This is a genomic window from Pseudomonas corni, assembly GCF_057128765.1.
Genome location: NZ_JBSKHW010000024.1, coordinates 1 through 53,717 on the forward strand (window position 1 = coordinate 1; position 53,717 = coordinate 53,717).

56 protein-coding genes and 2 tRNA genes are annotated in these 53,717 nt (G+C 58.3%); 32 read left to right on the plus strand and 26 right to left on the minus strand.

All coding sequences use genetic code 11. The features are described from left to right. The 4 genes from vgrG to ACWKV9_RS26705 form a co-directional block, all read right to left on the minus strand. The coding region (gene vgrG, locus ACWKV9_RS26690; protein WP_483839107.1) for a type VI secretion system tip protein VgrG at positions 1-636 on the minus strand (636 nt) is incomplete at its 3' end. Between the two features lie 452 nt (positions 637-1,088). Next, complete coding sequence (gene cobF, locus ACWKV9_RS26695; protein WP_483839108.1) at positions 1,089-1,853, minus strand: precorrin-6A synthase (deacetylating); 765 nt, start codon at positions 1,851-1,853, stop codon at positions 1,089-1,091. After that, positions 1,846-2,247, minus strand: a complete 402-nt coding sequence (locus tag ACWKV9_RS26700; RefSeq protein WP_483839109.1) for a type II toxin-antitoxin system HicB family antitoxin — start codon at positions 2,245-2,247, stop codon at positions 1,846-1,848. Before ACWKV9_RS26700 ends, cobF begins: the two co-directional genes overlap by 8 nt. A 35-nt stretch (positions 2,248-2,282) precedes the next feature. Then, entirely contained in the window at positions 2,283-2,465 is a 183-nt protein-coding gene (locus ACWKV9_RS26705; RefSeq protein ID WP_483839110.1) for a type II toxin-antitoxin system HicA family toxin, read from the minus strand. A gap of 150 nt (positions 2,466-2,615) precedes the next feature. Between ACWKV9_RS26705 and ACWKV9_RS26710 the strand changes: the two genes are divergently transcribed. The 8 genes from ACWKV9_RS26710 to ACWKV9_RS26745 all read left to right on the plus strand — a co-directional run bounded on the left by ACWKV9_RS26710 (position 2,616) and on the right by ACWKV9_RS26745 (position 12,314). Then, on the plus strand, positions 2,616-3,521 hold the full coding sequence (locus ACWKV9_RS26710) for an AraC family transcriptional regulator (RefSeq protein ID WP_483839111.1): 906 nt from the start codon (positions 2,616-2,618) through the stop codon (positions 3,519-3,521). 243 nt (positions 3,522-3,764) lie between these two features. Beyond that, positions 3,765-5,090, plus strand: coding sequence for an ABC transporter substrate-binding protein (locus ACWKV9_RS26715; protein ID WP_483839112.1), 1,326 nt, complete (start codon positions 3,765-3,767; stop codon positions 5,088-5,090). Between the two features lie 86 nt (positions 5,091-5,176). Further along, positions 5,177-6,109 (plus strand): carbohydrate ABC transporter permease, encoded by a 933-nt coding sequence (locus ACWKV9_RS26720; RefSeq protein WP_483839113.1) that lies wholly within the window; start codon positions 5,177-5,179, stop codon positions 6,107-6,109. Positions 6,110-6,119: 10 nt separating this feature from the next. Beyond that, complete coding sequence (locus tag ACWKV9_RS26725; RefSeq protein ID WP_483839114.1) at positions 6,120-6,953, plus strand: carbohydrate ABC transporter permease; 834 nt, start codon at positions 6,120-6,122, stop codon at positions 6,951-6,953. A 258-nt stretch (positions 6,954-7,211) separates the two neighbouring features. After that, positions 7,212-8,315, plus strand: coding sequence for an ABC transporter ATP-binding protein (locus ACWKV9_RS26730; protein ID WP_483839115.1), 1,104 nt, complete (start codon positions 7,212-7,214; stop codon positions 8,313-8,315). 48 nt (positions 8,316-8,363) lie between these two features. Then, a complete protein-coding gene (locus ACWKV9_RS26735; RefSeq protein ID WP_483839116.1) occupies positions 8,364-9,866 on the plus strand; it encodes a mannitol dehydrogenase family protein in 1,503 nt (500 codons plus the stop codon). Between the two features lie 7 nt (positions 9,867-9,873). Then, positions 9,874-11,355, plus strand: coding sequence for a xylulokinase (gene xylB / locus ACWKV9_RS26740; RefSeq protein WP_483839117.1), 1,482 nt, complete (start codon positions 9,874-9,876; stop codon positions 11,353-11,355). Positions 11,356-11,375: 20 nt separating this feature from the next. Further along, positions 11,376-12,314, plus strand: coding sequence for a carbohydrate kinase family protein (locus tag ACWKV9_RS26745; protein WP_483839118.1), 939 nt, complete (start codon positions 11,376-11,378; stop codon positions 12,312-12,314). Positions 12,315-12,470: 156 nt separating this feature from the next. Here the strand turns inward: ACWKV9_RS26745 and ACWKV9_RS26750 are convergent, their stop codons facing one another. After that, on the minus strand, positions 12,471-13,082 hold the full coding sequence (locus ACWKV9_RS26750) for a hypothetical protein (protein ID WP_483839119.1): 612 nt from the start codon (positions 13,080-13,082) through the stop codon (positions 12,471-12,473). A 288-nt stretch (positions 13,083-13,370) separates the two neighbouring features. Here ACWKV9_RS26750 and ACWKV9_RS26755 point away from each other — a divergent pair, with 288 nt between their 5' ends. After that, a complete protein-coding gene (locus tag ACWKV9_RS26755) occupies positions 13,371-13,640 on the plus strand; it encodes a DUF3253 domain-containing protein (RefSeq protein ID WP_483839120.1) in 270 nt (89 codons plus the stop codon). 73 nt (positions 13,641-13,713) lie between these two features. On the opposite strand, the gene ACWKV9_RS26760 is transcribed toward ACWKV9_RS26755, so the two are convergent. Beyond that, on the minus strand, positions 13,714-16,602 hold the full coding sequence (locus tag ACWKV9_RS26760) for a sensor domain-containing phosphodiesterase (protein ID WP_483839121.1): 2,889 nt from the start codon (positions 16,600-16,602) through the stop codon (positions 13,714-13,716). A gap of 313 nt (positions 16,603-16,915) precedes the next feature. On the opposite strand from ACWKV9_RS26760, the gene ACWKV9_RS26765 reads away from it, so the two are divergent. The 4 genes from ACWKV9_RS26765 to ACWKV9_RS26780 all read left to right on the plus strand — a co-directional run bounded on the left by ACWKV9_RS26765 (position 16,916) and on the right by ACWKV9_RS26780 (position 22,129). Then, the gene (locus ACWKV9_RS26765; protein WP_483839122.1) at positions 16,916-17,986 is read left to right on the plus strand and encodes an NAD(P)-dependent alcohol dehydrogenase; all 1,071 of its coding nucleotides are present in this window, start codon (positions 16,916-16,918) and stop codon (positions 17,984-17,986) included. A gap of 246 nt (positions 17,987-18,232) precedes the next feature. Then, on the plus strand, positions 18,233-18,901 hold the full coding sequence (locus tag ACWKV9_RS26770; protein WP_483839123.1) for a (2Fe-2S)-binding protein: 669 nt from the start codon (positions 18,233-18,235) through the stop codon (positions 18,899-18,901). Next, entirely contained in the window at positions 18,901-19,884 is a 984-nt protein-coding gene (locus ACWKV9_RS26775) for an FAD binding domain-containing protein (RefSeq protein ID WP_483839124.1), read from the plus strand. The genes ACWKV9_RS26770 and ACWKV9_RS26775 overlap by 1 nt, the downstream gene beginning before the upstream one ends. Before the next feature lie 13 nt (positions 19,885-19,897). Further along, positions 19,898-22,129, plus strand: coding sequence for a xanthine dehydrogenase family protein molybdopterin-binding subunit (locus tag ACWKV9_RS26780; RefSeq protein WP_483839125.1), 2,232 nt, complete (start codon positions 19,898-19,900; stop codon positions 22,127-22,129). 104 nt (positions 22,130-22,233) lie between these two features. Here ACWKV9_RS26780 and ACWKV9_RS26785 read toward each other — a convergent pair whose 3' ends face one another. Continuing rightward, on the minus strand, positions 22,234-23,574 hold the full coding sequence (locus ACWKV9_RS26785; RefSeq protein ID WP_483839126.1) for an MFS transporter: 1,341 nt from the start codon (positions 23,572-23,574) through the stop codon (positions 22,234-22,236). Here ACWKV9_RS26785 and ACWKV9_RS26790 point away from each other — a divergent pair. Then, complete coding sequence (locus ACWKV9_RS26790) at positions 23,573-23,728, plus strand: hypothetical protein (RefSeq protein ID WP_483839127.1); 156 nt, start codon at positions 23,573-23,575, stop codon at positions 23,726-23,728. The two genes, ACWKV9_RS26785 and ACWKV9_RS26790, sit on opposite strands and share 2 nt — an antisense overlap. Positions 23,729-23,841: 113 nt before the next feature. Then, positions 23,842-24,474: a hypothetical protein gene (locus tag ACWKV9_RS26795; protein WP_483839128.1), complete on the plus strand. Its 633-nt coding sequence runs from the start codon at positions 23,842-23,844 to the stop codon at positions 24,472-24,474. Positions 24,475-24,541: 67 nt separating this feature from the next. Here the strand turns inward: ACWKV9_RS26795 and ACWKV9_RS26800 are convergent, their stop codons facing one another. Together ACWKV9_RS26800 and ACWKV9_RS26805 are read right to left on the minus strand one after the other, a co-directional pair. Next, complete coding sequence (locus ACWKV9_RS26800; protein WP_483839129.1) at positions 24,542-24,886, minus strand: 2-oxoacid ferredoxin oxidoreductase; 345 nt, start codon at positions 24,884-24,886, stop codon at positions 24,542-24,544. Positions 24,887-24,977: 91 nt separating this feature from the next. Next, the gene (locus tag ACWKV9_RS26805; protein WP_483839130.1) at positions 24,978-25,541 is read right to left on the minus strand and encodes a DUF4174 domain-containing protein; all 564 of its coding nucleotides are present in this window, start codon (positions 25,539-25,541) and stop codon (positions 24,978-24,980) included. A 218-nt stretch (positions 25,542-25,759) separates the two neighbouring features. Between ACWKV9_RS26805 and ACWKV9_RS26810 the strand changes: the two genes are divergently transcribed. Then, entirely contained in the window at positions 25,760-25,987 is a 228-nt protein-coding gene (locus ACWKV9_RS26810; RefSeq protein WP_483839131.1) for a hypothetical protein, read from the plus strand. A 119-nt stretch (positions 25,988-26,106) separates the two neighbouring features. On the opposite strand, the gene ACWKV9_RS26815 is transcribed toward ACWKV9_RS26810, so the two are convergent. Further along, positions 26,107-26,183, minus strand: a tRNA-Val gene (locus ACWKV9_RS26815). 287 nt (positions 26,184-26,470) lie between these two features. On the opposite strand from ACWKV9_RS26815, the gene ACWKV9_RS26820 reads away from it, so the two are divergent. Beyond that, positions 26,471-27,508, plus strand: a complete 1,038-nt coding sequence (locus ACWKV9_RS26820) for a hypothetical protein (RefSeq protein WP_483839132.1) — start codon at positions 26,471-26,473, stop codon at positions 27,506-27,508. A 116-nt stretch (positions 27,509-27,624) separates the two neighbouring features. Next, positions 27,625-27,957 carry a hypothetical protein gene (locus ACWKV9_RS26825; RefSeq protein WP_483839133.1) on the plus strand — a complete coding sequence of 111 codons (333 nt, stop codon included), beginning with the start codon at positions 27,625-27,627 and terminating at the stop codon, positions 27,955-27,957. 164 nt (positions 27,958-28,121) lie between these two features. Here ACWKV9_RS26825 and ACWKV9_RS26830 read toward each other — a convergent pair whose 3' ends face one another. The 3 genes from ACWKV9_RS26830 to ACWKV9_RS26840 all read right to left on the minus strand — a co-directional run bounded on the left by ACWKV9_RS26830 (position 28,122) and on the right by ACWKV9_RS26840 (position 29,095). Beyond that, the gene (locus ACWKV9_RS26830) at positions 28,122-28,481 is read right to left on the minus strand and encodes a helix-turn-helix domain-containing protein (protein WP_483839134.1); all 360 of its coding nucleotides are present in this window, start codon (positions 28,479-28,481) and stop codon (positions 28,122-28,124) included. Then, positions 28,471-28,779, minus strand: coding sequence for a type II toxin-antitoxin system HigB family toxin (locus tag ACWKV9_RS26835; RefSeq protein ID WP_483839135.1), 309 nt, complete (start codon positions 28,777-28,779; stop codon positions 28,471-28,473). Before ACWKV9_RS26835 ends, ACWKV9_RS26830 begins: the two co-directional genes overlap by 11 nt. 239 nt (positions 28,780-29,018) lie before the next feature. Then, positions 29,019-29,095: transfer RNA gene (locus tag ACWKV9_RS26840), tRNA-Val, on the minus strand. 184 nt (positions 29,096-29,279) lie between these two features. Between ACWKV9_RS26840 and ACWKV9_RS26845 the strand changes: the two genes are divergently transcribed. Next, positions 29,280-30,563, plus strand: coding sequence for an NAD(P)/FAD-dependent oxidoreductase (locus ACWKV9_RS26845; protein WP_483839136.1), 1,284 nt, complete (start codon positions 29,280-29,282; stop codon positions 30,561-30,563). A 61-nt stretch (positions 30,564-30,624) separates the two neighbouring features. Here ACWKV9_RS26845 and ACWKV9_RS26850 read toward each other — a convergent pair whose 3' ends face one another. Both ACWKV9_RS26850 and ACWKV9_RS26855 read right to left on the minus strand, forming a co-directional pair. After that, entirely contained in the window at positions 30,625-31,254 is a 630-nt protein-coding gene (locus tag ACWKV9_RS26850; RefSeq protein ID WP_483839169.1) for a peptidase C39 family protein, read from the minus strand. 559 nt (positions 31,255-31,813) lie between these two features. Beyond that, positions 31,814-32,578, minus strand: coding sequence for a TerC family protein (locus tag ACWKV9_RS26855; protein ID WP_483839137.1), 765 nt, complete (start codon positions 32,576-32,578; stop codon positions 31,814-31,816). A gap of 116 nt (positions 32,579-32,694) precedes the next feature. Here ACWKV9_RS26855 and nhaR point away from each other — a divergent pair, with 116 nt between their 5' ends. Next, positions 32,695-33,591: a transcriptional activator NhaR gene (gene nhaR, locus ACWKV9_RS26860; RefSeq protein WP_483839138.1), complete on the plus strand. Its 897-nt coding sequence runs from the start codon at positions 32,695-32,697 to the stop codon at positions 33,589-33,591. Positions 33,592-33,713: 122 nt separating this feature from the next. Here the strand turns inward: nhaR and ACWKV9_RS26865 are convergent, their stop codons facing one another. Beyond that, the gene (locus tag ACWKV9_RS26865) at positions 33,714-34,223 is read right to left on the minus strand and encodes a DUF1993 domain-containing protein (protein WP_483839139.1); all 510 of its coding nucleotides are present in this window, start codon (positions 34,221-34,223) and stop codon (positions 33,714-33,716) included. A gap of 118 nt (positions 34,224-34,341) precedes the next feature. Here ACWKV9_RS26865 and ACWKV9_RS26870 point away from each other — a divergent pair, with 118 nt between their 5' ends. Then, positions 34,342-35,010, plus strand: coding sequence for a YceH family protein (locus ACWKV9_RS26870; RefSeq protein ID WP_483839140.1), 669 nt, complete (start codon positions 34,342-34,344; stop codon positions 35,008-35,010). A 231-nt stretch (positions 35,011-35,241) separates the two neighbouring features. On the opposite strand, the gene ACWKV9_RS26875 is transcribed toward ACWKV9_RS26870, so the two are convergent. Next, positions 35,242-36,057, minus strand: a complete 816-nt coding sequence (locus ACWKV9_RS26875) for a shikimate 5-dehydrogenase (RefSeq protein ID WP_483839141.1) — start codon at positions 36,055-36,057, stop codon at positions 35,242-35,244. 227 nt (positions 36,058-36,284) lie between these two features. Here ACWKV9_RS26875 and ACWKV9_RS26880 point away from each other — a divergent pair, with 227 nt between their 5' ends. From ACWKV9_RS26880 to ACWKV9_RS26890, 3 genes are all read left to right on the plus strand, one after another. Continuing rightward, the gene (locus ACWKV9_RS26880) at positions 36,285-36,656 is read left to right on the plus strand and encodes a hypothetical protein (RefSeq protein ID WP_483839142.1); all 372 of its coding nucleotides are present in this window, start codon (positions 36,285-36,287) and stop codon (positions 36,654-36,656) included. Positions 36,657-36,901: 245 nt separating this feature from the next. Then, positions 36,902-37,096, plus strand: coding sequence for a hypothetical protein (locus tag ACWKV9_RS26885; RefSeq protein WP_483839143.1), 195 nt, complete (start codon positions 36,902-36,904; stop codon positions 37,094-37,096). A gap of 127 nt (positions 37,097-37,223) precedes the next feature. Further along, positions 37,224-37,406 carry a hypothetical protein gene (locus ACWKV9_RS26890; protein ID WP_483839144.1) on the plus strand — a complete coding sequence of 61 codons (183 nt, stop codon included), beginning with the start codon at positions 37,224-37,226 and terminating at the stop codon, positions 37,404-37,406. Between the two features lie 102 nt (positions 37,407-37,508). Here the strand turns inward: ACWKV9_RS26890 and ACWKV9_RS26895 are convergent, their stop codons facing one another. Further along, positions 37,509-38,069: a hypothetical protein gene (locus ACWKV9_RS26895; protein WP_483839145.1), complete on the minus strand. Its 561-nt coding sequence runs from the start codon at positions 38,067-38,069 to the stop codon at positions 37,509-37,511. Positions 38,070-38,336: 267 nt separating this feature from the next. On the opposite strand from ACWKV9_RS26895, the gene pbpG reads away from it, so the two are divergent. Then, on the plus strand, positions 38,337-39,278 hold the full coding sequence (pbpG, locus tag ACWKV9_RS26900) for a D-alanyl-D-alanine endopeptidase (RefSeq protein WP_483839146.1): 942 nt from the start codon (positions 38,337-38,339) through the stop codon (positions 39,276-39,278). A gap of 158 nt (positions 39,279-39,436) precedes the next feature. Here the strand turns inward: pbpG and ACWKV9_RS26905 are convergent, their stop codons facing one another. Beyond that, positions 39,437-40,369, minus strand: coding sequence for a magnesium transporter CorA family protein (locus ACWKV9_RS26905; RefSeq protein ID WP_483839147.1), 933 nt, complete (start codon positions 40,367-40,369; stop codon positions 39,437-39,439). 4 nt (positions 40,370-40,373) lie between these two features. Further along, positions 40,374-41,972 carry a RimK family protein gene (locus ACWKV9_RS26910; protein ID WP_483839148.1) on the minus strand — a complete coding sequence of 533 codons (1,599 nt, stop codon included), beginning with the start codon at positions 41,970-41,972 and terminating at the stop codon, positions 40,374-40,376. 92 nt (positions 41,973-42,064) lie between these two features. Here ACWKV9_RS26910 and ACWKV9_RS26915 point away from each other — a divergent pair, with 92 nt between their 5' ends. Further along, positions 42,065-43,177 (plus strand): peptidase C39 family protein, encoded by a 1,113-nt coding sequence (locus ACWKV9_RS26915; protein ID WP_483839149.1) that lies wholly within the window; start codon positions 42,065-42,067, stop codon positions 43,175-43,177. Positions 43,178-43,516: 339 nt separating this feature from the next. Further along, entirely contained in the window at positions 43,517-43,975 is a 459-nt protein-coding gene (locus ACWKV9_RS26920) for a DUF2214 family protein (protein WP_483839150.1), read from the plus strand. A gap of 257 nt (positions 43,976-44,232) precedes the next feature. On the opposite strand, the gene ACWKV9_RS26925 is transcribed toward ACWKV9_RS26920, so the two are convergent. Both ACWKV9_RS26925 and ACWKV9_RS26930 read right to left on the minus strand, forming a co-directional pair. Then, positions 44,233-45,666 (minus strand): NAD-dependent succinate-semialdehyde dehydrogenase, encoded by a 1,434-nt coding sequence (locus tag ACWKV9_RS26925; protein ID WP_483839151.1) that lies wholly within the window; start codon positions 45,664-45,666, stop codon positions 44,233-44,235. A 130-nt stretch (positions 45,667-45,796) separates the two neighbouring features. After that, entirely contained in the window at positions 45,797-46,090 is a 294-nt protein-coding gene (locus tag ACWKV9_RS26930) for an ArsR/SmtB family transcription factor (protein WP_483839152.1), read from the minus strand. 357 nt (positions 46,091-46,447) lie between these two features. Between ACWKV9_RS26930 and ACWKV9_RS26935 the strand changes: the two genes are divergently transcribed. Beyond that, positions 46,448-46,927: an LEA/WHy family protein gene (locus tag ACWKV9_RS26935; protein WP_483839153.1), complete on the plus strand. Its 480-nt coding sequence runs from the start codon at positions 46,448-46,450 to the stop codon at positions 46,925-46,927. Positions 46,928-46,963: 36 nt separating this feature from the next. Here ACWKV9_RS26935 and ACWKV9_RS26940 read toward each other — a convergent pair whose 3' ends face one another. Further along, the gene (locus tag ACWKV9_RS26940; protein ID WP_483839154.1) at positions 46,964-47,218 is read right to left on the minus strand and encodes a hypothetical protein; all 255 of its coding nucleotides are present in this window, start codon (positions 47,216-47,218) and stop codon (positions 46,964-46,966) included. A 226-nt stretch (positions 47,219-47,444) separates the two neighbouring features. Here ACWKV9_RS26940 and ACWKV9_RS26945 point away from each other — a divergent pair, with 226 nt between their 5' ends. After that, positions 47,445-47,762 (plus strand): ElaB/YgaM/YqjD family protein, encoded by a 318-nt coding sequence (locus ACWKV9_RS26945; protein ID WP_483839155.1) that lies wholly within the window; start codon positions 47,445-47,447, stop codon positions 47,760-47,762. A 109-nt stretch (positions 47,763-47,871) separates the two neighbouring features. Here ACWKV9_RS26945 and ACWKV9_RS26950 read toward each other — a convergent pair whose 3' ends face one another. Beyond that, positions 47,872-48,360 carry a hypothetical protein gene (locus ACWKV9_RS26950; RefSeq protein WP_483839156.1) on the minus strand — a complete coding sequence of 163 codons (489 nt, stop codon included), beginning with the start codon at positions 48,358-48,360 and terminating at the stop codon, positions 47,872-47,874. A gap of 108 nt (positions 48,361-48,468) precedes the next feature. Next, the gene (locus tag ACWKV9_RS26955; protein ID WP_483839157.1) at positions 48,469-48,822 is read right to left on the minus strand and encodes an SPOR domain-containing protein; all 354 of its coding nucleotides are present in this window, start codon (positions 48,820-48,822) and stop codon (positions 48,469-48,471) included. Positions 48,823-48,937: 115 nt separating this feature from the next. Here ACWKV9_RS26955 and ACWKV9_RS26960 point away from each other — a divergent pair, with 115 nt between their 5' ends. Next, entirely contained in the window at positions 48,938-50,011 is a 1,074-nt protein-coding gene (locus ACWKV9_RS26960) for a M4 family metallopeptidase (protein ID WP_483839158.1), read from the plus strand. A 34-nt stretch (positions 50,012-50,045) separates the two neighbouring features. Beyond that, complete coding sequence (locus ACWKV9_RS26965; RefSeq protein ID WP_483839159.1) at positions 50,046-50,345, plus strand: protealysin inhibitor emfourin; 300 nt, start codon at positions 50,046-50,048, stop codon at positions 50,343-50,345. A gap of 936 nt (positions 50,346-51,281) precedes the next feature. Here ACWKV9_RS26965 and ACWKV9_RS26970 read toward each other — a convergent pair. Continuing rightward, a complete protein-coding gene (locus ACWKV9_RS26970) occupies positions 51,282-52,454 on the minus strand; it encodes a mandelate racemase/muconate lactonizing enzyme family protein (RefSeq protein ID WP_483839160.1) in 1,173 nt (390 codons plus the stop codon). 140 nt (positions 52,455-52,594) lie between these two features. On the opposite strand from ACWKV9_RS26970, the gene ACWKV9_RS26975 reads away from it, so the two are divergent. Then, positions 52,595-53,464, plus strand: coding sequence for a LysR family transcriptional regulator (locus ACWKV9_RS26975; protein ID WP_483839161.1), 870 nt, complete (start codon positions 52,595-52,597; stop codon positions 53,462-53,464). The last annotated feature ends 253 nt before the right edge of the window (positions 53,465-53,717 follow it).

Below are 53,717 nucleotides of genomic sequence, written 5' to 3' on the forward strand. Positions count from 1 at the left end.
GTGGCGCTGATCGTCGTGAAATTCCACCACCTCAATACGCAAACGCTCGTCAACCGTGAAGCGAAACCAGATCCCGATTTCGGCCAGCAAGCGGCGGATAAAGATCAGATCGTCCTCGCCGTACTGCATAACCTGTTCGCGACAGGGATACTCGCGCACGAGGTTAAAAACAAAGTCCTGCCCTTCGAACTGATGACGGCTGCGCAGAATGCTTTCGACGATCTCCGGCACTGACTGATGCTGGTAAATGCGGAACTGCCGGCCGCGTTCGAGCAAGGCCAGACGCGGCTGCAACGTAATTTCGTAGCGCGCTTCGTCGTTTGACCCGGACAGGCGTTTGAAGCCAGTGATCACCCCATGCAACGTGCGCAATGGCGGAACGACTTTGCCGATATCCCACGGCATCACCGGCGGCAAATCATGGGGCGCAGCATGGAGGCTGAAATCGGCCTGGTGCCTGAGCATGTCCGAGGCAGCAATGTCGTGGTCGCTGGAAGTGAATTCGATGCGGTATTTGAACGGCTGGCTCAGTTGTTCTTCGCCATCGAAGGCCAGCACGTCGAGCGTCGCTTCGATGCCGCGAACAACGAGGGTGTGGCGGCTGTGGTCGAAGAACGTGCGCGGTGGATTGAGCATTTCAGGCCTCCTTGGCTGCAGGCATAAACAGGCTGACGTTTAAATGAATAAACATTTAAACATTCAAACATATATTGAAATCAATACGAAACGTGGGATTGAGCAGCTCCAAATAAAAGAGCTAAGCCCATTAAACAGAGTGTTTAATTAATGCCTTACCGATTCGAATCGATAGTTCCGACTTACTGACTGACTGATAGTCTGCACCCTAGGCCAGTACAAGCCGTAATTCCAGCCCGAAACCATTATCAGGAAAGTTCTGCATAACTTACCGGATAACTCCTACAAAGCGCTCTAAACAGGGCACGCTCAATGGCAACTTAGTCCGAATGATGAAAGATAGTAGAGCTGAGATTGCCAAATTTATTAGCGAGTTGGCATGTCAGTAATAGCGGGCGTCGGCAGCAAATTTGAAAAAAGTCCAAAATGTCGCTGCCACGAACTTTGAAACCTCAGTTCAACACCCGCCGCAACAAATACGTATCCATAATCCACCCCTTACGCGTCCGTGCCTCGTTGCGGGCCTGCTTGATCTGTTCGCTGACTTCGCTCAGCTTCCCGCTGATCAGGATTTCGTCCGGCGTGCCGAGATAAGCTCCCCAGTAAATATGTAAATCCTCACCGACAAACCGCTCGAAGGTGCAATGGGCGTCCAGCATCACTACCACATTGTCGATGTCCGCGCCCTGCCCTTGCGCCAGTTGCCGGCCAGTAGTGATGTGGATCGGCTCGCCGATGCGGTTGAGCGGGATGCGGTGCTGAGCCACCAGCGCCTGAACGCTAGTAATGCCGGGGATGACTTCGTAGTCGAAGACCTGCCTGCCACGCTCCAGCACCCGGTCGAGAATCCGTAGCGTGCTGTCGTACAGCGCCGGGTCGCCCCACACCAGGAACGCTCCGGTCTCGCCCTCGCCGATTTGGTCGGCAATCAGTCGTTCGAACAACACCGCCCGTTGTTCGTGCCAGCTTTCTATGCCAGCGCGGTAAGAGTCTGGATCGTCCTCGCGTCGAGGGTCCTGCACCTGAACCAGGCGGTAGTCACTGCTCTCGATGTAGCGCTCGCAGATGTCTTTTCTCAGGCGCAGCAGTTCATCGTCGGCATAACCCTTGTCGAGGATGAAGAACACCTGCGTGCGGTTCAGCGCCCTAATTGCCTGCACCGTGATGTGCTCGGGATTGCCGGCACCGATTCCGATGAGGAGGATCGTTTTACTCATGCAGTTCTCTGAGCGCAGCCGTTGCCAGAAAGCCTGATCGCGAGCTGTAGCGCTGATCGATTTTGACCTTTGCATCGATACGTTCGAGCAGATGCTCTGGCAGCGTCGCATTGAACCGGACCGCCTTGCCGAAGTAAGGGGTTACGTCGAACTCGACAACCGCCCAGACGCCGCCCTCGAAATCAGGATTGTGGATATGCACGTCGATTTCCTTCGCTTCAGGAATCGGGTCGCCGTCGGCTACCAATCCTTCAAAATGCAACGCCAGTGCCTGCCTGACGTTATCGAGCGCCTGCGCGACGGTGGCACCGGCCGAAAAACAACCGGGTATGTCCGGAACGGTAACGCCGTATACCGAGTCGGGGTCCTTGTGCAGAACGACAGGTAATTTCATGTGTGTAGTTGCCTCGTCGTATGACGGTGCGGCCCTCATTTCAGGCCAGCCTGTTTCAGAATATTGTGAATAGTGCCTCGGGGCAGATCGTCTTTGGGATGTGGCACTGTAACTCGACCCTGTTTGACCGGATGTTTGTACTGGCAGTGACTGCCTCGGACTTCCACCAGAAACCACCCATCCGCTTCAATTTTTTTGATCATCTCCCTGCTTCGCATCAGCCTATTCCCTTATTGACTGATGTGTACAGTACACACTGAGGAACCAGTCTGCGCCTGAAGGAGTGCTGGATTAATCAAACCAGATGTAACCACCCCCAAAAATAGTGCACATTACCCCCAACGCCACCCCATCTTCCCGGCACCCGCATGTCCAAAACAACAAGAGTCACCGATCCCTCCTACGAGCTGATGGACGACCACAATGGCCTGTCGATCATCTATCGCGAGCATGGGTTTCCCTGTCCGCTGGTGCGCTGGCATTTCCACAAGGAATACGAGCTGCACCTCATCACTGCCAGTTCCGGCAAGGTGTTCGTCGGCGACTATATTGGCAACTTTTACCCCGACTCGTTGTTTCTCACCGGCCCGAATCTGCCGCATAACTGGATCAGCCAGATCGAGGAAGACGAAGTCGTGCCCAAGCGCGACATGCTGGTGAACTTCACCGATGATCTGCTCGAAAGCGGCAATCAGGTGTTCGCCGAATTGCGCACCCTGACACCGCTGCTGGAGCGTGCGCAGTACGGCATCGAATTTCGTTGCAAGCGCACTATTCGACAAGCCAGCCGGCTGATGCAAAAGATCGCCGAGTCCAGTGGAATGACCCGCTTGGGACACTTTTTCATTCTTCTGGAGTTACTGGCGGCGAGCGATGATTTCCAGTTGCTGTCCGGCACCACCGCGCCGCAGATGGCTGACGAGCACAGTGTCGATCGCACTAACAAGGCCGTGGACTACATTTTTGCCCACTACGCTCGCGAGTTGCCGTTGGAAGAGGTGGCGGAATACTTGGGCATGAAGCCGACCTATTTCTCCCGCGTGTTCAAGCAAGCCACCGGTCGCTGCTTCGTCGAGTTCGTCAACCGGCTTCGCATCAGCAAGTCCTGCGAACTGCTGGCCGACGGCGACAAACCGGTCACGGATGTGTGTTTCGAGTCCGGTTTCAATAATATTTCCAACTTCAACCGCCGCTTCCAAAAGCTCAAGGGCATGACGCCTTCGCACTACCGGCGCCTTGCCGTTCAGCGAATGACTGAGCAAAACCTGTACTGATCCACCCCGTTTCCCGCTCCTTCTACTACGCTGGAACTGCGCCGCGCCATGCCGGGGTGTGGTTTTGGCGCGCTGGAGCATGAACTACCAGTGCAAAATAGTATCAGTTCAAGTGCGTCGCAGGATTTGTCATCGTCCGTGCAGACCGTTGTAATCAGCTGACATTCTTTCGGGCATCACGGAAGAACAAAAAAACAATAACCGAGCTTCTGCCGTTCAACGGACGCAGAAGAGGAGTGACAAATGAAGACCTCTGCAAAAGTGTTGCTTGCTGGTACCTGTCTGACTCTCTCCCTGACTCTCCCCAACGCCGCTAACGCTGGCGACGTCACCATCGCCACCGTCAACAACAGCGACATGATCCGCATGCAGCGGCTGTCGAAAACCTTCGAAGAACAGCATCCCGATATCAAGCTCAAGTGGGTCGTCCTGGAAGAGAACGTCCTGCGTCAACGCCTGACCACCGACATCGCCACCAAGGGCGGGCAATTCGATGTGCTGACCATCGGCATGTACGAAGCGTCACTTTGGGGTGCCAAAGGCTGGCTGCAAGAGCAGAAAGATCTGCCAGCGTCCTACGCGCTGGATGACGTTTTCCCTTCAGTGCGTGACGGCCTGTCCGTCGATGGCAAGCTGTTCGCCCTGCCGTTCTACGCCGAAAGCTCGATCACCTACTACCGCACCGACCTGTTCAAAGCCGCTGGCCTGACCATGCCGGAGCGTCCAACCTGGACGCAAATCTCCGAATTCGCTGACAAGCTCACCGACAAAACCAAAGAGCAATACGGTATCTGCCTGCGCGGTAAAGCCGGTTGGGGCGAGAACATGGCACTGATCAGCACCGTCGCCAACTCCTTTGGCGCGCGCTGGTTCGACGAGCAGTGGAAGCCGCAGTTCGACCAGCCTGAATGGAAGAACGCGCTGAACTACTACGTCAACGTGATGAAGAAGAATGGCCCGCCCGGCGCCTCCAGCAACGGCTTCAACGAAAACCTGGCGCTGTTCAATAGCGGCAAATGCGCGATCTGGGTCGATGCCAGCGTCGCCGGTTCGTTCGTGACCGACAAAACCCAGAGCAAAGTGGCAGACAACGTCGGCTTCACCTATGCCCCGCACGAAGTCACCGACAAAGGCTCCGCCTGGTTGTATTCGTGGGCTCTGGCGATCCCGACCAGCGCGAAAAACCAGAAGGACGCTCAGGCGTTCACCCAGTGGGCGACTTCTAAAGAGTACGCCGCACTTGTGGCTGAGAAAGACGGCGTGTCCAACGTGCCGCCTGGCACTCGCGCATCGACCTACACCGACGAGTACAAAAAGGCCGCGCCGTTCGCCAACATCACTCTGGAATCGCTCAAAGCTGTGACGCCCAAAGCACCGACGCTCAAGCCTGTGCCGTATGTGGGCATCCAGTTAGTGACCATTCCTGAGTTCCAGGCGATTGGCACTTCAGTAGGCCAACAGTTCTCCGCTGCACTGGTGGGCACCAGCACTGTGGACGCCGCGTTGAGCAACGCGCAGACCGCAACCGAACGCGACATGAAGCGAGCGGGTTACCCGAAAAAAGGCTGACCCTTAGTCAGTACAGGTCCCGGTATCCGGGGGCTTATTTGCCCCTGGTTACACCGCTCAAGCTTATGCCCCGGTTCGGAGTCACCATGAATACCTCAACCCTCCCCCCTCGCGTGGAATCGTCCAGCGATAAACCGCAAGCCAAAGGCAGCGTGACCAAGCCCGGCTGGTTCCTGGTCAGTCCTTCGGTATTGCTGTTGTTGATCTGGATGGTCGTCCCGCTGGGCATGACCATTTATTTCTCGCTGATCCGCTACAACCTGCTCAATCCGGGCGAAGAAGAATTCGTCGGCCTGGAGAACTTCCAGTACTTCGTCACCGACAGCGGTTTCCTGCCCGGCGCCACTAACACCATTCTGCTGGTGGGCAGCGTGCTGCTGATCAGCGTGGTCCTCGGCGTTTTGATCTCCGCGCTGCTGGAAGCCAGTGAGTTTTTTGGCCGTGGCATCGTGCGTGTGCTGCTGATTTCACCGTTTTTCATCATGCCCACGGTCAGTGCGCTGATCTGGAAGAACCTGATTTTCCATCCGGTGTCGGGGATTCTCGCCTCGGTGTGGAAGCTGTTTGGCGCGCAGCCCATCGACTGGCTTGCCAATTACCCGCTGCTGTCGATCATCATCATCGTGTCCTGGCAGTGGCTGCCGTTCGCGATCCTGATTCTGATGACAGCGATGCAGTCCCTCGACCAGGAACAAAAGGAAGCCGCCCGTCTCGACGGCGCTGGTCCGATCGCGATTTTCTGGCACCTGACACTGCCCCACCTGGCGCGTCCTATTGCCGTGGTGGTGATGATTGAAACGATTTTCCTGCTCTCGGTGTTCGCGGAAATCTTCACCACCACCAACGGTGGTCCGGGTTTCGCGTCAACCAACCTGGCGTACCTGATCTACAACCAGGCGCTGCTGCAATTCGACGTGGGCATGGCGTCCGCTGGCGGCTTGATCGCCGTGGTCATCGCCAACATTGCCGCCATCATCCTGATTCGGATGATCGGCAAAAACCTCACCGACAAGTCCTGAGGGCCGGATCATGATGACGCTCAAACAATCCCGTCGCCTGCAAAGCCTGATGCTCGGCACCTTGTCGTGGCTGATCGCGGCGCTGATTTTCTTCCCGATTTTCTGGATGGTCCTGACCAGCTTCAAGACCGAGATCGACGCCTTCGCCACGCCACCGCAGTTCATCTTCACGCCGACCCTGGAAAACTACCTGCACATTCAGGAGCGCAGCGATTACTTCCACTTTGCTTGGAACTCGGTGCTGATTTCATTCAGTGCCACAGCGCTGGCGTTGCTGATCGCGGTCCCGGCCGCCTACTCCATGGCGTTCTTCGAAACCAAGCGCACCAAAAGCACGCTGCTGTGGATGCTTTCCACCAAGATGCTGCCACCGGTGGGCGTGCTGATGCCGATCTACCTGCTGGCCAAGACCTTTGGCCTGCTGGATTCGCGCATTGCACTGATCGTGATCTACACGCTGATCAACCTGCCAATCGTGGTGTGGATGATTTACACCTACTTCAAGGACATCCCCGGCGAGATCCTCGAGGCCTCGCGGCTGGACGGCGCAAGTACCCGGCAGGAGATTTTCAAGGTGCTGATCCCGATCTGCAAAGGCGGCCTGGCCTCTACCGCGCTGTTGTCGCTGATCCTGTGCTGGAACGAAGCCTTCTGGTCGCTGAACCTGACCTCGTCCAACGCTGCGCCACTGACCGCATTGATCGCCTCCTACTCAAGCCCGGAGGGTTTGTTTTGGGCCAAGCTGTCCGCCGTTTCGACGCTGGCGTGCGCGCCGATTCTGATCTTCGGCTGGATCAGCCAGAAACAACTGGTACGCGGGCTGTCGTTTGGTGCCGTGAAGTGAATGAGCAATTTGCAAATTTGATTCTGGCCGCAGGCCGTAGGAGCTTGGCTTGCCAGCGATCTGCCGGGAACCGGCAGCAGAACTGAAGGATGCGTTCGTACTGTGCCACCGGGTGTCACAGTTTTTGCTGCCGGTTCCCGGCAGATCGTCGGCAAGCCGGACTCCTACGCCTCCGGCAGAAGCGACGGCCAAGCATGCCCAGGTAGATTCAGCATTTGAGCGTTTCTAAATCATCGAAGAATAAGACTGGAGCCCCACATGGCTAACCTGACAATCAGAAATCTACAAAAAGGCTTCGACGGCCACCAGATCATCAAAGGCATCGACCTGGACGTCAAAGACCGTGAATTCGTGGTCTTCGTCGGTCCGTCGGGCTGCGGCAAATCCACCCTGCTGCGCTTGATCGCCGGGCTTGAGGACGTGACCTCCGGGACCATCGAACTCGATGGCCGCGACATCACCCAGGTCACCCCGGCCAAGCGCGATCTGGCGATGGTGTTCCAGACCTACGCCCTGTACCCGCACATGACCGTCGGCAAAAACCTGTCCTTCGCCCTGGATCTGGCCGGTGGCGACAAGGCCGAAATCAAACGCAAGGTCGATGAAGCGGCGCGCATTCTGGAACTGGGCCCGTTGCTGGAGCGCAAGCCCAAGCAATTGTCTGGCGGACAGCGCCAGCGGGTCGCCATCGGTCGCGCCATCGTGCGTAACCCGAAGATTTTCCTGTTTGACGAACCGCTGTCCAACCTCGACGCCGCGCTGCGGGTGCAGACCCGTCTGGAGTTGTCGCGCCTGCACAAAGAGCTGCAAGCGACGATGATTTACGTGACCCACGATCAGGTCGAAGCCATGACACTAGCCGACAAGGTGGTGGTGCTCAACGGCGGCAAAGTGGAACAGGTCGGCTCGCCGCTTGAGCTGTATCACCACCCGGCCAACCTGTTCGTCGCGGGCTTTCTCGGTACCCCGAAAATGGGCTTTCTCAAGGGCAAAGTCAGCGCGGTGCAGGCTACCGGCTGCGAAGTCACTCTGGACGCCGGCACCACCATCAGCCTGCCGTTCACCAATGCGCAACAGAGCGTTGGCGATGCCGTCACCCTGGGCATTCGCCCCGAGCACCTGAATCTGGCCAAGGACGGCGATTGCTTGCTGACGGTCATTGCGGATGTCAGCGAGCGTCTGGGGAGCGACACCTACTGCCACGTGCGCACGCAAGCGGGCGAATCCCTGACCATGCGCATTCGCGGCGACCTGGCCAGCCAATACGGCGAGACCCTGAAGCTGCATCTGGATAGCGCTCATTGCCATTTGTTCGACGCCCAGGGCCAGGTCATCACCAAGGCCCTGCAAGTTGCCGCTTGATCCCTCGCGTGTGAAAGCCATTGCGCGAACAATTTCGAGATTGAAGTCATGAAACTGAATAAGCAGAACCTGTCCCGGCTAGACCCCAGCGTCGTGCTGCCGTCCTACACCCTCGATCAGCGCCGTCAGGGCATTGCCCACATCGGCGTGGGCGGCTTTCACCGCGCGCACCAAGCTTTTTACACCGACGCGCTGATGAACCTCGGCGCCAAAGAGAACACGGGCGAAGGTCTTGACTGGGCAATTTGCGGCGTCAGCCTGCGCGAAGAAGACCGCGCCAATTTTGAAGCACTGAAAAGCCAGGATTTCCTGTTCACGCTGTTCGAGCTTGGCGATACCCCGGACACCGAAACCCGCATCATCGGCGCCATGGACCAGATGTTGATGTCCACCGACAGCGACCTGTCCCTGATCGACAAGCTCGCCAGCCCGGACATTCGTATTGTCTCGCTGACCATCACCGAAGGCGGTTATTGCATCGACGACAGCACTGGCGAATTCATGAGCCAACTGCCGCAGATCCAACACGATCTGGCCCACCCCGCTACGCCGAAAACCGTGTTCGGTTATCTGTGCGCCGCGCTGACCCGACGCCGCGCCGAAGGCACGCCCGCTTTCACCCTGATGTCCTGCGATAACCTGCCGCACAACGGCGGCGTGACCCGCAAGGCGCTGCTGGCGTTTGCCAAACTTCGGGACGCGGAATTGCATGACTGGATCGCCGAACACGTTAGCTTCCCCAACGCCATGGTCGACCGCATCACGCCGATGACCAGTACCGCCCACCGCCTGCAGTTGCATGACGAAAAAGGCATCGACGACGCCTGGCCGGTGGTCTGCGAACCCTTCGTGCAATGGGTGCTGGAAGACAAGTTCGTCAACGGCCGCCCAGCGTGGGAAAAGGTCGGCGTGCAGTTCACCGACGACGTCACGCCCTACGAAGAAATGAAAATCAAGCTGCTCAACGGCAGTCACCTGGCGCTGACGTATCTGGGCGCGCTGAAGGGCTATCGCTTCGTTCACGAAACCATGAACGATCCGCTGTTCGTCGAGTACATCCGCACCTACATGGACCGCGACGTCACCCCGCAATTGCCGTCGGTGCCGGGCATCGACCTGGAAAGCTATAAGGACACGCTGATCGAGCGTTTCTCCAACCAGGCCATCGCCGACCAACTGGAGCGCGTGTGCTCGGACGGCTCGTCGAAATTTCCGAAGTTCACCGTGCCGACAATCAACCGCTTGATTCTCGACGAAGGCAATCTGGACCGCGCGTCATTGGTGGTCGCGGCCTGGGCGCTTTATTTGCAGGGTAACGAAGGCGAAAACGGCGTGGCCTACAAGATCGTCGACCCCCGGGCCGACTTCTGCAAAGCCTTGGTGGCCGATGATGTGCTGATCACCCAACGGCTGCTGGAAGTGGAAGAAATCTTCGGTGCGGCGATCCCGAAATCCGCCGAGTTCGTGGCGTCGTTCGAAAAGAACCTGAACAGCCTGAAACAACTGGGCGTCAGCAAAACCCTGGAAAAACTGTTGGGCAAACACGCCTGAGGTGAGCATGTTTCTCGGAATCGATTGCGGTACACAAGGCACAAAAGCCATCGTCCTCGATGCCGTCAATGGCAAGGTGCTCGGCGAAGGATCAGGCGCGCACCACATGATCAGCGGCGCCCACGGGCGTCGTGAGCAGGATGTTCAAGAGTGGCTGAATGCGTTCGAGTCAGCCACCGCCGCTGCGCTGAAACAGGCCGGGATTTCTGGCTCGCAGATTTTGGGCATCGGCGTTTCAGGCCAGCAACACGGGCTGGTGATGATCGACGATCTGGGCCATGTACTGCGCCCGGCCAAGCTGTGGTGCGACACCGAATCGGCCCCTGAAAACGATCGATTGCTTGATTACTTGGGCGGCGAAGCCGGTTCGCTGGAGCGTCTGGGTATCGCCATCGCGCCGGGTTATACCGTGTCGAAACTGCTGTGGACCAAGGAGCAGTTCCCGGAGCTGTTCGCGCGCATCGACAAGATTCTGCTGCCCCACGACTTTCTCAATTACTGGCTGACCGGGCGCTGCTGCAGCGACTACGGCGACTCGTCCGGCACCGGTTATTTCAACGTGCGCACCCGCGAGTGGGATCTGGACATTCTCAACCATATTGACCCGAGTGGCCGTTTGGTCAACGCCCTGCCCAAGCTGCTGGAAGCCGATCAGCCGGTGGGGCGGATTCTGCCGGCCATCGCTGAACGCCTGGGGCTCAACCCCGAGGCCATCGTTTCCAGCGGCGGCGGCGACAACATGATGGGCGCCATCGGCACCGGCAACATCGCGCCGGGGCTGATCACCATGAGTCTGGGCTCGTCGGGGACGGTGTATGCGTTTGCCGATGAAGCCAGCATCAGCAATCAACCCTCGGTGGCGACGTTTTGTTCGTCATCCGGCGGTTGGTTGCCCTTGATCTGCACCATGAACCTGACCAACGCCACCGGGGCGATTCGTGAGCTGTTCGCTTTGGACATCGCAGCATTCAATCAAGCGGTCAGCGCTGCTCCGATCGGCGCACAAGGGGTGCTGATGTTGCCGTTCCTCAATGGCGAACGGGTACCTGCCCTGCCCCACGCCACCGGCAGCATTCACGGGCTGGACAGCACCAATTTGAGCCAGGCCAATCTGTGCCGGGCGGTGGTGGAAGGCACGACCTTCGGCCTGCGCTATGGTCTGGACTTGCTGCGTGACAGCGGCATCAAGAGCGCCAACATTCGCCTGATCGGGGGCGGTGCGAAAAGCGCGGTGTGGCGACAGATCGTCGCCGACATCATGGACACTCCGGTGATCTGCACCACGGGCAGTGAAGCAGCGGCACTGGGCGCAGCAATTCAGGCGGCGTGGTGTCAGTCCCGGGAAAGTGGCGAAGGCCAGTCGTTGCAGGCATTGTGCGAGCGTTGCGTGAGCCTCGAGCCGAGCAGCGAGACACGGCCGATCCCGGAGAACGTCGCGGCCTATCAAAGCGTTTATCAGCACTATCGCAATCAATTGCAGGGCGTCTGACCGCCCTTAACGGAGCACCTATGTATCTCGTCTGTGGCGAAGCACTGTTCGACTTTTTCAGCCAGCCGGACAGCAGCGGTCAGAGCAACAAACTGGGCTTTCAGGCGATTGCCGGTGGCTCGCCGTTCAACGTCGCGGTGGGCTTGCGGCGACTGGGTGTGGAGGCCGCTTTCTTCGCCGGGATTTCCACCGATTACCTGGGCCGCCGACTGGTCACGGTGCTGGAAGAAGAAGGCGTGCGTGATGAGTTTCTGGTTCACATCGACGCGCCTACTACTCTGGCGATGGTGGCGGTGGGTGCCGATGGCTCACCGCATTACAGCTTTCGTGGCGAAGGCTGCGCGGACCGTTCACTGAGCGTTGAGCACTTGCCAGCGCTGAATGACAGCGTGCGTGGCCTGCACGTCGGGTCGTTTTCGCTGGTGGTGCAGCCGGTGGCCGATGCGCTGTTGACGCTGGTTCGGCGCGAAAGTGGCAAGCGCTTGATCACCTTCGACCCCAACGTGCGTCTGAACCCGGCACCGAGTATCGAGCTGTGGCGCAGTCAGGTGAGCACGTTTGCCGAACACGCACACATCATCAAAGTCAGCGATGAGGATTTGCATCTGCTGTATCCCGACAGGGATGCCGAAGCGGTCGCCAAGGGCTGGCTCAAGGACAACTGCCAACTGGTGATCATGACCCGAGGCCGCCAGGGCGCGAGCATCTTCACCCGAGACAAAGGCAACTGGTCCGTACCGGCGCGGGAAGTCATCACCGCCGATACCGTGGGCGCGGGCGACACTTTCCAGGCGGCGTTAATCACCTTCCTAACCGAACGTGGCCTGGACACCCCCGCGAGCCTGCCGACACTGAACCGTGACACCCTGACCGAGATGCTCAACTTCGCCGTCGCTGCCGCTGCCGTCACCTGCACCCGAGTGGGTCCGGACTTGCCGTATCGCGATCAGGTGGTTTGATCGCAGGCACGCTTGTGTAGGAGCGAACTTGTTCGCGAAGTTGACGACGAGGTTTACCTGACACTCCCCGTCCTCAGCTTCGCGGGCAAGCCTCGCTCCAACAGGTTGCGTAGTGCTGAAAACGTCTGCCCGTTACTGTTCCGTTGCATCAACCCCTCAAGCCATTTCAGCCTTAGCCATCGCAATCTTCGCTTTAATTTCCTGCTGCGCAACTTCGGCCTTTTCCTTGGTCAGCTCGGCAACCTTCTTGTCGACGGCGGCTTTCTGCTCAGGAGACATGGCCTCGTATTCTTCCTTGCTGACACCGGTCAGTTGCTGACGGGCTTTTTCAGCGTCGGTCTGGTTCATGTAGGCCAGAAAATCGTCCTTGGCCGAACCCACGCTGCTCGCGGCGTCCTTGTTGGCACTGGCTGACAACGCGTCCACACTGTCCGAAGTGCCTGACGCCACGCTGTCGGTCGTCGCCACTTGCTTGTCAGCGCCAGCCATCATCGAAGACGCTGCCGCCACTTGCGGATCGATGGCGTTGTCGGTGGTGCTGGCCATCGCCGACTTCAGGTTGACCATCATCTTGGCGAACGCTTCGTCGTAGGTGGGCTGCTCCTGGGTGCCGCTTTGTGCCGACGTGTCATCGTTGCCGGAGACGGGCGCCACAGGCACGGTCGTCATGGCGGCGCTGGCGAATGCGTCCTTGTCACTGGTGTCGAGGGTCGTGTGGGCGACGGCCTTCGAAACGATATGCTGGAGGGCACTGCTGCCGATAATCATCTTTCACCTCCTGTTGTGGTTGTCGATGCATCGGGTGTACTGAGCAAGACCGGTGCCATATCTCCCCCCTGACGCTTAAAGCCCCGGCCGGTGGGCTGCGCAGATCTGGCAGTTAGCAGGAAATGGAAAAATACCGGCATCTGGTTGCCGAGAGCGGCAGTCGATGGCCGCCCGTTGTTTTCACTTGCCGCATAAGTGGCATCACACCCGTCATAACAGGGAACACCCGGGCGCAAGACGACTCAACTGTGACAGACCCTGATTCGGCTTTTACCGTTGAGAATCGCCATGGCCTTCACCGACACTGACATCGAACGCGACATCCTCGGATTGCTGACAGACCGCAGCCCGGCGTCCTCAATCTGCCCTTCCGACGTGGCCCGTGCGCTGACAGACGAAGACGCCCAGTGGCGAGCCCTGATGCCACAGGTGCGTGAAGTCGCAAAGCGGATGGCGACTGATGGGGTGATCCGGGTGACCCAGGGCGAGAGCGAAGTCATGATCGACGAAGACCTGCGCGGGCCTATCCGTTTACGGCGCGGCGATCGTTTCCCTTGATTCTCCGTTGGAGCGCGCAGGAGTCCGGCTTGCCGACGATGGGCTGCGAAGCGGCCCTATGACGGTATTCGCCTCACCCCAACGAACTCAAATCCAGCTCTTCCTGCGGCAGCGGCACGGAGAAGTAATAACCCTGAGCTTGTCCGGCGCCCATTTCCCGAAGCAATTGCAGGGTAGCTGCGTCTTCCACGCCTTCGGCCACGACGGTCAGGCCCAGAGATTCGGCCATCCGCACGATGGCGCGCACTATGGCGCGGCTGCGCGAGCTGGTGGTCAGTTCGAGGGTGAAGGACTTATCGATTTTCAAGCCGGTGAAGTGATATTGATGCACGTAACTGAGGGACGAAAAACCTGCACCGAAGTCATCGAGCACCACCGACACACCGTTATCGGCCAGATGCTTCATGGCCTGACGTGCAAGGTCCGGCTCGGCCACCAATGCGCCTTCGGTCAACTCCAGACAGATGCGCGACGGCTGCACCCCGTGCAACTCCAGCAGACCCAGCACCTCGCTGGAAAACTCCGGCCGCGTGATGCTGTAGCTCGAGCAATTCACATGCACCGTGGGCCAATGGGCATGATCGGGCTGCGCAAGGATCGCCACCACGCTTTGCAGCATATAGAAATCCAGACGACCGATTAGTCGCAACCCCTCCAGCGCTGGCAGAAACTGGCCTGGCGCAACGACTCGTCCATCCGGCTGGCGCCAGCGAATCAGCGCTTCGAGGGCAAGTATCTTGCCGCTCTCGACATCAATGATCGGCTGGAAATACGGCAGCAACTCGTCCGTGCGTTTGAGCGCATTGCGTAGCGCGCTCTCCTGCTCCATCTGATCGGACACCTCGCGCCGCACTTCCTGGTTGAACACCGCATAACTGTCGCGCCCGGCATTCTTGACCCGGTACATCGCCGTGTCGGCGTCGCGCAGCAAGTCGGCGGGCTCATGGTGGAATTGCCGGTCGGCGCCCACCACCCCAATGCTGCATGAGGAGAATACTGCGTGGCTGTCGATGAAAAACGGCAGGTCGAACGCCTCCAGAATGCGTTCGGCAATCGCCACGGTGACATCCGGCGGAGCGCCGTAGGCCAGCACTGCAAACTCATCGCCCCCAAGGCGCGCCAGCAAGTCGCTGTCGCGCATGCAGCTGCGCAACCGGTCGGCGGCCTGCACCAGCAACTGATCGCCGGAATGATGCCCGAGACTGTCGTTGACCATCTTGAAGCGGTCCAGGTCGATGAACATCACCACCAGCTCCTGCCCCACTTCGCAGAACGCCTCCCACGCCGTACGCAACTGTTGCTGCAAATGGCTGCGATTGGGCAAGCCGGTCAGGGAGTCGTGGGAGTTCTCGTGTTGCAGCTTGGCGTTGGCAACGTCCAGCTCGCGGGTGCGGTCCTGCACTCGCGCTTCCAGCCGCAGGTTAGCGATATGAATCGCCTCTGCCGCCGTGCGCCGGGAAAGCGCCGTGTCGATGTGCCGTGACACGAACGTCAGCAGATCCTGGTCGCGCAATGAGTAACTGACATGGGTTGAATAACTCTGCACCGCCAGCACACCGCGCACGGTATCGCCTTCGAACAACGGAATCCCCAGCCAGGAACTGGAGCGATTGACCTCGTTCTGCAGGGTGATTTCACCGGTGCTTTCCAGGCGTCGGGCTTCACCGCTGTCGATCAGACAAGGGCGACGCTGACGGATCACGTACTCGGTGAAACCCCGCTCGCCACGCCGTGGGTTCGGGCGTTCGGTGAGTCGTTCATCGACGTAATAGGGGAACGTCACCTCGCCGGTAGCGTCGTCGAACAGTGCGATATAGAAGTTAAGCGCAAACAACAACTCGCCGACAATGCCGTGCAGGCTGCGAAACAGCTCGGCCATGTCCCCCGGCTGGCTGGACAATTCGGTGATCTGAAACAGCGCACTTTGCAGGTGTTCGGCGCGTTCACGGTCGGCCACTTCGCTGCGAAGAGCGTCATTGAGGCGTGACAGCTCGGCAGTCCGTCGGGCCACCGTTTCTTCCAGATGAGCACGGTGCAGAATCCGGTCCAACGCCATGGCCACGTGCCGTGCGACCACCAGGAACAATTCGCGATCCTCGACACTGTAGACCCGGGACACGTCATACACCTGCATCGCCAGCATGCCGAAAACATCGTCGGATGCGTTTTTCAGCGGCGCCCCCATCCAGAATTCAGGGCGATGTCCAACGCAGTAAAAGCGCTGGTGGGCCTGCGCCTGCTGGATGTCCACCGCGTTGACGAACAACGGCTGCTCGCTAGTGAGCACATACCCGGTCATGGACATGTGGTCGGGATCAAGATACTCGTAGGTCTCGGCTTCCAGCGCGTCGGCGTCAGTGATGTCGATGTAATACGGATAGGTGATTTTGCCGCTGTGGCTTTCGTAGAGCGCCAGATAGAAGTTCTCGGCGTCGATCAGCGTTGCCAACTGCTGGTGCACGCCGTGCAGGAATTCCGAACGATCCCGGGTGGAACTGGCCAGATAGGTGATCTCGTAAAGTACGCGCTGGGTCGCCTGCGCACGCGCCAATGCGTCGGTTTGCAAATGCAAGCCCAGTCGCGCGGCCAATTCGCCCAGCCGCGGCTCGCCCCCATGCGGTTCCGAGGTGATCAGCCAGCCCAGTACGCTTTCGCCCTGCCCGGTCGGCCAGCGATGCAAACCCAGCTCGTCGCAGAACCCGTCGAAGGCATCCCGAGCAATCAGTCTCGGCCAAGTGATCGATGGGTCGCCCTGCCCCAACAGGTGCATATGCTCGCCTGCGCGGTATGCCGCCCAATTGAGGGTGGGCACCGCGTTCCGAGTGGCGCGCAACAAGCACTCGATCGTGTCATCTTGCAGGCCTGGCACTGCCGCAAAACCGGTCTCGGTGACGACCGCATCCGACGCCCCTTTGCTGGGGTTCAATGGTCGTCGATCAGGGTTCAAGACACGGGAATTCATGGGCGCTCCATTGCCAACGTGCGACAGGGCTATCTTTATGGGGTGTGACGGATTGTTGCAAGCGGCATATTGCCATTTGCAGTCTATAAACGACGTGATGGTCGCTTTTGTACGACTTAACAACTGCGTTCATAGCACTGGCAGCTATATGTCGGCCGATGAGCAGCAAAATGAATGTTAATCGACCCGCTAATTGCGAACTAGGCTCATCAGGCTCATCGGGTCTGTCGTGGGTATTAATGACCTTTTGCAGCTCAAGCGTGTCACTCAATGCTGACGCACTTTTCTTTCTGCCTCTGTGGAGATGATTGCAATGAGCAAGACGTACAGCTATGCCGCGCAAGATCCCAAAGACACCCTCAAGCCTTTCGTGATCGAGCGCCGCGCGCCCGGTGCCGATGACGTGCAGATCGACATTCTGTACTGCGGCGTCTGCCATTCGGACCTGCACACCGCGCGCAACGAATGGAACAACACCCTTTACCCGTCCGTACCGGGTCATGAAATTGTCGGTCGCGTGACGGCTGTCGGTGCCAGCGTCAAAGGTTTCAAGGTGGGCGATCTGGCTGGTGTCGGCTGCATGGTCGACAGCTGCCAACACTGCGCCTCCTGCGCCGAGGGCGAAGAGCAATATTGCGAAAACGGCTTCACCGGCACGTATAACGGCCCGGTATTCGGCGGTGAAAACACCTTCGGCGGTTACTCCGACAGCATCGTGGTCAAGGAAAAATTCGTGCTGCGCATCAGTCACGGTGAGGACGCCAATCTGGCCGCCGTCGCCCCGCTGCTGTGCGCGGGCATTACCACCTACTCGCCGCTGCATCACTGGAAGGTCGGCCCCGGCAAAAAGGTGGGTATCGTGGGCCTTGGCGGCCTGGGCCACATGGGGGTGAAAATCGCCCACGCCATGGGCGCTCATGTGGTGCTGTTTACCACCTCGCCGAACAAGCGTGAAGACGGCCTGCGCCTAGGCGCCGACGAAGTGATCGTGTCGAAGAACCCGGACGAAATGGCCACCCAGGCCAATAGCCTGGACTTCATCCTCAACACGGTTGCGGCGCCCCACGATCTGGACGCGTTCCTCAACCTGCTCAAGCGTGACGGCACCATGACCCTGGTCGGCGCGCCGGATCATCCGCACCCTTCGCCATCGGTGTTCAACCTGATCTTCAAGCGTCGCAGCCTGGCCGGTTCGTTGATCGGCGGCATTCAGGAAACCCAGGAAATGCTGGATTTCTGTGCCAGGCACGGCATCGTCTCGGACATCGAGATCATCGCCATGAAGGACATCAACGAGTCCTATGAGCGCATGCAGAAAGGCGACGTCAAATATCGCTTCGTCATCGACATGGCCACGCTGAAACAGGAAGCCGCGGCAGCCTGATCCTCATTCCGGGCCGCTTGCGCAAACGAGCGGCCTGGTTGGCATGAGTCCTGCTCCGGCTCCTTGTCGGCAATTCGTGAGAAAAGCTACACAGTCCATTCACTTATTTACATGAATGCGCGCGCAATCTATTCGCTACTGTCTGGGGTTGGATGATTGCCAAGCGCATCAACTTTGCATGCTCCCTGCAGCTCGCTCACCGTCGAGCTTGCGGGACGACTCAACGCTGACGAGGAACCTGAAAACATGACCGATCAGCCTGATAAAACCGCAGAACCCACGACGTCCGGCCTGACTGATTTCACTGTGCCGTCGCGACGCAATTTTCTTAAATCCATCGGCGTTTCCAGTCTTGCGGCTGCGACAGCGCCAGTATGGATGCAAGCCATCGAGGCCCAGGCAGCCGTCGCCGATGACACCGACGCCCCGGCCAAGGACGAGCGCCGCATGACCCTCAAGGTCAATGGCCAGACTCACGCGCTGAACCTGCCTGCCAACGCCGCCCTGCTGGACGTATTGCGGGACCGACTGCAGCTGACCGGCACCAAGAAAGGCTGCGACCACGGCCAATGTGGCGCATGCACCATTCACGTTAACGGCGTGGCGATCAACTCCTGCCTGTCGCTGGCGGCGATGCACGAAGGTGACGAAATCACCACCATCGAAGGCCTGGCAAAAAACGGCAAATTGCATCCGGTGCAGGAAGCGTTCTGGGAGCACGACGCTTACCAGTGCGGTTACTGCACCTCGGGGCAGATCATGAGCGCAGTCGCGGTGTTGCAGGACAAGACCATCGGCAAGGACGACCACAGCGTGCGTGAAGCCATGAGCGGCAATATTTGCCGCTGCGGCGCGTACAAAAACATTCTGTCGGCAGTGCAGTCGGCGCGTATCAAGCTGCAGGAGGTGACCTGATGAGAGCCTTTGATTATGTCCGCGCTGGCAGTATCGAGCAGGCGGTCAGCACTCATTCGAAAAGCCCGTCGGCGTTTTTTCTTGCCGGTGGCACCACCCTCCTCGACCTGGTCAAACTTGATGTGATGCCAGCCGATCAAGTGATCGACGTCAACCATCTTTCCCTCAAGCAGATCGAAGTGCAGAGCGACGGCAGCGTGCGCATCGGCGCGTTGGTGACCAACACCACGCTGGCCAACCACGAGCATATCGTCAGCCATTATTCGGTGCTGTCCCAAGCGCTGCTGTCAGGCGCTACCACGCAGTTGCGCAACAAGGCGACGACGGCGGGCAATGTGATGCAGCGCGTGCGTTGCAACTATTTCCGTGACGGCATCTCGCCGTGCAACAAGCGCGAGCCGGGTTCAGGCTGCGCCGCCATCGACGGCCATAACCGCAGCGTGCATGCCGTGCTGGGCACCAGCGATCAATGCATCGCCACTCACCCCTCGGACATGTGCGTAGCCATGGCGGCCATTGGCGCCAGCGTTGAGGTCCAAGGCCCCAAGGGCAAGCGCAGCATCGACTTTCTCGACTTCCATTTGCTGCCCGGATCGACCCCCTGGAAAGAGCACGCCCTGCAAGATGACGAGCTGATCACCCATGTGGTGCTGAACGCGCCAATGCCCAACAGCAAGTCTGGCTATCTGAAGCTGCGTGATCGCGCCTCGTATCAGTTTGCATTGGCCTCCAGCGCCGTGATCCTGGTGATGGACGGCGACACTGTGCGTGACGCGCGCATCGCCATGGGCGGGGTAGGTACAAAACCGTGGCGTGCACTGGACGCCGAGCGCGCGCTCAAGGGCGTGACGCTGACCCAGCAGAACATGGAAAAAGCCGCCGCTATCGCACTGCAAGGCGCCAAGCCCTACAGCCACAACGCCTACAAGATTCCATTGGGGCAACAGGCGATCATCCGCAACCTCACCACCCTGACCGCCTGACAGGAGCAAGCTTATGACTGAAGCAATCATTGGCGCTGGCCCTCGTCGCATCGACGGTCGTCGCAAGGTGTCTGGCGAGGCGATGTACGCCTCCGACCACCACTTGAAAAACATGGCCTACGGGTATGGCGTGTTCAGCACCATCGCCAGCGGCAAGATCACTGGCCTGGACCTGGATGCCGCGCGCAAATCCCCGGGCGTGCTGGACATCTTTCACCACGGCAACTTCCCTGCGCTGTATCACAACTCCGCGTTGCCGATGTCGTTCGCCAAGATTCTCACGGCCGCCAAATCGGACGAAAGCCGCCTGCCGTTCGAAGACGAAACGGTGTATTACGCCGGGCAATTCGTTGCTTTGGTCGTGGCCGATACCTTCGAGCACGCTCGGGCCGCTGCCTACAAAATCAATGTCAGCTACAGCAAGACCAACGCCGTCGCCAATCTTGAGCAGGGGATGAAAGCAGGCGCCTTGCAGGATGGCAGCCCCGGTCATAAACGCGGCGACGCGGGCGCGGCATTCACCGCCGCTAGCCACAGCATCGACGCGACCTACACCACCCCGGTCGAAACCCACAACCCGATGGAAATGCACGCCACTGTCGCCAGTTGGGAAGACGGCCGATTGATCGTCTATGAGGCGTCCCAAGGCGTGGTTGCTCATCGCAACTCATTGGCGAAAATCTTCGGGTTGGTGCCTGAAAAGGTCGAAGTGCGGGCGCCGTTCATTGGTTCGGGCTTCGGCAGCAAACTGTGGATCTGGCCGCATTCGGTCGCTGCGTGTGGCGCCGCTAAAGTGCTCGGCCGCCCGGTGCAATTGGTGGTGCCGCGACAGCAAATGTTTTCCACCACCGGCCATCGCCCGGAAACCCAGCAACGCCTGCGCCTGGCAACCGATGACAAAGGCAAGCTGGTGTCGGTGAGTCACGAGTCGATCAACACCACCTCCTTCACCGATCCGTACAAGGAAAATTGCGGCACCTCGACCAAGAGTCTCTACAGCTGCCCCAACGTGTTGGTCAGTCACAAGATCATCGAGGTCAATCGCGGCACGCCAACCTCCATGCGCGCACCCGGCGCAGCACCGGGGCTGTTCGCCCTCGAATCGGCAATGGACGAGATGGCGGACAAAATCGGCATGGACCCGCTGGCATTTCGCAAGCTCAACGTCGCTGATCGGGACGAAAGCCAGAACCTGCCGTGGTCGAGCAACCACTTGCAGGAGTGCATCGATAAGGCCGCCGAGCAGTTCGGCTGGAGCAAGCGCAACCCGACGCCGGGCTCAATGAAGGACGGCACTGAAATCATCGGTTACGGCATGGCGGCGTGTAACTGGGATGCCTACCGCACGCCAGCGGAGGCGCAGGTTTCATTGCGCGCGGACGGCACGGCCTATGCGATCTGCGGCGTGCAGGACATCGGCACCGGCACGTACACGATCATCGCCCAAGTGGTCAGCAGCATCACGGGCATTGATCTGGACAAGATTGAAGTCGAGCTGGGCAATTCGTCGTTTCCGCCCGCGCCGGTGTCAGGGGGTTCGTGGGCCACAGCCAGCGTCTTACCGGCGATTGCCGAAGGCACGCGTCAGGCTATCGAGCAGTTGAAGGCGTTTTCGACTGCACCCAAAGGCGTGCTCGCCGGGACCAAGTCTGAGGAGATCAGCTTCGAGCAGGGCCAGCTCAAGGGCGCAGGAAAATCCTTCGGGATCGTCGATGTGCTCAAGGCGCAGAAGCAGTCCAGCGCGTTCGGTGAAGCGAAGACCGGTATGAACGACACCAGCAAACATTCGTTCCGCTCCTTCGGTGTGCATTTTGTCGAAGTGCGTTGGGACCCGGGCATTTCGCGCTTGCGCGTGTCCCGTGTGGTCAGTGCGATTGACGTGGGCAAGGTGATCAACGACAAGACCTCACGCAATCAGGTCGAAGGCGCGATTGTGATGGGCGTCGGCATGGCATTGTTCGAAGGGACTGACTACGACGAGCGCAACGGTATGCCGGTCAACGACAACTACGCCGAATACGTGGTGCCGGTGCATGCCGATCAGCCGGAAATCGAGGTCATTCTGCTGGATTACCCAGACCTGGCGCTCAACGAGTTTGGCGCCCGGGGCATTGGTGAAATCGGCATCACCGGGTTGGCAGCAGCGGTTGCCAACGCAGTGGCGCACGCCACCGGCAAACGGATTCGCAGTCTGCCGATCACGCTGGACAAGCTGATGGATTTGCCGCCGACCATGAGGGCGTAAAGCATCCAAGTGGAGGGGACTGACTTATTTACAACGCTTCACCGTAAATAAACCTGTCCCCGGTCTTTTTGTCTCGCGAATGAATTCGCTCCTGCAGAAGTCATTTAACCTGCTTTGGCGCCCTGCTCGCGATTAGCAGCAGGCGTGTCATGCACCACCTGATGAACCTTCCCCGCCCCCAGGTAAATCCCCAGCACCCCACCCGCCAACAACGCCCCCGCCACCATCAGCAACGCGTAGTCATAGTTGTCAGTGACGTCTTTCATCCAGCCCATGACCGGTGGCAAACCCAGCCCGGCCAGGTTGGCGATGGAGTTGATCAGCGCAATCGACACTGCGGCCGCAGGCCCGGACAGATACTCCGTAGTGGTCGCCCAGAACACCGGTGTCGCTGCCCAGTTCAGACCGACCGCGAGCACCAGCAGCCCATACGCCAGCCAGGCATTGCCACTGAACACTGCCACCGCCAACAGCACACCCGCCGCCAACAGCGGCACGCCCAGATGACGGCCGCGCTCACCGGTCTTATCAGAATGACGGCCGTTGAAATACATCAGCACGCACGCCACCAGGAACGGCAGCGCCGACATGACGCTGACCGTGAACGAACCTTGCTTGGAGACCGATTGCACGATCAACGGCAGGAACAGCGTGATGCCAATAGTGCCGAACGCTTGCAGCAGCCAGAACAGACTGAGCAGCCACACCCGACGATTGCGGAACGCCACATGCCAGGCGTCGTGATGGGAAATGGCAGTGCCGGCCTGCTCCTGACTCATAGTGCGGCTCAACCATTTTTTCTGTTCGGGATTGAGCCACTGAGTCTTTTCAGGATCGTCGGGCAAATACCTGAGCACCACGATGCCAAGGATCGCGGCGGGAATACCCTCCAGCAGGAACAGCCAGCGCCAGCCACTGACCCCGAAAAAGCCGTCCATATGCAGAAACGCACCCGACAGCGGCAAGCCAATCACCGATGCCAGCGCCGCGCCGATATAGAAGAACGACATCGCCCGTGCCCGGTCGCTGCGCGGATACCACTGGGACAGGTAGTAAATGATGCCGGGGGTGAAACCGGCCTCGGCGGCGCCGAGCAGCAGCCGCATCACGTACAACTGATTGGCGCTCTGCACCAGGCTCATGCCCGCCGCGACAATGCCCCAAGTGATCATGATTCGCGCGATCCAGCGCCGCGCGCCGACCTTGGTGAGAATCAGGCTGCTGGGGACTTCGAGCAGAATATAAGTGAGGAAAAACAGCCCGACGCCAATGCCGTACATGCGCGCGGTCAGGCTCAACTCCGCGTTCATTTGCAGGGCTGCGACGGAGATATTTGATTTGTCGATGTAGGCAACCATGTACAGCAGCATCAGAAACGGGATCAGTTTCAGATTAAGCCGGCTGATGGTGCTGGCACGCAGAGTTGCCTCGATGGAGTTGGACATGGAACGCCCTCTTATTATCTTTATTGTCGCAAGCGAAGGCGCAGGGTTTGGCGAACGCTTGTCACGGTATCCGTGGAACGACCATAAACGAGGGTTTCGAGCGATTCAATATATGATTTTATATCCCTATATATGGGACATGGCAAAACACTGAAGCATCGCTCCTGTTGCCGCTTCTCAGCAGGAGCTGACGGTTTTGTCATGAAGCCAGCCAGGCGTTGAGGTGTAAGCTCTGCCGACAATGACCACTCAGGGACCCCTCCAGCGATGAAGACGATAATAAGCAAGCGAGTGCGCGACACCCTTTTGATCTCGAGCCTGCTGGCCAGCGCCCTGATGATGACCAGCCCGTCACAGGCACAGGATGGGCCGCCAACACGGGTCAGAGGAGCGATCACGGCGCTCGATGGCGATCTGATGCGGGTGCGCACCAAAGGCGGCGAAGACCTGGAAGTCAACCTCACAAAAGACACGCTGGTGCGCGGAGTGACGCTGGGTGAAGTGTCGCAAATCAAACCCGGCAGTTATATCGGCTCAGCCGCTGTGCCTTTGCCGGACGGCACGTTGAAGGCACTGGAAATTCACGTCTTCCCCCCTGAACTGGCCGGCACTGGAGACGGCCACCGAGCCTTCGATCTGGGCAAGGACAGCACCATGACCAATGGCTCGGTGGGCGATCTGGTCACCAGCAACGGGCGCACCATCACAGTGAACTACAAGGGCGGTCAGAAGAAGATCGTCATTCCGGATGACGTGCCGATCGTCAATCTGGTACCCGGTGATCGGGCCCTGCTCAAGCCTGGCGTGAAGATCGTGATGCAGGCGCAAAAGGCGGCTGATGGCGCATTCAGCGCTTTGTCGATTTCTGCGGGTGAGAACGGCGTGACGCCGCCCATGTAAGACCGCAGTTCTCAAGCTATAAAAAAACCGGCTGATACGCCGGTTTTTTGGTTGTCGGGATTAGCCGTTACAAGCAGGTCGCGACTACCGCGCCCCGTTGTTCTTTGACAGAAGCACTCGGCTTTGCATAGAAACTGATATGGGTCGAAGCGCCTTTGCCCACGACGTCCGCGAAATACACGCCTTCGGTCGTGTAGACAGTGAAATCACCCGGTCCATTGGTTTTCTGGAACACATCAGCCACATCGCCGAACATCTGCACATCGGCCCATGTGACCTTGATGCACTCAGCCACGGCAGCGGCAGGTTTGCGGCTGGAATATTCCTGGACAGGCCCTGCCGAGCGGGTCTGACTCAAACTCATGCAACCTGTCAGCATCATCAGTGCTGCCACTCCCGCCCACTGTTTCATGTCATTCCCTGCCGTAAAAAAGGGAGCGATCTTAGCAGCAAGGCCGAAGGCGCGCTCATCCGCGCGTTGGCCCTGCTGGCTGCGCAGTTGATCAGTCATCGAGCGCTGGAGCGGGTGCGGCCGGTGCTGCGCCCTTCCCGGCTTTGCCTGGTTTGCCGGCCGGTGCGGCCTTGGGTTCGGCGGCGGCTGGAGCGGGTGCTGCGGCTGCGGCTGCGGCCTCTTTTTCGGCCATCGGCATTTGATCGATGGTGCCGAAGATTTCTTTCGGGTCGATCGGACCGGAATGGTCGATTTTTTTCTCGCCGTCTTTGCCGACCAGAATCACCTGGGCCTGAGTCTGCGGTTTGACCCCAAGTTTGAGTTCACGAATCAGCGCCATGGTGCTCTGGGCGTCCATGTCCTTGCCGTTGCGCTGGCCGATGGTATTGATGATGGTGTAGAGGACCATGTCGCGCTTGACGAAGGCTTCACGGTTGGCGGGTTCATCCAGGTTTTTTTTCAGGCTCACCAGCGTCGGGTCCACCGTGCTGGAGGCAATAATGATCAGCGGACGCGTCTTGCCACGCTCTTGGGCCAGTGGGGTATCGCTGTCGGCAGCCAGCAACGGAGCGCTGACAGCGAACAGGACGGCAAGGGTCAGTGACCGAGTAAACATACACACCTCCTTTGGATTTCCATGCACTGATGATCGCGCATCGTGGCAAAAGGTCCAGCGTGCATTTCAAATAATCCGGTTTTTAGAATTGTTGCGACGGCTCCGTCCTGCTTAAACCGCACGCGGGCGCCGTGCGTTATAGTGCGCGGCGCCCTTACAGGGTCGCTACGACGCGCACTCGGTACGCGGCAATCCTCAACTGTTTTCAGGAGAATGAAGTGGGGCTGAAAAAGTCATCAATCGAATTGAAGCGCGAGCTCTACAGCGTGGCGGGCAACCTGGAACGCACGGCGGGCGAAATCAGCCGCTTGGCCGAACGCGTGAAGGACGTCGACGTTGTTGCGGTCCTGCACCTGATGAATCAGCTGTACAAAGATGCGGACAGGCTCAAGGCCTACGCCGACGAGGTCAAAGCAGGTCGGATCATTCGAGGCAAGGCGGAGTAATACAGGGCTGGCTGTAAATCCGGATCACAGGGATGTGAGCGGTTAGCCGTTTTGCAGAAACAAAAAAGGCCCACCTTTCGGTGAGCCTTTCTAGACCGCCAGCAGTAGCGGATTTTGTTTGGTAGGCGCGATCAGACTCGAACTGACGACCCCCACCATGTCAAGGTGGTGCTCTAACCAACTGAGCTACGCGCCTGCTGTGGGTCGGCATTCTACGGATATTAAGAAGTGTGTCAACGTCTTTTTCGCGCACTAAGCCTATGAATATGCGAATTTTTTCGAGTGCTTTACCCTGTGTCCGAGAGTGCGCTGAACCACCGCGCAGCAGCGCGATGTTTGAACACGTCAGCCCCCTCCTATACTCCTGACACCGAGCCGAGCTACGCACACCCTATCCCCGTGCGCAGCTTGCGCAGGTCGGGTGGCGATTTCCTTGCAGCAAGGAACTGATGGCCATCACTGCGCGTGCATGGGAGGGTTCTTGTGAACACCCGCGTGATCATTATCTTGTTGCTGATACTGACCGGTTGCGCCTCCACGCACCCTCCCCCGGCCTCGCCCGTGCAGGTTTCGCCATTCACCTGGCGGCAAATCGATCAGCAGATTTTTATCGCCTCCCAAGAAGCGATGGGGCCGGTCAAACGCTATGCCATACAGTCGATGGATGCTTGGATGGATCAGGTGTATCAGCGCACAGAAGCCGAGTTCATCCCCTGGTTCACCGGTTACTGGACCCAACAGTGGCTGACATTGAAAGTCACCTGGTACAAGGTCAGCGGCGGCAAAGAGGCCCTGACACCCGCGCAACGGCTTGATGCCTATCTTCAGGATCAGTACCACGAACAAGTGCTTGAACCTGTGGCCAAAAACATTGACCCGGACGCAATCATGGCCAAAGCCACGCGTTACTACGTCAAGCTTGTGGGCGAGCGGATTCAGAGCTTTCCTCTGCGTTTCAATATTCCGGCCGAGCAATTCGACGAACATCTCAGAGACATACCCGCCATAGGCTTGAACGCTGCCGGCAACGGCAACGGCAACGCCAACGCCAACGCCAACGCCTCACTCTACACATTGATTCACGCCCAGCCGCTGGAAGAATTGCCCGCCTACCTCGCGCTGATTGATCACGTGCATCGCGCTGCGGGAGGCTCGGTGGCAACAGACCCTGGCATCTCTTCGATTGCCATTCATTCCAGCGAGAAACTTGAAGCCAGCCTCGCCCCACGCGGGATCGCCAGCGCCGTGGCGGCTGCAGTGGGTCGAGTGGCCGGGCTGGCTATCTCGGTCGGCATGGCCGGATTTGGCGCGATCACCCACCAAAGCGAACGCGCCGAAATGGAGAACCAACTGCGCCAAAGCCTATATGCGGCATTGTCCGAAAAGAAACGCCGCCTGATCGAGGAACAGCAAACCGGTGTGTTGGCCGGAGCCTATTACTTGTCCAGCCAGATCGAAGGGCGCCTTGGCGACGCGGAAATCTTTACCCCGGCAGTCGAAAATGCGTTGGATGATTTTTAGAGACACGAGCAGACCGCATGGAACAGGAATGGACCGTTCGTCGCCAGCATCGCACCAATGATGGCAAATCAGGGCCAAAAGTTAGGTAAAGACCTCACAACAAGGAGAGTCACCTGATGAACAAGTTATTGGCTGCCTGTGCGCTCACAGGCCTGTGTTGCGCCGCATCTGTCACTGCGCTTGCAGGTGTGAACGCGCCGACTTCACCGTCAATGGGCGCGCCAGCGTCACAAACCGGCGCCGACCCTCGTACTCAAGGCAATGACACCAGTCGGGGCGGCATCCAGGCTGGCGGTGACAGCACCGGAGCGGGTACTGGTCTGGGCACAGGCTCAATGAGCAACGGCACCGGAAGCGGTAATGATGCTGGCGGCTCGGGTGGCACTGATTCTAAAAGCAGCGGATCGAGCGGTTCGTCGGGTTCGGGAGTCGGCGGCGCTGGCGGCTGATCACAGAGCGTTTAACCGAAAGCCTGGTTTTGCACCGGGCTTTTTTTTGTGCAAAAAAAGGCGACCCTTTCAGGTCGCCTTTCTGTACCACCAGCAGAGTGGATTTTGTTTGGTAGGCGCGATCAGACTCGAACTGACGACCCACTAATTCAACCCTTCGGCGCCTAGGCGGCTCCGGCCAGAAGAGATTCATAGGGAATTCGCAGTCCGTCATGAAGGCGCCTGATCATTGCCAAACTCAGGCGTCGTTTGCCATTCAATACTTCCGACACTCGCCCGCTCGTCCCTATGTACTGCTCAAGATCGCGCGGGGTCAAACCCTGTTGATCCATGCGAAATTTGATCGCTTCAATGGGGTCCGCCGCCTGAATCGGATAATGCTTGTTCTCATACACCTCGATCAGTGTGACAAGCACTTCCATCTCATCGGCCTCGGGAGTTCCGGCTTCGGCCTGAAAGATAGCCTCAAGCCGCTTAAAGGCAATATGAAGGTCTTCGTCATTGCGGATAGGCTTAATATTCATTGATCGTCTCCACGTCTATACCGTCGTAGCGCTGATGCGTGCCGATGAATTTCACCCAAGCAATACCTGCTCGATATTGCATCTCCACAACCAGCCGATACTTGTTACCGCCGATGTTGAATACCACGCGGTTGTTACCGCAGATGCTGGCATTACCGATCTGATCTTTAACGTCTTGGGGTATCTTCCAGTTCGCTCTCAACACAGTGTCATGCCAGCTTTCTAACGACGCCCTGGCATCTTCGTACCCCGGCTTTTTCCAAAAATTCACCAGGGTGCTTTTCGCAATAACCCGCATCTACAGCACTCTCTCCCATTTTGGGAGAGACTATGCGTTTAGTTGGATCAATGCAAGCAGGCTCTGTGGGATCCAGAACGGCGCCGAGCAGGTGGACAATTCAGAGTTGCACACTCTTGCGAGCAGTTATGGCGGGCAGCAGATTTCGGCTGTACCTAATGGTAACGTTCTGGAACGCACACAAAAAAGGCGACCCTTTCAGGTCGCCTTTCTGCACCACCAGCAGAGTGGATTTTGTTTGGTAGGCGCGATCAGACTCGAACTGACGACCCCCACCATGTCAAGGTGGTGCTCTAACCAACTGAGCTACGCGCCTGCTGTGGGGGCGCATCCTACCGGCGGCAGTTTTTTTGTCAATCTGTTTTTAGCTGTAAGCCTCTGAATCAGCAACCTTTTTATGGAATACACCACAGCGATGAGTTGCTGCGCCTGGCTGGTGGCAAGATTTCTTCTCAGGTAGGATCGGTGCATTCGTAAAAAATATAAAACGGGGTTTCAGGATGGCGAACACTGCATATCCAGCGTCTTACTACGCGGCATCGGCCAACGCAGCGCCAGGCCGACCCGCGCTGCAGGGCGAGGTGCAGACAGACGTGTGCATCATCGGCGCAGGCTACACCGGTCTGTCCAGCGCCCTGTTTCTCCTCGAAGCCGGCTTCAGCGTCACCATTCTGGAAGCCGCCAGGGTCGGGTTCGGCGCATCGGGTCGTAATGGCGGGCAGATCGTCAACAGCTACAGCCGCGATATCGACGTCATCGAACGCACTGTCGGTCCCAAACAAGCTCAGTTGCTGGGTCAGATGGCGTTTGAGGGCGCCGGTATCATTCGTGAGCGCGTGGCGAAATACCAGATCCAGTGCGACCTGAAAGATGGCGGCGTGTTCGCGGCGCTGACTCCTAAACAGATGGGTCATCTTGAGGGGCAAAAAAAACTCTGGGAGCGTTTCGGCCACACGCAACTTGAATTGCTGGATCAGCGCAGGATTCGAGAAGTCGTGGGCTGCGAGCAGTACATCGGTGGCCTGCTGGACATGAGCGGCGGGCACATTCACCCGCTCAATCTGGCCTTGGGCGAAGCTGCCGCAGTGGAGTCTCTGGGCGGTGTGATTCACGAACAATCGGCCGCCATTCGCATCGAGCGTGGGGCCAATCCAGTGGTACATACTGAACAAGGTCGGGTGCGAGCGAAGTTTGTCATCGTCGCCGGCAATGCCTATCTGGGCAATCTTGTCCCCGAGCTGGCGGCCAAATCGATGCCGTGCGGCAGCCAGGTCATCGCCACCGAACCACTGAGTGATGCGCTGGCCAATAGCTTGTTGCCTCAGGACTACTGCGTCGAAGACTGCAATTATTTACTAGATTACTACCGTCTCACAGCCGATAAGCGCCTTATATTCGGCGGCGGCGTGGTCTACGGCGCCCGGGACCCCGCGAACATCGAGGCGATCATCCGTCCGAAGATGCTCAAGGCGTTCCCGCAGCTCAAGGACGTGAAAATCGATTACGCCTGGACCGGTAATTTCCTGCTGACGCTGTCGCGCTTGCCGCAAGTAGGCCGACTGGGTGACAACATCTATTACTCCCAAGGCTGCAGCGGCCACGGCGTGACGTATACCCACTTGGCGGGCAAGGTTCTGGCCCAGGCATTGCGCGGTCAGGCCGAACGTTTCGATGCCTTCGCCAGCCTGCCACACTACCCCTTCCCCGGCGGTCAATTGCTGCGCACCCCGCTCACAGCGTTGGGCGCCTGGTACTACAGCCTGCGGGACAAACTGGGGTTTTAAGACGTTTAAAGCACAAAAACGGCGCCATAGAGGGCGCCGTTTTTTGTTGCCGAAACGCCCATCAACGGGCGCTGTTGATCGCCTTGACTGCTTCGCCTGCCGCTTGCTCCTGTCCGGCTTGAGCCAGTTCATTGGCAGCCTTGAGCCAGCGTTCACGGTCCACCGCAGCCGGGACTTGACGAGGGCCCTGGATCAAAATTGCCCAACTGCCCGCGTTATTCCACGCCGAGGTGAATTCGTCAAAGCTCATGAGCATCCGGCGATTTTGCCCAGCGTGCAGGACCACCGTTCGCTTGCGCTGATTGAAGCCAATCAACACCCCATAACGTGGCTGCTTCCACCACACCGAGCCTTCGGAAAACCGCACCATCACCGGGAATCCGGCCGAGACCTGCGCCAGCAGTGCAGGCAGCGTGTCATCCAGCGGATACACCACAAATCCATATTCGCGCGCCAGGTTCGGCATGCTCTGATCAAGCTTCGCTTCGCCGCCCGGCAGCTTTAGCGGCTTCTCGACCAACCCTGGAGTTATTTGCACATTACGTGCGGCCAACATGCCCGCCAGCGCACCGGGAGCACTCTGGAAATCGTCGCCTCGGAAGAAAGGCACTGAGTTGATTTCCACCCGGTCCGGCAAGCGCTTGTATTCTGGTTCGACGTTGGTCGCGCACCCAACGAGCGCCATCACCATAGCCAATGCCCACCCGTTGCGATGCAGCCTGACAGCACGAAATCCAGATAATACCGACACGTCATTACTCACTTGTACGAAGGCTTGTAAGAACCTCGGGCAACCTGCCGCCCGATCTGGAGGCCGATCATAGAGCCGCCCGTCGATTCGGTATAGCGCCAATGCGCAGTGAACGGCGGGTGATAGATCAAAACGGTCATGCCAATCAGCCACTGGTCAATTTCCCGCAACATAGCCCGTACTAGACTGTCGGTTATTAAGACGAAGAAATGGCACTGGCGCCGGGGGGACGTATGAGTCTCGGGATGATTATTGTGATGCTAGTCTTGGGCTGGTTGGCCGTTGCAGGGGCCATGTTGTGGGGCGTGTTGAGAATTTCTCGCCGTCATCATCCGCACTATCAAAGCAATGCCGTACCGCCTGCACCCCTGAATATCGGGAAAAACAAATCTGTGCCGCTCCATTGAGGACATGGGCGGCGCGACGCTACCGCAGGCTATGAAACAAAAAACGGTCGGTGATGGTTTCCCATCCCGACCGTTTTGTTTGCCCCTATGAATCAGACTTTCTGCGCGGCTTTCTCTTCGGCCAGGCTTTTTTGCTTGGAGCGTCGCGCCAGCATGTTCAGCACTTCAATCAGCGCCGAGAACGCCATCGCGGCATACACATAGCCTTTTGGCACATGGGCACCGAAGCCTTCAGCGATGAGCGTCATGCCGATCATGATCAAGAAGCCCAGCGCCAGCATCACCACGGTCGGGTTGTCGTTGATGAATTTAGCCAACGGCTCCGACGCCACCAACATCACCACCACAGCAGCGACTACCGCGATCACCATGATCGGCAAGTGCTCGGTCATGCCCACCGCAGTGACGATACTGTCGATGGAGAACACCAGGTCCAGCATCAGGATCTGACCAATGGCAGCCGCCATACCCAGCGTGACGGTGGAAGACAAGGTTTTCTCTTCCTCCGTCTTGATATCGACGCTGTGGTGGATCTCTGTCGTAGCTTTCCAGAGCAAGAACAGACCACCGGCGATCAGGATCATGTCTTTCCAGGAGAAGGTCTGGCCGAAGACTTCGATCACCGGAGCCGTCAACTGAACGATCCAGGCCACGGTGCTGAGCAAGCCCAGACGCAGGATCAGCGCCATGCTGATACCAATGCGCCGCGCCTTGGTACGCTGATGCACTGGTAGCTTATTGGTGAGGATCGAGATAAAAATCAGGTTGTCGATACCCAGCACGATTTCCATAACCACCAGGGTCGCCAACGCTACCCACGCGGCGGGGCTTGCAGCCAGTTCCAGAAGATATTCCATACGCAAATAGCCTTGATCGGTCCAATGAGATAGCGCGCATTCTAGTGAGGCAAACACTTCAGGAAAACTCGTATTTTTAAGCGCTATACTTCGGTTTTCACGAAGTGACAGTTTCCATGCTTAATTACCGACAGCTGCATTACTTCTGGGTTGTAGCCAAAACCGGCAGCATTGTGCGCGCCTGCGAACAGCTGAACCTTACGCCGCAAACCATCAGCGGACAAATCAGCCTGCTGGAGCAGACGTTTGGCGTGGATCTATTCAAACGCGTCGGTCGTCAGCTTGAGCTCACCGAAGCCGGACGTCTCGCCCTGCCCTATGCCGAGCAGATGTTTCAACTGGGGGACGAGCTAGAAGCCTTGCTACGCACTCAGCCGGATGAGCAGCAAATTCTGTTTCGGGTGGGCGTCGCCGACGTGGTTCCCAAATCTATCGTCTATCGCTTGATCGCCCCGACCATGGAGCTGAGCGAACCCATGCGTATCACCTGCCGGGAAGACCAACTTGAGCGCTTGCTGGCAGACCTGGCGATCCAGCGACTGGACCTTGTGATTTCCGACAGCCCCATGCCCTCGCACCTGGACATCAAGGGCTACAGCCAGAAGCTCGGCGAATGTGGCGTGAGCTTTTTCGCCACCAAAGCCCTGGCGCAGCAGTACGGGCAAGACTTCCCACAGGGGATGCAAGGGGCGCCGTTGCTGATTCCCGGTCAGTTGACCGTATTGCGCAGCCGTCTGATGCGCTGGTTCGCGGAGCAGAAGATCCAGCCGAAGATTGTTGGCGAATTCGATGACAGCGCCTTGATGAAGGCGTTCGGCAAGTCAGGGAGCGGGATATTCATGGCGCCCAGCGTGATCGCCGACGAAGTGATGGCGCAGTACGACGTGGAAATGATTGGCCAGACCGATGCAGTGACCGAATCGTTTTACGCGATCTCGGTCGAGCGCAAGGTCAAGCACCCCGGCATCGTGGCGATCACCGAAGGCGCTCGACGGGAGCTGTTTACTGACTGATCAACCGACGCACAGCGCCGGCAATAAAGCAAAAACCGCTGCCTGAGTATTCAGGCAGCGGTTGGGTGCTGCGGGTTCAGGCGTGTGGCGCAACAATTCGGCTTGGCGCGCCGGTCAGCCGCTTAGAACGAACCCATGTAATCGCGCTTGCCGATTTCCACGCCACCGTGACGCAACAGGTCATAGGCGGTAGTCACGTGGAAGAAGAACTGCGGCAGCGAGTAATGCAGCAGATAAGGCTGGGCCTTGAGGTGCTTCTCGTTCGGCGTGCCGGGACGCAGCACGATGTCGAGGTCTTCGTTGCCATCGATCTGCTCAGGCGTCACGCTGCCGATGAACGCCAGAGCCTTGGCCAACAGTGCTTGCAGATCAGCGAAGGAGGCTTCGGTGTCCTCGTATTTCGGGATTTCAATGTTGGCCAGGCGTGCGGTGGCGCCTTTGGAGAAGTCGACAGCGATCTGCACCTGACGAATCAGCGGCAGCATGTCCGGGTACAGACGCGATTGCAGCAGTGCGTCAGGCTGGATTTTTTTCTCGGTGGCGTGGGCTTCGGCCTTGGCCAGAACGGCGCCCAGAGAGGTGAGCATTTGCTTGAAGACAGGAATGGAAGCGGCGTACAGGGAGATGGTCATAACGGTTCCTGGTGTGGTGAGTCGCAAGAATGAGCACGTCGAACATGCGAACGCGGCTTGTCTTTTACATCATCGTGCCCCTACCCTCATAGCCTTTTCAACGTCCAGGGAATGCGCCATGTCCAACGAGCCGAATCCAGAAAATGCCGCAGACGTCGAAGGCAAGCTGCAACTCAACAGCACAGAGGTGAGAATTCTCGGCTGTCTGTTAGAGAAGCAGGCCACCAACCCTGAAACCTATCCGCTGACCGTCAACGCGCTGGTGCTGGCCTGCAATCAGAAGACCAGCCGCGACCCGGTGATGAACCTCACCCAGGGTCAGGTCGGTCAAAGTTTGCGCGCGCTGGAAGGTCATCAGTTAACCCGTCTGGTGATGGGCAGCCGCGCCGATCGCTGGGAGCATCGCGTCGACAAAACCCTTGAGCTGGTGCCTGCTCAGGCCATCCTCAGCGGTTTACTGTTTTTGCGTGGCCCGCAGACCGTCAACGAACTGCTCACCCGCAGCAACCGCATGCACGAATTCGAAGATGCCGATCAGGTCGTGCATCAGCTCGAACGCCTGATTGGCCGAGGGTTGGCGGTGTTGATTCCGAAACAGGCCGGGCAGCGCGAGGACCGCTACATGCACGCCCTCGGTGATCCGGCGGACATGGAAGCCATTCTGGCGGCACGGCAGAATCCGTCGTCGGAGCGCTCGTCCGGTGGTTCGGCGACGTCGGAGCGAATCGATGAGCTTGAAGCGCGAGTGGCGGCGCTGGAGGAGCGGCTTTCCAGACTCGAGGGTTGAGACTCGATCTGTAGGAGCCAACTTGTTGGCGAGGGCCATGACGCGGTAGACCAGAAGCACCGCCTCGCGAACAAGTTCGCTCCTACAGATTTTGCGCCTGCCCCAATATAGAAGACGCCCGAGATTCCCGTGGGAGCGGACCTGTCCGCGAAGGTGCCCTGCCAGTCCAAATATCTTCAGCACCCGATGAAACGCCTTCGCGGGCAAGCGCGCTCCTACAGATCAACGCCGTCAGTCGCCCCGCGCGAACGCCGCCGCTGCTTGATACTGCTCATCGGTCGGCGTCACGCCGGTGTACAAAATGAACTGCTCCAGAGCCTGAATCGCCGCAACCTGATCCCCTGTTATCACGCGCTTGCCCAAGGCTTCAGCCTGCACGATAAACGGGGTGCGTGCCGGGGTGGCGACGACGTCGAACGCCGTGTCGGCTGCCTCGATGGCTGTCTTGTCGAACGCCAATTGGTCAGCCTGCGCGCCAATCATCCCCAACGGCGTGACGTTGACCAACAACGGCACCTGCTCGGTACCCAGTTCAGGCTGCCACTCAAAACCTGCGCTGGTTGCCAGCGCACGTCCTGCGGCTTCGTTGCGGGCCACGATCAAGCCATCTGTAAAACCTGCATCACGCAGCGCAAACGCGACGGCTTTTGCCATGCCGCCGCTACCGCGCAAGGCAAAGCGGGTGCGCGGCAATGCATGGGTGTCCACCAACTGCGCCACGGCGATGTAATCGGTGTTATAGGCCTTGAGATGTCCGTCAGTGTTGACGACGGTATTGATCGATTCGATTGCAGCGGCGGACGCGTCCATTTCATCGATCAACGCAATGCATGCCTCTTTAAACGGCATCGACACACCACAACCGCGAATACCCAGCGAGCGCATCCCGGCAATGGCGGCCGGCAAGTCGGCAGGAGAAAAGGCTTTGTAATAGAAGTTCAGACCCAGTTGCTCATAGAGATGGTTATGAAAGCGCACGCCAAAGTTGCCGGGGCGTCCGGCGAGGGACATGCACAACAAGGTCTCTTTGCTTGCAGTGACGGGCATTGAAATCTCCTGAACGGTATTAGATATACATCGGGATAAAGGCGTAATATCAGCTACCCGCTTGAACAGCGGATGAGTTGTCATTAATGAGCGCCAAATACCTTACACAAAATTTACGCAGCGGCTGCGCAGATTTTCAAAAAGTCGCTGTCTGATCAGTTATCCCGTGGCAGAACCTGAGCGTAACGCAGGCTCGCGACAACGGGACTGAACACCGAGGAACAGTCATGATTCGTCACATTCCCAAGGTTGCCTTGTTGTTAGGTGCCCTGGCCCTTGCAGGCCAAGCTCAAGCCCACGGCGGTGGCGGCGGCCCAGGCTGGGGTGGAGCGGCGGTTGTAGGTGCAGTGGTCGGTGGCGTTGTAGGCGCAGCGGTTGCCAACTCGGGTCCAAGGACCGTTTACGTGCAACAACAGCCGGTATACGCGCCAGCACCAGTTTACTATGCACCGCCACCACCGCCGGTTTATTACCAGCCCGCGTACGTGGTTCAACAGCCAGTCTATTACGGCCCGCCTCGTTACTATGGCCCGCCCCGTGGTTACTACGGCCCTCCCCATGGTTATTACCAAGGTGGCGGCGGTCCAGGCCGCTGGTAAGGATCGCGTCAGTGTCAGTATCTTCTGACCGATAGTCGCCACTACCCAACCCCGCCTGCCCGGCGGGGTTGTTGTTTGAAGCACGGCAATAACAGAAAAAGCGGCTTCAGCAAGTGCAACCAGAACATCCAAGGTCGTCTACAGAACAGCTGCACGATGTTCAAGAGTTCACCCTAGTTGTAACTGCGCCCTTTGCGCCCTGCCTTGACCTTCAATTTCAATTAATAAGAACGGGGACGCCCGCCATGCCCACGCAGAATCCACATCGCGCCACAGGTTTGTGTACCTCCAGCAAGGTCTACAACGTGCTGACTGAACTCAAGAGTCTGGAAGGCCACCGGGCCGCCAAGTTCGTATCGTTACTGGCGCAGAATCTGGTCGATAAAGGTTTGCTCACCGAGCATGAAGTGGTCGCGATGCTTGATCAGGTCGTCGACTAGACGCGTCGAAAACTGAACGGCAGATGAACACCAACCCTCCATCCATCAATGACGACTATCGAGAGCAGTGATTTCTGCTCGCGGCAACAGCGCCGTAAAGTAGCGCCATAGATTGATGGAGGCACTTATGAATCAAGTTCAAATCATGTCGGTAGTCGGCAGCGCAGTTCCCGCTCAGTTGAGAGAACAGGGTTTGCTCGCCTGCTGGTATCTGGTTCACAACGGTGAGCCGGTCAGCGGCCCACTGGCTTCCTTGCCCGACGCGAAAGCCATGTCACAGCGCTTGCTCACCCGCCAGCTCAATAGCTAACTCCGAATTTGCTCTTCCCTGAAATCGTGCGTTGCTCCGCACTTCCCTTTAGCCCGCCTCCCCCGAAGCGGGCTTTTTTTTGCCCGACATTCAGGGTTTGCTTCAAACGCGCTCGGCCAGAGTTGCATTCACCTGACAGCGATGTGCGAGTTTTTGCAGGCGCTTTTCCAGTGCCATGAGCACTACTCGGTCCGAGCGGCCGCTTTCCATTTCGTCCGCCAGGTCGTTGGCGACCAGCCGCAGCTCATGGGCAATGACAATGCGATCGTCGTTCTGATCCAGCTTGTGGGATTCAAACAGACGGTGCAGGTAATCTTCCAAAGTGCGTTGCAGGCGATGGCGGTCGGCGGCGCGCAGATGCACCATATTGATCATGACTTTGGCCAGCGTCTCGTTCAGCTCGCCGCACAGGTATTGGATACGCCGGGCGTAGCCGGTTTCGCGGTCGCGGATCAGTTTTTGCTGCGCGGCCTGGTTCTGAGCATTCTGGATCGCCGGGACGGCCACCGCCATCATCAGGCCGACGATCAAGCCAATCGCCTGAATCCAGCCCGCCCAATCAGCGGGCCTTGCGAGAAAACCGGCGGCCAGCAAGAGCACTGCAACCACGACGGCGACGAACACCAGTGCGGCGTATTCCTTGCTGATAAAACCCTTGAGCATTGCGCGACTCCTGGACAATTTGGCGTTAAGCATTCGATGGCGACGAATGCTAATAGCTGGCCGCATGGACTTCCATGAATATCGACAGCGACTGGCAATCAGAAGAATGCTGTCTGGATACTGTCGACACTTGATTCTTCCTACCTTTATTAACGAAACCTCCTACAAACCCCATCGACATCGTCTGAAGCATGCTCCTAAAATGCACAAATATTAAAAGTTCTGAACAACCCGCGCTTTGCAGCGTACTCCACCTATAAGTGAGCTTTGCTCTTGAAAATTCGCGTATCTCTAATAAGCCTATTATTTGCATTTACAGGCGCCGCACTTTCCACCAGTGCCCTTGCGAACGAACCTTCTGCCTTTAACCGCGACCCATCGCAACTTCATCTGGCGTCCGGCAGTGCCATGATCACCGACTTGCGCACCGGCCAGGTGCTCTACTCCAGCAACCCGGATGTGATCGTGCCAATCGCCTCAGTGACCAAGTTGATGACCGCCATGGTCACCCTGGACGCCAAGTTGCCGATGGACGAGATGATCAAGGTCGACATCTCCCAGACCGCCGAAATGAAAGGCGTGTTCTCCCGGGTCAAACTGGGCAGCGAACTCAATCGCCACGACATGCTGCTGATCACGTTGATGTCTTCGGAGAACCGCGCGGCCGCAAGCCTGGCCCACAGTTATCCGGGCGGCTATCCGGCGTTCATCCGGGCGATGAACGCCAAGGCCAAGTCGCTGGGCATGGCGCATACCGTGTATATGGAGCCGACCGGATTGTCGGTGTTCAACGTGTCCACTGCCCGTGACCTGACCAAACTGGCACTGGCCGCGCGCAACTATCCGATGCTCAGCGAGCTGAGCACCACGCCGGAAAAAACCGTCACCTTCCGTAAGCCCACTTATGTATTGGGCTTCAGTAACACCGACCACCTTGTGCGCAAGTCCAACTGGGACATCAAGCTGACCAAAACCGGCTTCACCAACCAGGCCGGTCACTGTCTGGTATTGCTGACCAGCATGGCCAATCGTCCGGTGTCGGTGGTTATTCTGGACGCGTTCGGCAAGTTCACCCACTTCGCCGACGCCAGCCGCATGCGTTTGTGGATGGAAACCGGCAAAAGCGGTCCGGCCCCAGAAGTCGCGCTGCAGTACAAGAAAGACAAGAATCTGGTGATGAGGCAGAAAGGCTTGCAGGCGTCGGATTGATGCGCCTGATGCTGATCTGCACCCAACGAAAGGGATTTCATCTGGAAGGGAGCTTGCTCGCAATTGAGGTGAATCAGTCAACGCAAACTGTCGGCTGAAAACCTATCGCGAGCAAGCTCCCTCCCACCCGGCTCCCCCCACAAGATGGGGTGAAATGCTCAGCCGCTTGCCCGCGCCATCCGCTTGAGCCCCAGCACCATCGCCACCCCCAGCCCGGCCATGCCCAGCAGCAGCGCCGGGTAGCTGATCCACCAAGGTATCGGCGTGGTCATCATGCTGAACTCCGACATCCCGCCGATTCCCGCCAGCAGGTTAAGCGGCAGAAACACCACATTGATCAGCGTCAGTTTGCGCAATAGGTTATTGGTGTTGTTGTTCACCAGATTACCCCGCGCATCCATGAGACTGGCGAACACCGTGGAGTAGATCTGCGCCTGTTTGTGGCACTGCTCATTCTCGATGATCATGTCTTCGATCAACGCCAGGCTGTCAGCGCCGTACTGATTTTTATGGGCGTGGTTGCGCAGACGGGTCAGCACCGAGCCGTTGCTGTCGATCGCGTTGATGTAATACACCAGACTTTCGCTCAAGTTGAACATCTGCACCAGGTGACGACTGTCCATCGAGGCATTGAACTGCTGTTGCAGCTCGCGGGCGATCATCTTGATCACCTTCAGATGGCCAAGATAGTGATGAATGTTGTTGAACAGCAGCTCCAGCAATACGTCCAGCGGCTGAGTCATCGGTCGATGCTGCCCCAGACCTGCCAGCTGTTTGTCGTCTGGGCACAGCAACACCATCTGGTTCTGCGTCAGCAACAGGCCAAACGATGAGACATCGAACGAGAAGCTGTCCTGCCCCGAGTAGTTTTCAGGGCGCTTCCATATCAGAAACAACGCATTGGGATGAAACTCGATGCGCGATACTTCGTCCGGGTCCAGCGCCGACGCCAATGCGTGATCGTCCAGATGAAAGCGCTCAAGCAGCACAGTTTTTTCATCAGGGTTCGGTTCGCTGAACCACAACACGCTGGCCTCTTGCTCCGTGCACGCAAGCAGCCGCCCCTCATGCAGGCGATGCCCCTGAATCATGGCGTCACCACGCCTGGCCGCGACGCTTGATATCCAACCTGCGGATGAATTCCTCCAGCACCAGCTCGTACAAATCGTCCTGCAACCAGGCGTCCTCGATCCCGGCGTCGAGATTGGGGTTGTCATTGACCTCAATCACCACCACCCGATCTCCCGATTGCTTGAGGTCGACGCCATACAGGCCGTCGCCGATCAGATTGGCAGTCTTCACGGCCAGCTCCACTACCGCTCGGGGCGCATCGTGAACTGCCAGGGTTCGGCACTCACCGTTGATCTCAGCGCCCTGGGCCTTGTGGTTGTAGATCTGCCAGTGGCCCTTGGACATGAAGTACTGACAGGCGAAAACCGGCTTGCGATTGAGCACGCCGATGCGCCAGTCGTACTCGGTGTAGAGAAACTCCTGGGCCAACAGCAAGACCGAATGCTCGAACAACTCGCGCGAGGCAACCTGCAAATCCTGCGCGTTATGCACCTTGATCACACCTTTGGAAAAACAGCCGTCAGGGATTTTCAGCACCAGCGGAAAGCCCAGACGCTTGGCCACGTGCTCAAGGTCCTCGGGGCGGTCCTTGTACAGGATTTCGGTCGCAGGCATCCCCAGGCCGTGGCTCTTGAGCAGGTCGGTCAGGTAAACCTTGTTGGTACAGCGCAGGATCGATGCCGGATCGTCCATCACCACCAGCCCTTCGCTTTCGGCTTTCTTGGCGAAGCGATAAGTGTGGTTGTCGACGCTGGTGGTTTCACGAATCAGCAGTGCGTCATATTCGGCCAGCCGCGAGTAATCTTTCTTCTCGATCAGCTCCACATCCACCCCCATGCGCAGGCCGACGCGGATGAAATTTTCCAGCGCTTTGACATTGGAGGGCGGCAGCGCTTCCTGCGGATCGTGGAGGATCGCCATATTGTAGCGAAAGGTGCGGCGCGACCGGGGCTGACGCCAGATCTTGCGGCTGAATCGATCAAGGGATTCAGCGAACTGATCCTGCTGGTGATCGCGCAGACGCGTCAGCGCGCCGGTCTTGACCCCTTCGATGCGCCAGGTGTCGCGCTTGCGAAATTCCACCAGCAAAATCGGCGCGGCAAAAGCTTCGAATAGCTGTCGCGCCAGATCCTGCAACGGCTGCAAATCCGTCTGGCCGAAATGCAACGTCAGGGTAAAACCCTCGGTTTCGTCGTAGGGATGGTCGCGCAAGGCATGTTCAAGGCATTTGTCGAGATCATCCAGCGCCAGGCCGTACAGCGATTTTCGAGTCAGTTCGCTGATGGTCTTCACCGAAGGGATGACGTTGTGCCCCCGCGCTTCGGCCAGCAGCGAACAGTAATAGCCATGGCCGAGGTAGCGATAACTGCGGCACAGATTGATCACTTGCACGCGCTTGCCACCTGAGCCCTCAAGCGGTTTCTCCAGATAATCCTGAGCGCTGATCAGCGATTCGCTGGGTAAATACGAAGCCCAGTCTTCCAGTCGCTCAACCACGATCACCAACTGACTTTGCGTGGATACTCTTTGCGACGGGAGTGGCCGCAGCGATTCAATATTTAAGTTTGCCGAACGTCCTGGTTGTGTTGATACTTCATCCATCTTAACCGGCACCGCATTCATGAGTCGTGATCCTTCGGGAAACAAGTCCTTTCTATAAAACATGGCTTTGTAGAAATGTCCCGTTTCGTTACTCACTCTTTACGGTCGCCGAGATGAACTTTATATATCGCACTGCGCAGCCCGCCGATGTTGATGAACTGTTGGCACTTGAGAATCAATGTTTTGAAACTGACCGGCTTAATAGTCGTAACTTCCAGTGGATGGTCAGCCGCGCCAACGCCAGCCTGATCGTGGCCCAGGGGCAGGGCCATTTGCTGGGCTACGCGCTAGTGCTGTTTCATCGCGGCACGTCTTTGGGGCGTCTCTACTCTTTGGCGATTGCCGATGAGGCTCGTGGGCAGGGCCTGGGCAAACAGTTGCTGGTGCGCGCCGAGCAGCAGGCACTGGCGCGCGACTGCGCGTATTTACGCCTGGAAGTACGCCCCGACAACGCGCCCGCTATCGCGCTTTACCAGCGCCAGGGTTATCGACTGTTTGATCGGGTCGACGACTACTACGAAGATCACACCCCGGCGCTGCGCTACGAAAAACGCATTCGCGAGCATGCTTCACGAAGCAACCAGCGGATTCCCTATTACCGGCAGACTCTTGATTTCACTTGTGGCCCAGCCTGCCTATTGATGGCGATGAAAGCTCTGCAGCCCGCGCGGGCCATGGGCCGCGATGAGGAACTGCAGATCTGGCGCGAGGCAACGACCGTGTTCATGACCTCCGGACACGGCGGTTGCAGCCCGCAGGGCCTGGCACTAGCCGCTTCACGCCGTGGCTTTGAAGTGGCGTTGCAAGTCTCGGTGTCCGGACCTCTGTTCCTGGCCGGGGTGCGCAGCGAGGAGAAAAAACAGGTCATGCGTCTGGTGCATGAAATCTTCAGCCGCGAGCTGGATGCCAGCGCCATCAAGCAGTTGCCCAATGGTCCATTGAACCTGGCCGACGTAAAAGCCGAACGAGCGCTGGCGTTGGTGCTGATCAGCAGCTACCGCCTGACACACTCCAAAGCACCACATTGGGTGCTGGTGACCGACGCCGACGATGACTTCGTTTACTTGCACGACCCGGATGTCGATCACGGCTTACAGCGTCAACCACTTGATTGCCAGTACATGCCGGTGAGCCACCGCGAGTTCGCCGCCATGAGTTGTTTTGGCGCCGACAAACTTCGGGCAGCACTGATCATCTATCGCGCGTCAGCAACTTCGTATGAATAACGTCAAACAATCTCCGCCATGCGTAAAGAATGCGTTGTGATCATTGCAGGCAGTCGTGCATTGTCGGCTCAATATAACTTCTGCCTGCGGGCCTACTTTTGGACTTTATCGTGGACAACTCAGTGATCGGCATGATTGTGATTGCTTGCATTGCGCTGCTTGGCATTCTTTTGTTTTGCTTTGAGTTTATGTTTGAGCGCAACAAGCGAAACCGCCCCAAGCGCTAAGCGCCCTAAATGGCGGCTCGCCACCGCCCAACGTCGCCCGGCATATCCCCAGCGACCCGCTAAGCTAGTGCTGTTGGTGCTTGCTTATATAAACCCTCGGGGGATATGAACCATGCTTTTCAAATGGGTGCTGGCCGCGTTGCATTTGTTGGCTTTTGGTTTCGCGTTGGCCGCCGTGCTGGCGCGCGGACGGGCATTGCGGCGATTGCGTACCGACGACGCCCGGTCCTTTCGCGACGTGTTTGTGGTGGACAATATCTGGGGGATTTCGGCGGGAGTCCTGCTGATTACGGGGGTGTATCGCGCCTTCGGAGGCCTGGAAAAAGGCTCGTTCTATTACCTGCATCAACCGCTGTTCCATCTGAAGATCACGGCCTTCGTCGCCATCCTCGCTCTAGAGGTAGTGCCGATGGTCGCGCTGATCAAATGGCGCATCGCATTCAAGAAACAGCTCGCCATCGACACCTCCCGCGCCCGGCGCTTCGCTCGCATCAGCCATATGGAAGCGGCGTTGATGGTGATCATCGTGATCGCAGCGACGGGGATGGCGCGGGGTAATCTGTTGAGTTAGTAACACCCTGCAGGAGCGAACTTGTTCGCCAGAGGGTTTACTGGCATGCCGCGTAAATCTCTCGCCAACAAGTTGGCTCCCACAGGGCGTGCGCCGGAACAAAGAATCCGCCGCGACCCAGATCTAATGTGGGAGCGAACTTGTTCGCGAAAGCGATGTTTCAGGAGGTAGGTATCTGGTAGATATACCGACCTCTTCGCGGACAGGTCCGCTCCCACGGGATGTGCGTCAGTTCAACTCAACAAACCGCTCAACCCTTACAAATTGAACTGCGTCACCAGTTTGGTATTCAGATACGCCTCAATCGCCTCGGTGCCGCCTTCTGAGCCGTAACCGGAATCCTTGATGCCGCCAAACGGCACTTCCGGGAGTCCGATACCCTGATGGTTGATCGAGAGCATGCCCGCTTCGATACGATTGCTGAGGATCTGCGCAGTCTTCATCGACGTGGTGAACGCGTAAGACGCAAGCCCAAACGGCACGCGATTGGACTCCACCACCGCATCTTCAACAGTGTCGAACGGCACCAGCAATGCAACCGGACCAAACGGCTCCTCGTTCATGATGCGCATTTGAGTGGTCAGGCCGCTGAGCACGGTAGGCGCGAAGAAGTAGCCAGGCCCTTCAATCGGCTTGCCGCCGGTATGCAACGTGGCGCCGGAATCGACAGCATCCTCGACCAGTGCCGCCAACGCCGGAATACGCCGATCATTGGCCACCGGGCCCATGGTGGTGCCCTGCTCCAGACCGTTGCCGACCTTGATTTCATGGGTCAGACCGACAAATTTTTCAACAAATGCTTCGAACACGCCGCGCTGCACCAAGATACGGGTTGGCGACACGCACACCTGACCGGCGTTGCGGAATTTCGCCAGCGCCAAAACACGTGCTGCGAGGTCGATGTCAGCGTCGTCGAACACCAGCGCCGGAGCATGACCGCCCAATTCCATGGTCGCGCGTTTCATATGGGTTCCAGCCAGCGCGGCCAGTTGTTTGCCCACCGGTGTGGAACCGGTGAAGGTGACTTTCTTGATGATCGGGTGCGCGATCAGGTAGTTGGAAATCTGCGCGGGGACACCGTACACCAGACCGATCACGCCAGCAGGAACACCTGCATCGGCAAATGCACGAATCAGTTCGGCAGGTGAAGCCGGGGTTTCTTCCGGCGCCTTGATGATGATCGAGCAACCGGCGGCCAGCGCAGAAGACAGTTTGCGCACCACTTGGTTGATCGGGAAATTCCACGGCGTGAAAGCCGCCACCGGACCTACCGGCTCCTTGATGACTTTCTGCTCGACCGACGGATTGCGTGACGGCACCAGACGACCGTAGGCGCGACGACCCTCTTCAGCCAGCCAGTCAATGACATCGGCGCCAGACATCACTTCCATCCGTGCCTCGGCCAGCGGCTTTCCCTGCTCCAGAGTCATGATATTGGCGATCTTGTCGGCGCGCTCACGCAGCAGGTTCGCGGCTTTCTGCATGATTTTGTAGCGATCGTAGGCAGGGGTTGAGCGCCAGACTTCAAAACCCCGCTGCGAGGCTGCCAATGCCTGATCCAGGTCCGCAATGTCGGCATGGGCCACGCTACCGAGGGTTTCCCCGGTGGCCGGGTTGATGACGGGGATGCGGCGGCCGTCTTCACTGGCGCGCCATTGACCATCGATGAACAGCTGAACGTCTGGGTACATGAGGTGCTCCGGGTACGCCTTGATCAAGGCGGGATGGGAAATTGCTGACCGACGAATTTAGTGGCGTATACCCCTATCGGTCAAGACGCTTTTCCGGGAAGACTGGTGATGGCAGCCTGTAAAGCTTGCTCTAGAGCGTTAGCAGCTGCTGGGCGTAGGCGTGGAGAGTCTCGCGCTGAATGGCAAAACTGGCGTATTTGCCATCCCGGATGGTCGAAATCAATCCGGCGCGTTCCAGTTCTTTGGTGTGATGGGATATCGTCGCCGCGCTCACCGGATGGGTCTTGAGCAGTTCGGCGCAGGGTATCGCAACGGGTGAAGCCGCGATCTGAATCAGAATCTGGTAACGCCGTGGGTCCGCGAGGGCTCGGGAGATCAGCGTCATTTGTTGGTCAGTCAATGGGAAATGGTGTGCAGTGGTCATGGATGGTCTATACGCCCCTGGTGAAACCTCCCTGTCGTCGATTGATTGGCTCTCAACGAATGCGCCATGCTGGTCGACCCCAAGGACATCCATCGCCGGGTATCGCCCGCCTCGATAATCCAAAGGCGCTACGATATAGAGCGAAAGCCGGAAGAGGCGTTCAGCGGCTTACAGAATAAGCGTCGGACACCGAGCCGCGAAGCGTTTTCTGGTGATCTGCACTGCCTTTTCCTACAACTCAAGCACCTGTGTCGAAACAGAACCTCTGAATCGTACCGGGGTCGCACAGTTGGATACGCAGGATTGTTCACGGGCGTACCTTGCGTCCCGCTGCGTCATAACTCTGGAGTTTCACCCATGTTCGCTCGTCCCCTTCGCACCCTGCTCGCTGGCCTGCTGATTCTGGCATTGAGCGCCTGCGCGCTGTTCCCCAATCGCGATCCGCTGAACATCAACGTGGTGGGGATCGAACCGCTGCAAGGGCAAGGTCTGGAAATCCGTTTCGCGGTGAAACTGCGCCTGCAGAACCCCAACGAAAACGACATCCAGTACAACGGCGTAGCGCTGAACCTGGACGTCAACGGCAAGCTGCTGGCCTCTGGCGTCAGCGATCAAAGCGGCACCATCGGACGTTTTTCGGAAGGCATCATCACGGTGCCGGTGACAGTCTCAGCCTTTGCCGCTTTGCGTCAGGCGGTAGGTTTGAGCGAAACCCAGAGTCTGGACAACCTGCCTTATGAATTGAACGGGAAGTTGGCGGGCGGCTTGTTCGGCACCATGCGCTTCAGCGACAGCGGCACGTTGAGCCTGCCACGGCAGGTGAACGGTGATTGGTAACGGGGCAGACCGGCTATGATTGAGCCGGCTTCAACCTCAGCGTGCGGCCGCCATCAGGCGATTGACTTCACTGCGCACCATGTTGGCGTATTCCGGGGGCGACATGGCGTCCAGCTCCGAGCGCACCCATTCCGACCATTTGCCCTTGCGCTTGGGACGTTCACCCATCAGGCGCGCAGCGTCGCCTTTGGCTTTACCCAGGTTGCTCTGCCACAAATCGAACAGCCGGGATTTTTCATCTTCGAGCGCGGCGCGCTCCTGAAGGGGCTTGTTGGCCAGATTGAAGCTCATGACATTTACCTCTTATCGCACTCTTGTCGCGCGCTGATGACAGGCACGACAGTTCGCTGAACACACGGCCCGTGAGCCGAAAAACGACAGCATCTTACACCCGCCGAGGGTGTCTTCCCTCGACATTCGTCGCTCTTTTTGCGATATGTCCCACGCGCTACTGCAACTTTTCCGAAGTCCCGTGACTCCATTGCTCACTGCCGTTATCAACAGAAAGGAAATAACCATGGCTCGTAAAACTGCTGCCCAAACCGCCGCCGAACAGATCAAAGATCAGGCATTCAGCGAATTGGCGTCTCTTATTGAAGAGTCCGACAAACTGTTGAAAGACAGTGCCGCCCTCGTCGGCGAGGAAGCTGAAACCGTCCGCGCGCAGCTGAGCCTCAAGCTTAAGCAAGCTGTGGAATCGCTGAGCAGCGTGCGTGAAAAAACCAAACCAGCCGTTGAAGCCACTGAAACGTACATCGGTGGTCATCCATGGCAGACCGTTGCAGTCTCCGCAGGTTTTGGTCTGGTAGTGGGTTTGTTGCTGGGTCGTAAGTAAGCCCTGCCCTGTAGGAGCGCGCTTGCCCGCGATTGCGGTGTGTCTGCAGCTTATCGGTTGGCTGACACAGCCCCATCGCGGGCAAGCGCGCTCCTACAAGTAAGGCCCGTTAAACCTGCGGCACCAGGCTTTGCAGCTGCCGCGCCAGATAGTCTGCCGTCAACACCTGGGGCTCCTGCTCCTTCACACCGGTTCGCTTCTTGAGCAACCAGTCAGTTGCGCCCGGCGCCTGACTCAGGGTGAACTGCTCTTGCCCGTGCAAGCTCAGCCCGCTCACATCTACCGACACAATCCCTCGATTACCCATGGCCTCCGGCACGAAAATCACCTGTCGATTGATGATCGTCAGCGTCATGCGTTGAGTGTGGAAAGGTGAGTGCTCGTCGGGATAGCCCTTGCTTTGCGCAAGGTGAGGTTCGAATTCCATACGGATATGGCCTGCGTCAACCAGCGGCTTGAGCCACTGCTCGATTTGCCCGTACAACGCCAGAATGCTGGCTCCCCAGCGCGCGATGTCGGCGTGAAAGCGCTCGTGCTTTTCTTGTTCGTGGCGTTGATTGGCGATCAACAATTCGCCCAGGCGTTGAATCTCGTCCATAACGGCGATTTCCTCATTCACGCACACGATGATTCGGTACGTGAATCGAGGGTGGCACAACCGGGCTCAAGTGTCGCGCGACATCGCTGTCAGCACCCGCGCAACCCGTCAGGCCTTGGGCGCGATGATTTCCAGCTGCGACCAACGGTGAGCCTTGGCCATGGCCGCATCGATGTCGGTCTTGGCTTTTTCAGCATCGGCCTGGGACTTGAACGGGCCGATCATGATGGTTTCCTTGCCGTCGATCTTGACCACGTACGAGGGGTAGTGGTGCTCGACCAGCCAATAAGCCATGTCGCTCAACGCTTCTTTCAAATTGACCTGAATGGTCCATTGCGGTGTTGCGCTCGGCGCTGCCTGTGCAGCGGGCGGCTGGCTGGAGACTTTCGCAGGCTCGGCCGGCTTACCGCCGTCGCAACCTGCCAGCATCATTACAGCGACTATCATGACCATCTTGCGCACGTCTTAGCTCCTCGTCTGAAGTGGCGGGAGTCTACCACCCGAAGGAACACCGACGCCTGTTGCGCTGCCCAAACCAATGACAGACGACATCCGATGCCATTCAGGGAGAACGATCATGTGCACTCGTCATCCACTGCAGTGCTTCATCCCGCCTTACATCATGGAACACCTGGCGCAATCGCCTCATCAACAAGTCCGCGCGCTGGCCATCGCCAACCTCTCAACCGGCTCTACGTTCCGCGCCCTGCGTGCCTCTGCCCAGGCTATGCCGAGTCTGATGGCCAACAAATCACCCGACGGCAAGAAGCATCGGCTGGTCTATGACGCCAAAGGCACCAACACCCTCCCCGGCTCATTGGTGCGCAGCGAAGGGCAAAAAAGTCATGGCGATGAGGCCATTGACGAAGCGTATGACGGTGCTGGCGACGTCTATGATTTCTATGAGCAATTGTTTCACCGCAACTCGCTAGACAACAAAGGCATGAGCCTGGTCAGCACGGTGCATGTGGCCGAGGTGGATTTCAGCGGCGCCTTCGTACCGCTGAACAACGCGTTCTGGAACGGTCAACAGATGGCTTATGGCGATGGGGATGGCGTAGTGTTTCAGCGATTTACCCGTAGCCTAGAAGTCATCGGTCATGAGTTGACCCATGGCGTGCAATCGTTCACCAGCAACCTGACCTATCAGGGCCAGTCCGGGGCACTGAACGAACATTTCGCTGACGTGTTCGGGATTCTCGTAAGGCAATGGAAAGAAGGCATCAGCGTTGAACAAGCGGACTGGGTGATCGGCAAGGAACTGCTGGTGCCCGCGCCGACCCGTCGGGGCATTCGCGATATGCAGCACCCCGGCACCGCCTACAGGGATGACCCGGATCTGGGCGACGATCCACAACCGGCGACCATGAAGGACTTGTACGTAGGGCCGAAGGACAACGGCGGCGTGCACATCAACTCGGGCATTCCCAACCGCGCCTTCGTGCTGACCGCACTGGCCTTGGGCGGGAATGCGTGGGAGGTGGCCGGCAGGATCTGGTATGAAACGCTATTGCAGCTGCACAGCGACAGCGACAGCGAGTTTGCCGACTGCGCACGGATCAGCGTACAAGTGGCAGGTAACGCCAGCTATGGCGCTGCCGCAAAACGCGCAGTGAAAGCAGCGTGGAAGAACGTCGGCATCACGGTTTGAGCCACAGGCAATCAACACCAAGAGGTGCGCAACGATGAAAGTCTGCTTCGTGCAATCAGGCGGGTTCGCCGGGGCGATTCGCGGTTGCGAAGTCAATACCGCGGACCTGGAAGCGCCAGACGCTGAGCAACTCAGGCGCCTGGTGCAGGAAAGCGGGCTGGTGAAATCTCACCGCTGGGTGTCGGAACAGACGCGGGACGCCCGGCAGTACGAGATCACCATCGAAGACGAGCGCAGCGGTATTTGCGTGACCTTCGACGATCAAAACGTCCCCGCCTCCGCCCGCACGCTGTTGGGGTTTCTCCAACAGCGGGCCAAACCTCGCGGGCTATAGCAGAGCGGATTTGCTTGTGATTCTGGCCGCATCCTGTGGGGACAAATCGCATTTGATTCTGGCCACATCCCTGTGGTGACGAATTGCTCTTGATTCTGGCCGCATCCCTGGAGTGACGAATTGCTTTTGATTCTGGCCACATCCCTGGAGTGACGAATTGCTTTTGATTCTGGCCACATCCCTGGGGTGACGAATTGCTTTTGATTCTGGCCGGAGGCCGTAGGAGTCCAGCTTGCTGACGATCTGCCGGGAACCGGCAGCAAAGCCTGAACATTCGGTTTATCTGAGCTACCGAGATGACTGCCCTGGGGCTGGTCCCCAGCCCATCGCCTGCAAGCAAGGCTCCTACGCCCTGCGGGCAGAAGCGGAATCGCGGCGCGGCACAAATCGCATTTGATTCTGGCCACATCCCTGGAGTGACGAATGCTTTTGATTCTGGCCACATCCCTGGGGTGACAAATTGCTTTTGATTCTGGCCGGAGGCCGTAGGAGTCCAGCTTGCTGACGATCTGCCGGGAACCGGCAGCAAAACCTGAGCATTCGGTTTACCTGACCTACCCAGATGACTGCCTTGGGGCTGGTCCCCAGCCCATCGCCTGCAAGCAAGGCTCCTACGCCCTGCGGGCAGAAGCGGAGTCGCGGCGCGGCACAAATCGCATTAGATTCTGACCGCCCTGGCGCAAAAGCGGATGAACGGTGCGCGCACTCTGTAGGAGCCAACTTGTTGGCGAGGCTGTCGACGGGGTGGGTCAGGTACGCCGCCTCGCGAACAAGTTCGCTCCTACCGGTTCGGCGTCTAATCCATATCTGCGCAGCACGCTCGCTCCCTTTGTAGGAGCGCGCTTGCCCGCGATTACGGTGTGTCAGGCAGTAAAATTCGACACAGACACACTGCAATCGCGGGCAAGCGCGCTCCTACACGGGGTGGCGTTGGGCTTATGCGCCCTCCCCCAACTCGCGCATGACGGCATACAGGGCGGATTTGGCTTCGAAGCCGACGCCCGGAATGTCCGGCAAGCCAACGTAGCTGTTCTCGACCTTGATCCCGTCAGCGAACCCGCCAAACGGCTGGAACACGTCCGGGTAGGATTCATTACCACCAAGATGCAAACCGGCGGCAATGTTCAGCGACATCTGGTGACCGCCGTGGGGCACCACGCGGCGCGTTGACCACCCCAGTTCTTTCATCACGTCCAGCGTGCGCAGGTATTCCACCAACCCGTAGGACAACGCGCAGTCGAATTGCAGGAAATCGCGATCCGGACGCATGCCGCCGTGGCGTATGAGGTTTCGCGCGTCTTGATGGGAAAACAGGTTTTCGCCGGTGGCCATCGGCAAATCGTAGTGATTGGCCAGCTCAGCCTGCAGCGCGTAATCCAGCGGATCGCCCGCCTCTTCGTACCAGAACAGGTTGTACGGTTTGATCGCTTCGGCATAGGCAATCGAGGTTTTGAGATCGAAACGACCATTGGCGTCCACCGCCAGGCGCTGACCGTCGCCGACCACTTCCAGCACCGCTTCGATACGGCGCAGGTCCTCGTCCAGTGGCACGGCGCCGATCTTCATCTTGACCACGTCGTAGCCACGATCCAGATAGCTCTGCATTTCTGCCTTGAGCTTGGTCTGGTCCTTGCCGGGGTAGTAATAACCGCCCGCCGCATAAACCCAGACCTTGTCGTCAGCCACACCATCGCGATAACGATCGGCCAGCAGACGATACAGCGGTTTGCCTTCGATCTTCGCGACCGCGTCCCACACCGCCATGTCGATGGTACCCACGGCAACCGAGCGCTCACCATGACCGCCCGGCTTCTCGTTGGTCATCAGGGCTTTCCAGATGGCGAACGGGTCGAGGTTGTTGTTTTCATGATCGATCAGGGTTTCGGGATCCGCTTCCAGCACGCGCGCGAGAAACCGGTCGCGCATCAGGGCGCCCTGTCCATAACGACCGTTGGAGTTGAAACCGTAGCCAATCACCGGTTTGCCATCGCGGATTACGTCAGTGATCACGGCGACGACTGAGCAAGTCATCTTGGAAAAATCGATGTAGGCATTGGCAATCGGCGAGGCGATGGAAACGGTTTTCTCGCGGATGTCGACGATACGCATGGATGACTCCTGTGGCGCTGATTGTTGTTTTTGATCACGGCGGCGGTTCACCCCGTATTCGTGTGGCACCACTCTAGGGCTGGACCTTGGAACGCGGCCAATGCTAAAAACGCGGCACCCAATGCGCGGACGGCATCACGATGGAATTGCTCTGGCTGGAAGACTTCAATGCGCTGGCAGAAAGCGGTAACTTTTCCCGCGCCGCTGAGTTGCGCCACGTCACGCAACCGGCGTTCAGCCGCAGGATTCGGGCATTGGAGACGTGGGTGGGCGTCGATCTGTTCGAGCGCACTACCCAGGGTGCGAGCCTGACCGATGCCGGTCGTCACATGCTCGACAACGCGCGGGACATGACCCGGCGCCTGTATCAAATGCGTCAGGAAGCGCGGGAAGTCGCGGGCAAACAGGCGCGCACCCTGCACTTTGCGGCGACTCATTCGTTGTCATTTACCTTCTTTCCGGGCTGGGTACGCGCCGCCGAACGCGCAGGGCCTATCGAGGCGGTTCGGCTGCTGTCGGACAACATGAAGGTCTGCGAGCAGATGCTGCTCAACGGCGAGGTGCAGTTTTTGCTGTGTCACCAGCACCCGGATGTGCCGCCGCGTTTTGCTGCCGATCAGTTTCAGTCACGGGTCGTGGGGAGCGATCTGTTGGTGCCATTGCGCGGGCCTGACGCACAAATACCAGGGCCAAGTGCCGCCTTGGATCACCTGGCCTACACCGCCGAATCAGGCTTGGGACGTATCGTCTCGGCCCGGCTGCAAAAAGAATCCAAAGCCCCTGCCCTGCACACCGTATTCAGCTCGCATCTGGCGGCGGTGTTGCTCTCGATGGCGCAACAGGGCAAGGGTTTTGCCTGGATGCCACACACCCTGGCGGCCTCGGAAATCGCCGACGGCAGATTGGTTCGCGCGCTGGATGAACTCTGGGACATTCCTGTGGAGATACGCCTGTTTCGGCCCAACGCTGCCTTGAGTGATTTTGCCGAAGACTTCTGGGCGACGCTGTGATCGCTGGTTTCGGTTTGCCCCTGTAGGAGCGAACTTGTTCGCGAGGCGGCAGAACTGACACACCGCAACACCCGCTCGCCAACAAGTTGGCTCCTACAGATCAGCACCTCATGCCCACTGTAGGAGCGAACTTGTTCGCGAGGCGGCAGAACTGACCCACCGGAAAACCCGCTCGCCAACAAGTTGGCTCCTACAGATCAGCACCTCATGCCCACTGTAGGAGCGAACTTGTTCGCGAGGCGGCAGAACTGAC

Bases quoted from the DNA above. Each gene is read 5' to 3' on its own strand.
- ACWKV9_RS26715 (WP_483839112.1), top strand. From the start codon at position 3,765: ATGAAGACCTCTGCAAAAGTGTTGCTTGCTGGTACCTGTCTGACTCTC.
- ACWKV9_RS26795 (WP_483839128.1), top strand. From the start codon at position 23,842: ATGAAGACGATAATAAGCAAGCGAGTGCGCGACACCCTTTTGATCTCG.
- ACWKV9_RS26835 (WP_483839135.1), bottom strand. From the start codon at position 28,779: ATGCGGGTTATTGCGAAAAGCACCCTGGTGAATTTTTGGAAAAAGCCG.
- ACWKV9_RS26805 (WP_483839130.1), bottom strand. From the start codon at position 25,541: ATGTTTACTCGGTCACTGACCCTTGCCGTCCTGTTCGCTGTCAGCGCT.
- ACWKV9_RS26905 (WP_483839147.1), bottom strand. From the start codon at position 40,369: ATGATTCAGGGGCATCGCCTGCATGAGGGGCGGCTGCTTGCGTGCACG.
- ACWKV9_RS26790 (WP_483839127.1), top strand. From the start codon at position 23,573: ATGGAACGCCCTCTTATTATCTTTATTGTCGCAAGCGAAGGCGCAGGG.
- ACWKV9_RS26780 (WP_483839125.1), top strand. From the start codon at position 19,898: ATGACTGAAGCAATCATTGGCGCTGGCCCTCGTCGCATCGACGGTCGT.
- ACWKV9_RS26830 (WP_483839134.1), bottom strand. From the start codon at position 28,481: ATGAATATTAAGCCTATCCGCAATGACGAAGACCTTCATATTGCCTTT.
- ACWKV9_RS26920 (WP_483839150.1), top strand. From the start codon at position 43,517: ATGCTTTTCAAATGGGTGCTGGCCGCGTTGCATTTGTTGGCTTTTGGT.
- ACWKV9_RS26885 (WP_483839143.1), top strand. From the start codon at position 36,902: ATGCCCACGCAGAATCCACATCGCGCCACAGGTTTGTGTACCTCCAGC.
- ACWKV9_RS26910 (WP_483839148.1), bottom strand. From the start codon at position 41,972: ATGAATGCGGTGCCGGTTAAGATGGATGAAGTATCAACACAACCAGGA.
- ACWKV9_RS26925 (WP_483839151.1), bottom strand. From the start codon at position 45,666: ATGTACCCAGACGTTCAGCTGTTCATCGATGGTCAATGGCGCGCCAGT.
- ACWKV9_RS26930 (WP_483839152.1), bottom strand. From the start codon at position 46,090: ATGACCACTGCACACCATTTCCCATTGACTGACCAACAAATGACGCTG.
- ACWKV9_RS26750 (WP_483839119.1), bottom strand. From the start codon at position 13,082: ATGATTATCGGCAGCAGTGCCCTCCAGCATATCGTTTCGAAGGCCGTC.
- ACWKV9_RS26865 (WP_483839139.1), bottom strand. From the start codon at position 34,223: ATGACCATCTCCCTGTACGCCGCTTCCATTCCTGTCTTCAAGCAAATG.
- ACWKV9_RS26875 (WP_483839141.1), bottom strand. From the start codon at position 36,057: ATGCCCGTCACTGCAAGCAAAGAGACCTTGTTGTGCATGTCCCTCGCC.
- ACWKV9_RS26915 (WP_483839149.1), top strand. From the start codon at position 42,065: ATGAACTTTATATATCGCACTGCGCAGCCCGCCGATGTTGATGAACTG.
- cobF (WP_483839108.1), bottom strand. From the start codon at position 1,853: ATGAGTAAAACGATCCTCCTCATCGGAATCGGTGCCGGCAATCCCGAG.
- ACWKV9_RS26880 (WP_483839142.1), top strand. From the start codon at position 36,285: ATGATTCGTCACATTCCCAAGGTTGCCTTGTTGTTAGGTGCCCTGGCC.
- ACWKV9_RS26935 (WP_483839153.1), top strand. From the start codon at position 46,448: ATGTTCGCTCGTCCCCTTCGCACCCTGCTCGCTGGCCTGCTGATTCTG.
- ACWKV9_RS26825 (WP_483839133.1), top strand. From the start codon at position 27,625: ATGAACAAGTTATTGGCTGCCTGTGCGCTCACAGGCCTGTGTTGCGCC.
- ACWKV9_RS26895 (WP_483839145.1), bottom strand. From the start codon at position 38,069: ATGCTCAAGGGTTTTATCAGCAAGGAATACGCCGCACTGGTGTTCGTC.
- ACWKV9_RS26760 (WP_483839121.1), bottom strand. From the start codon at position 16,602: ATGAATTCCCGTGTCTTGAACCCTGATCGACGACCATTGAACCCCAGC.
- ACWKV9_RS26890 (WP_483839144.1), top strand. From the start codon at position 37,224: ATGAATCAAGTTCAAATCATGTCGGTAGTCGGCAGCGCAGTTCCCGCT.
- ACWKV9_RS26730 (WP_483839115.1), top strand. From the start codon at position 7,212: ATGGCTAACCTGACAATCAGAAATCTACAAAAAGGCTTCGACGGCCAC.
- ACWKV9_RS26945 (WP_483839155.1), top strand. From the start codon at position 47,445: ATGGCTCGTAAAACTGCTGCCCAAACCGCCGCCGAACAGATCAAAGAT.
- ACWKV9_RS26965 (WP_483839159.1), top strand. From the start codon at position 50,046: ATGAAAGTCTGCTTCGTGCAATCAGGCGGGTTCGCCGGGGCGATTCGC.
- ACWKV9_RS26735 (WP_483839116.1), top strand. From the start codon at position 8,364: ATGAAACTGAATAAGCAGAACCTGTCCCGGCTAGACCCCAGCGTCGTG.
- ACWKV9_RS26960 (WP_483839158.1), top strand. From the start codon at position 48,938: ATGTGCACTCGTCATCCACTGCAGTGCTTCATCCCGCCTTACATCATG.
- ACWKV9_RS26970 (WP_483839160.1), bottom strand. From the start codon at position 52,454: ATGCGTATCGTCGACATCCGCGAGAAAACCGTTTCCATCGCCTCGCCG.
- ACWKV9_RS26755 (WP_483839120.1), top strand. From the start codon at position 13,371: ATGGCCTTCACCGACACTGACATCGAACGCGACATCCTCGGATTGCTG.
- ACWKV9_RS26725 (WP_483839114.1), top strand. From the start codon at position 6,120: ATGATGACGCTCAAACAATCCCGTCGCCTGCAAAGCCTGATGCTCGGC.
- ACWKV9_RS26720 (WP_483839113.1), top strand. From the start codon at position 5,177: ATGAATACCTCAACCCTCCCCCCTCGCGTGGAATCGTCCAGCGATAAA.
- ACWKV9_RS26765 (WP_483839122.1), top strand. From the start codon at position 16,916: ATGAGCAAGACGTACAGCTATGCCGCGCAAGATCCCAAAGACACCCTC.
- ACWKV9_RS26705 (WP_483839110.1), bottom strand. From the start codon at position 2,465: ATGCGAAGCAGGGAGATGATCAAAAAAATTGAAGCGGATGGGTGGTTT.
- ACWKV9_RS26845 (WP_483839136.1), top strand. From the start codon at position 29,280: ATGGCGAACACTGCATATCCAGCGTCTTACTACGCGGCATCGGCCAAC.
- ACWKV9_RS26800 (WP_483839129.1), bottom strand. From the start codon at position 24,886: ATGAAACAGTGGGCGGGAGTGGCAGCACTGATGATGCTGACAGGTTGC.
- ACWKV9_RS26745 (WP_483839118.1), top strand. From the start codon at position 11,376: ATGTATCTCGTCTGTGGCGAAGCACTGTTCGACTTTTTCAGCCAGCCG.
- ACWKV9_RS26940 (WP_483839154.1), bottom strand. From the start codon at position 47,218: ATGAGCTTCAATCTGGCCAACAAGCCCCTTCAGGAGCGCGCCGCGCTC.
- ACWKV9_RS26850 (WP_483839169.1), bottom strand. From the start codon at position 31,254: ATGGTGATGGCGCTCGTTGGGTGCGCGACCAACGTCGAACCAGAATAC.
- ACWKV9_RS26855 (WP_483839137.1), bottom strand. From the start codon at position 32,578: ATGGAATATCTTCTGGAACTGGCTGCAAGCCCCGCCGCGTGGGTAGCG.
- ACWKV9_RS26870 (WP_483839140.1), top strand. From the start codon at position 34,342: ATGTCCAACGAGCCGAATCCAGAAAATGCCGCAGACGTCGAAGGCAAG.
- ACWKV9_RS26770 (WP_483839123.1), top strand. From the start codon at position 18,233: ATGACCGATCAGCCTGATAAAACCGCAGAACCCACGACGTCCGGCCTG.
- nhaR (WP_483839138.1), top strand. From the start codon at position 32,695: ATGCTTAATTACCGACAGCTGCATTACTTCTGGGTTGTAGCCAAAACC.
- ACWKV9_RS26950 (WP_483839156.1), bottom strand. From the start codon at position 48,360: ATGGACGAGATTCAACGCCTGGGCGAATTGTTGATCGCCAATCAACGC.
- ACWKV9_RS26975 (WP_483839161.1), top strand. From the start codon at position 52,595: ATGGAATTGCTCTGGCTGGAAGACTTCAATGCGCTGGCAGAAAGCGGT.
- ACWKV9_RS26700 (WP_483839109.1), bottom strand. From the start codon at position 2,247: ATGAAATTACCTGTCGTTCTGCACAAGGACCCCGACTCGGTATACGGC.
- ACWKV9_RS26785 (WP_483839126.1), bottom strand. From the start codon at position 23,574: ATGTCCAACTCCATCGAGGCAACTCTGCGTGCCAGCACCATCAGCCGG.
- ACWKV9_RS26775 (WP_483839124.1), top strand. From the start codon at position 18,901: ATGAGAGCCTTTGATTATGTCCGCGCTGGCAGTATCGAGCAGGCGGTC.
- ACWKV9_RS26710 (WP_483839111.1), top strand. From the start codon at position 2,616: ATGTCCAAAACAACAAGAGTCACCGATCCCTCCTACGAGCTGATGGAC.
- xylB (WP_483839117.1), top strand. From the start codon at position 9,874: ATGTTTCTCGGAATCGATTGCGGTACACAAGGCACAAAAGCCATCGTC.